Source organism: Actinomyces sp. oral taxon 171 str. F0337, from assembly GCF_005696555.1.
In the GTDB taxonomy this organism is placed as follows: domain Bacteria; phylum Actinomycetota; class Actinomycetes; order Actinomycetales; family Actinomycetaceae; genus Actinomyces; species Actinomyces oris_E.
In genome coordinates this window covers 745919-803309 of the sequence record NZ_CP040005.1, presented here as the reverse complement: position 1 = coordinate 803309, position 57391 = coordinate 745919, and the positions used below count along the sequence as shown (strand labels likewise).

The window sequence follows — 57391 nt, the reverse complement described above, 5'->3', positions numbered from 1 at the left end:
ACGCACCTGTCACCAGCACACCAAGACCCCCCGCCCCTCCAACAACGCCCCTGCACCAGACCGCGGACTTCAGCGGGAGCGCGCCGGCCCTCGCACCGGCTCCGCAACCGACCGCGCCCTTCATTCCAGCCACGGCCTCCCCCGGCGCCGTGCCCGCCCCAGCCGCCTCCTCCCCCTCCGAGGGACTCGTGGTAACCACCGAGGGACTGACCCGCACCTACAACGGCGTCAACGCCGTCGACGGCTTGAACCTGTCCGTGCCCTCCGGCGGCATCTACGGCTTCCTGGGCCCCAACGGAGCCGGCAAGTCCACCACGATGAAGCTCCTGCTAGGACTGACCCGGCCAACGTCGGGCCGCATGAGTGTCCTGGGACGCCCGGTCAGCCAGCGCCACCCCCTGTCGCCGGGAACCATCGGCTCCCTCATCGAGGGTCCCTCCTACTACCCGAGCCTGACCGGCAAGGAGAACCTGGCCATGGTGGCCTCCTACCTGGGGCTGGCCTCCAACCGCGTCCAGCACGCCCTGGCCACCGTCAACCTCGTCGGCCAGGAGAACAAGCAGGTCAAGCACTACTCCATGGGCATGAAGCAGCGCCTGGGACTGGCCATGGCGCTGCTGTCGAACCCGGCCCTCATGCTCCTGGACGAGCCGACCAACGGTCTCGACCCCGCCGGGGTGGCCGAGATCCGCCAGCTCATCGTCACCCTGGCCCGTCAGGAGGGCGTGACGATCATCGTCTCCTCCCACATTCTGTCCGAGATCGAGCAGATGGCCGACACCGTCGGCATCATCTGCGCCGGACGCCTGCGCTACCAGGGCACCCTGGCCGGACTGCGCGACGACGGGGTCATCGAGCTACTCGTCTCCGAGCCCGCGGCCGTCGCCGCGCTCCTGACCTCCCTGGGGGTGACCCACGAGGTGCGGGACGGTGCCGTGCGCACCCCCATGATGCCCGACGACGTCGTCGGCGAGCTCATCACCCGCATCGTCTCCTCCGGAACGACCGTCTACCGGGTCCAGACCGTACGCAAGACTCTCGAGCAGGCCTTCCTGGAGCTGACCGAGCCGGTCCTGGCCCCCCAGCCGCCCCTCGCCTCTCAGGAGGTCAACCGATGAGCACCCCCGTGAGCACAGTGGGCCCGGCGACCACCGTGGCCGCGCAGCCGGCACCACCGACACAGCACCTGACACAGCCCCCGACGCAACCAGCAGCACCGCTCGAGCTCCCCGTCTCTGCGCTCCGCAGCGCGCGGACCACCTTGGCCCTCGAGCTGGGCAAGCTGCGCCGCAAGCGCTACTGGCTCATCGCCGCCAGCGCCACCGCCGTGTGCCTGGCATGGAGCAGCCTGCTCATCATTCATCGGGCGAGCGGCCCGGCTGAGGCACGCCACGCCACTCTCGCCCTGAATGAATTCATCCAGATCATCGCCTTCCTCATGCCCATCATCACCGCGGTCCTGGCCTCGCGCATCGTCACCGTGGACACCGAGGAGCGCATGGGGCAGCTGATGACGGCGCTGGGGCAGAGCCCCCTGACCCGCTACCGGGGCAAGCTGGTCATCGTGATCCTCACGGTCCTGTGCATGGAGGCGAGCATCTTCGCGCTGCTCAGCGTGCTGGCCGGCTCGATCGGGCTGACCGTCACCGACTCCTACTGGCGCACACTGCCTCCCGCCCTTGTGGTGGTGGCGTGCTCCACGCTGGCCATCTCCGCGGTCCAGCTGACGCTGTCCACCTGCTTCGACAAGCAGGGCATCGGCCTGGGGGTGGCGGCCATCGGCGGCCTCATCGCCGAGAGCCTGCCCTACGCCTACCTCGGGAAGTTCTCATGGCTGCTGCCCTGGGGCATCGTTCCGGCCGCCACCCCCATTGACACGGTCGCCTCCTACAAGTCCATGCGGGAAGGCGGCGACATGACGCTCGTGTCCCAGCCGTGGACCCTGGCGGCACTCGCCGCGCTGGTCGCGGTCGGGTGGACCGTCGCCGCCCACCTCGTTATCGTCCACCAGGAGAATCACCGATGAGCACCACCGCACCAGTTACACGCCCCACTGCAGGCCGGCCCCTCCGGCCCGCTCAGCACCCGTCAGCGCTCCCCGGTCCCTCCGGCCCGTCCACGACGCCGCAGCCGACCGGCCTGAGCCGGACTGCTCCCCCGGCCCCCCAGTCCCGCGCGTCGGTGCGAGCCGCCTGGTACTGGGAGAACCGCAAGGCCCCCAACCGGTGGTACTGGGTCGCCGTCACCGTCCTGTGCTCCCTGGGCTCCCTGTCCGGCTACCTGCAGTACCGCACCTACCGCAGCCAGTTCGAGGCCCAGGGCGTCACCTGGGAGATCACGTGGTCCCAGTCCACGCTCCTGCTCTCAATGGTGTTCCTGCCGCTGGCGCTGGGTGCCTTCGCCGCGCAGATCGCCAGCAATGAGCACCAGGGAAGGAACTGGCAGAGGATGAGCGCCACCGGGCTGGAGACCACCATGGTTGCGGGGAAGCTGCTGCACGGGCTCCAGGTCGCGGCCCTCACCACCGCGGTCCTGGTCCTGACCACCGCGGTGACGGGCCTCGCCCTGGGCTTCAGACTGGTGGGCCTGGTCGCCTACCTGCCGCGCTTCGCCGTCGTCGCGCTGGGAATGTGGGTCATCCTCACCTTCGTCACCTGGCTGGGCGCGGTCATGACGTCCTTCGCCACCACGATGTCCACGGTGCTGCTGAGCATCATTGCGGGTATGGCGATGCTTCTCACGGCTCGACCGCTGAGCGTCCTCAACCCCGCAGCCTCACTGACCCGAACCACGTCGGCCATGAGCCCGGGCTACGTGACCTCACTGGGCGCCGCAGCATTCGAGGGCGTCATCTGCCTGGTGTGGGTGGTCCTGCTGGCCCTGGCTCTGCGCCGAGCAGTGAGGCGCCAGTCATGAGCCATGTTCCCGCAGCACCTCACTCGGAAGACGTCTCATGGGTCCCGCGGACCCTCCTGGACCGGGTGGCTCAGTGGTGGCGCTCCAGCACCCTGACCCTGTGGGCGGTGGCCGGGGCCGCGGGCCTCTTCCAGCTGATGGTGCTGAACGTGGCCTCGTACACCTACCCGCACCTGCCCCTGCGAGGCTGGGTCATCGCCTCCCTGCTGCTCGCCGGATCGCTGCTGGCCCGACGGCGCTGGCCCCTGGCCGTCGTCACCGCCACGAGCCTGGCCTCGGCCGCCGGCGACCTGTGGGGGCCACGCGGTGGACTCAACCTGCTATCCATGCTGGCTCTCTACGCCCTGCTCGTCACCGCCCCCAGCCGTGACCGACTCATCGGCTTCAGCGTCTGCGCGCTGTGCGCCCTCACTCCCACGACGTTGGCCAAGTGGCCACAGGTGGGTGCCTTGAGCCCTGGGATCTTCACCCTGGTGCTCGTGCTCGCGGTGGCCTCGATCTCCCGCTCGCGCCGGCAGGCCCTGGAGCACGGGGACGCCCAGCTCGCGGCGCAGTCCGCAGAGCAGCGGCTGGTCGCTCAACGTGACGCCGCTCGTCACCAGGCCCGGGTGGCGGCCGAGCTCCACGACTCCGTGGGCCACGCCCTCACCGCGATCATCGCCCTGTCCGAGGGGATGCAGGGGGCCGGCGGCAGCCCGCAGACCGACGAGGCCATCGACATGATGAACGCCCTGGCCCGCGAGGGCCTGGCGGACACCAGACGTGCCGTCGCCTCGCTCCAGACGGCACCGGGCCCCTCCCCCGACGACGCCGGTGCCGACGCCGCCGTGGACCCGGCCGGCCTGGGCACGGAGCACAGGCAGGCCCCCGGGGGCGCACCCGGATGGGACCGGCTCCCCGGCCTGCTGACCACGGTGAGAGCCACCGGTATCAGTGCGGCCCTCAGCGAGACCGGGCGGCATCCCCGCGGCACCGCGGGCAGTCAGGTCCTCGGGGAGGTCGTCTATGTCGTCGTCCGGGAGGCCCTGACCAACGTCATGCGCCATGCCGAGGGCGCCACGCGCGTCGTCATCTCCCTGGACCACGACCAGGCCTCCACACGGATCACCGTGTCCGACGACGGTCGTGGCGCTCAGACCGGCTCAGGAGACGACGGTCCCGGCTCGACGCAGGCGTCGCCCGCGGCCGGGCACGGACTGGCCAACCTGGCGGCCGTGGTCGGTGAGCACGGTGGCACGATGTCCGCCGGCCCCGCGACCGATGAGGGCGCATCCGGCTGGGTGCTGCGCGCCGTCGTCCCCTTCCCGGAAGGCACATCGCGATGAGCCGATCCACCGCCAACCCCACCTCCTCCCCCGCCGCCTCCGGGCCGGGCACCGCGAGCCCATCGAACGGTCGCACGCCGATCACGGTGATGATCGTCGATGACCAGCGAGCCACCCGCATGGGTCTGTCCCTCATCATCAACCGGGCCGACGACCTGCGGGTCACGGCCCAGGCCACCCACGGCCAGGACGCCCTCGACCAGCTCGCAGCCCTGCTTCAGGAGCGCAGGCCACTACCCGACGTCGTCCTCATGGACGTGCGCATGCCCGTGCTCAACGGGATCGATGCCACGGCACGCATCTCCCAGCTCTACCCCTCGATCCGGGTCCTGGTGCTGACCACCTACGACCAGGACGAGTTCGCCTTCGGGGCGCTGTCGGCCGGCGCCTCCGGCTTCCTGCTCAAGGACACCCGCACGGCCGACCTCCACCAGGCGCTGCGGGCGGTCAGCTCCGGAGACGCGATCCTCACTCCGCGCATTACCCGCGAGCTGCTCAACCGGCACATGCTCAGCCCCGTCACCTCACCCCGGCAACGCGCGGCACGGCAGCGCCTCGACGATCTCAGCCCCCGTGAGCGCGAGGTGGCCGACCTGGTGGCCCAGGGGCTGACGAACGCGGAGATCGCTCAGCGACTCGTCCTGGCCCCGGACTCGGTCAAGAAGAACGTCACCCGGATCCTGACCAAGCTGGACCTGCGCGACCGGGTCCAGCTCGTCATCCTCATGCGCGACGCGCAGTCCTGAGCCGCCGCGCCCGCCCTCTCAGGCTGCGGTGGTCAGGGCCGGCGCCAGGACGGGCTGCTGCGCCGGGGCCCGGTAGACGAGGCGGGACTGGGCCAGGTAGTTGACGACGAAGAGCGTGGAGTCAACGAGCACCTTGGCCAGCCACAGGGGCGCGCCGGCGCTGGTGAGGACCGCGATGCCGGCGTAGGACGTCGCCGCGACCCCGCCCTGGACCGCCGCGTAGCCGCCGGCCGAGCGCCAGAAGCTCTCCGGGGAGGCCCCGCACAGGCGTCGGTTGAGCAGGAAGCCCAGAGTGCAGGAGACGATCCTGGCTCCGACGACGGCATAGAGGACCGAGTCGGTCAGCGAGTTGAGGATGAGGACCAGCGCGTAGTCGACGCTCCAGCCGGTGAAGGACACAGCGGCAAAAAGGACGACCGTGGGAACTCGGCGGCGCAGGCGGGCCAGGAGGTTCAGGATCGCCGGGCGGGATGCGGGGAGGGCGGGGCTCGTTGTCGTCATGGCTACAAGCCTCGCCGGAGGCCTTATGCCACGTGTTTGACGGACCTGTGCCGTTTCTGTGAGAGGAGGTCACCGGGGTCCTGCGGACGCTGCGCCCCGATCCTCGGCCTCAGAACAGGGCGTCGGTCTGCGGCGCGGCGGGGGTGCTCGACGACACCGCACTCGGCGCCTGCGCCGTCCTCCGGTTCCCCGGTGCCCGGCCGCCATGGGTCCATCCCGGGCCTGCGGGCACCGGGCGACCCTGCTGGAATGCTGTGGCGGCGCCGCGGGCCCGGGAGTCGGCGGCCTCGTTCATGGGGTGGCCGACGTGCCCGCGCACCCACTCGAAGCGCACGGTGCGACCCGCGAGCGCGGCATCGAGGTCCTTGACGAGGTCGGCGTTGAGGACCGGCTTGCCGTCGGCCTTGCGCCAGCCGCGCTTCTTCCAGCCGTGGCGCCACTTCGTCAGAGAGTTGATGACGTACTGGGAGTCGCACTGGATGAGGAGCTCCTCGCCGGCGAGGCCGGCGGCCTCGGTTGCCCGCAGGAGCTCGAGGACGGCGGTGAGCTCGCCGCGGTTGTTGGTCGAGCTCTCCCAGCCTCCGGCGGCCCAGCAGTCGTCGTCCACGTACCAGGCCCAGCCGGCCGGTCCCGGGTTGCCCAGGGAGGAGCCGTCGGCAGCAGCAGTCAGTGTCATGAAGGGCACTCTACCCAGCCTCCCCGGTGCATCCCGGACAAGTTCGGCCTCCCGTGCCGTGATCGGTGCCGTGCTAACCTGCCGCACAGCAAGAATGATCTTGCCATCTGAAACATATCCACTGAGAGGTACACCGATGTCCTCCACGCTGAGCGCTTTATCAGCCTCGTCAGCGGCTTCCGGCACACTCATTGCCGCACGCTGGTACGACTACATCCCCATCGCGATCTACTTCGCCTTCGTCATTGGCGTCGGGCTCATCGCCCGGTCCAAGGCGGCCACGGCCGACGGCTTCCTCACCTCGGGGCGGTCCCTGCCGGCCTGGGTGACGGGTATCGCCTTCGTCTCGGCGAACCTCGGCGCCGTCGAGATCATGGGAATGTCCGCCAACGGCGCCGAGTACGGCATGCCGACCTTCCACTACTTCTGGATCGGTGCGGTCCCGGCCATGATCTTCCTGGGTCTGGTCATGATGCCCTTCTACTACGGCTCCAAGGTGCGCTCGGTCCCAGAGTTCATGCTCAAGCGCTACGGCACCGCCGCACACCTGGTTAACGCACTCAGCTTCGCCCTGGCCCAGCTGCTCATCGCCGGCATCAACCTGTACCTGCTGGGCAAGATCATGAACTGGCTGCTGGGCTGGCCCCTGTGGGTGGGGCTCATCGTGGCGGCCGTCATCGTCTTCTCCTACATCACCATGGGTGGGCTCTCCGCTGCGATCTACAACGAGGTCCTTCAGTTCTTCGTCATCGTGGCGGCCCTGCTGCCCCTGACCCTCATCGGCCTGCACCGCGTGGGCGGCTGGCACGGCCTGACCAGCAAGATCACCGAAGCCGCCACGGCCGCCGGTACTGATCCGGCCCAGCAGCTGCACTCGTGGCCCGGCAACTCGATCTCCGGCTTCGACTCCAACCTGCTGTCCGTCATCGGTCTGGTCTTCGGCCTGGGCTTCGTGCTGTCCTTCGGCTACTGGACGACGAACTTCGTCGAGGTGCAGCGGGCCATGGCCTCGGACTCGATCTCCTCGGCTCAGTCGACCCCGATCATCGGCACCTTCGTCAAGATGTTCGTGCCCTTCCTCGTCATCGTCCCGGGCATGGTCGCCGGCGTCATGGTCTCCGAGGTCCAGCAGCTCAAGTCTGGGGCCACCAAGACCTACCAGTTCAATGACGCAATCCTCTACCTCATGCGCGACCTGCTGCCCAACGGTCTGCTGGGGCTGGCGATCACGGGTCTGCTGGCATCCTTCATGGCGGGTATGGCGGCGAACATCTCCGCCTTCAACACCGTGTGGGGCGTGGACATCTACCAGCACTACATCAAGAAGAACGCCGACGACGCCCACTACCTCATGGTCGGCAAGCTCTCGACCCTGACGGCCTCCGTGGTCGCGATCCTCACCGCGATCATCGCGTCGAGCTACTCCAACCTCATGGACTACCTTCAGACGCTGTTCTCGATGTTCAACGCGCCGCTGTTCGCGACCTTCATCATCGGGATGTTCTGGAAGCGGGCCACCCCGCATGCCGGTTGGATCGGCCTCATCGGCGGAACCCTGGGCGCCCTGGTGGTCAACATCCTCATCTGGACCGAGCACCTGGTCATGCCGGGGCAGGGCGGAGCCTTCCTCGCGGCGGGCGTGGCCTTCACGGTCGACGTCGTCATCACGGTGCTGGTCTCCCTGACCACGACACCGAAGCCCGACTCCGAGCTCACGGGCTTCGTCTACGCCCTGACCCCCAAGAGCGAGCGCACCGACCCGCACCTGCACGAGCTGCCCTGGTACCGTCGTCCGATCCCGCTGGGGATCATCGCCGGGGCCCTGGTCATCACGCTCAACAGCATCTTCCACTAGACCCGCTCGGACACACGAAGGAGAACACTCATGAGCAATCGTTCACTCACGGACATCCGGGCGGTCATCACCGGCGCTCTGGGACTCATCGGCCTCTACCTGGTGGTGTGCGCGGTCCTGTTCAACAGCACTGAGGAGATGAGCAAGACCGGCGGCATCAACGCCAACCTGTGGGCGGGTCTGGGTCTGCTGGCCATCGCAGCGGGCATGGGCCTGTGGTGGTGGATCAAGCCGAACCCCTCCGGGGGCGAGCAGGACTGAGACCGGCGGGGCCGCACTGGGCCCGCACCAGTGAGGGCCGCCTCCACATCACGGCCGATCGGATCGACGGCGTCGCCGCAGCCTCCCGTTGCGACGGCGCCGTCGTCGTGTCCGCGCGCGGACCCTCCGCCCTCACGCGGTCTGAGAAGATCCACCTCCCGAGCGCCGGCTACCGTGAGGGGGGCGCGCCGGTGTCCATGCCTGTCGCCAGCCCCATGAGGACCAGGCCGACGACGGCGGCCACCACGCCCGCGGCCACCACCGTGCGTTCCCGGCCGGTGCGCTCCTCCCCCAGGATGGTCAGGCCGCCGAGGGTGGCCAGGACGAAGCCGAGCTGGGAGAGGGTGAAGCCGGAGGCCACGCCCACGGCCGCCGTCGAGCGCAGCATGAGGGCGTTACCGACCGCCCACAGGCCCCCGGCGAGCGCGGCCGGAACGATCCGCGGGCCCCGTAGGGGCGCGCGCCGCGGCAGGATGAGGGCGCACAGGCCGGCACCGGCCAGCAGCCCCAGCCCCATGGGTCCGACGGCGTGGGCCGGGGGCACCTCCACGGCGCGCAGCAGCGAGGGGTAGGAGCCGTAGAGGACGGCTGAGGCAGCGGTGGCCAGTAGGCCGTCGCGTCGCTGCGCAGCCGTGGGACCGGGGCCGGTGCGCTCCTGCCAGGAGCAGGCGGCGGCACCGAGCATGATGAGCGCGAGCGCCACCATTCCCAGGATCAGGGCCCCGGGAGCACGCCACTCACCGAAGAGGCTCACGCCCAGGGTGGCGTTGAGCAGGAGCTGGAGGGCCGTGGTCAGCGGCATGGTGCGGCTGACGCCCCAGGCGCGGAAGGCCCACAGGACGAAGACCTGCCCGCCGGTCCACATGAGTCCGCAGGCCACGCCCCACACGGTGGCGCTCAGGGACCAGGGCGAGCCGAGCATGGCGGCGCATCCGAGCGAGACGGCTCCGGCTCCCACCATGACCGCGGTGTTCTGGCGGCGGATGTCGGTGGGGAAGGCTCCGAGAAGAAGGGACAGTGCCCCGAACAGCAGGGAGGGCACGAGGGCGACGGCGATGCTCATGGCGGGTCCGCGGCGCTCTTCGGCACGGGTGCTTGCCAGCGTCCCAACGCGGACGGGGCGCGCCCCGCAGTGGAGCGCGCCCCGTCCGGTTGAACCTGTTCTCAGGCGTCCAGGTCGGTCTCCAGGAGGGCCTTGAGGTCCTCAAGGGCTGCGTCTGCGCCGTCGGCGTCGGAGGCCAGGGTGACGACGTCACCGAAGCCGGCACCCAGGGTCATCACACCGAGGATGGAGGAGGCGTCAACCGCGGCGCCGCCCTCCTTGGCGATGGTGACCGGGACGCCCTTCTCGGCGACGGCCTTGACGAAGGTGGCGGCGGGGCGGGCGTGCAGACCGACCTTGGAAGCGATGGTGGCGGTGACCTGGGCCATGTGAAGCTCCTTGCGACATGTGGGGGCTAGCGGTGCGGGAACCGGATCATGCCCCCGCACCGGTCTGAGCAGCGCAGTGGCTGCCGTCCCGGCTGAGACTACCCGAGATCACAGCTCTGTTGCACTGTTCCACCCCTTCAAAAACGAGGTTTGTCGTGGCGGCACTCGCTCAAGAACCGGTGGAGCCGGTGTAGGGAGCCAGGACGATCTCGACCCGCTGGAGCTCCTTGACGTCCGCATATCCGGTGGTTGCCAGAGTGCGGCGCAGGGCTCCCATGATGTTGAGCGTGCCGTCGGCGCGGTCGGAGGGGCCGTTGAGGATCTCGGCCATGGTGCCGACCGTGCCCACATGGCTGCGGAAGCCCCGCGGCAGGCGCTCATGTCGGGCCTCGGCGCCCCAGTGGTAGCCGCCACCGGGAGCCTCCTCGGCCCGGGCCAGGGCGGCCCCGAGCATGACGGCGTCCGCGCCGCAGGCGATGGCCTTGACGACGTCGCCGGAGTTGCCCACCGAGCCGTCGGCGATGACGTGGACGTAGCGGCCCCCTGACTCGTCGAGGTAGTCGCGCCGGGCCCCGGCGACGTCGGCCACGGCGGTGGCCATGGGCATGTGCAGTCCCAGGACCTGACGCACGGACGAGGATGCGCCACCGCCCTGCCCCACGAGGACCCCGGCCGCACCGGTGCGCATGAGGTGGAGGGCAGCGGTGTAGGTGGTCACCCCGCCGACCACCACGGGCACGTCGAGCTCGTAGATGAAGCGCTTGAGGTTGAGGGGCTCGACGGCTCCGGAGACGTGCTCGGCCGACACGAAGGAGCCGCGGATGACCATGAGGTCCACGCCCGCCTCGACCACGGTGCGCCAGTGGCGCTGCGTCTGGGCGGGGCTGAGTCGCCCGGCGACGACGACGCCGGAGGCACGGATCTGGGTGAGCCGTTCGGTGATGAGCTCGGGTCTGACCGGAGCGCGGTAGACCTCCTGCAGGACGCTGGTGGCCCGGGAGGGGTCGGCCTGGCGGATGCGCTCGAGGGCCCCGGTGGGGTCCTCGTAGCGGGTCCACAACCCCTCCAGGTCCAGCACGCCGATCCCGCCCAGGCGCCCCACCATGATGGCGGTCTCGGGACTCATCACCGAGTCCATGGGGGAGGCCATGACCGGCAGGTCCACGTGGTAGGCGTCGATCTGCCAGCCCACGCGCACCTCGGAGGTGTCTCGAGTACGGCGTGCCGGCACCAGGGCGATGTCGTCGAAGGAGTAGGCGCGCAGGGCACGCTTGGAACGTCCGATCTCGACCTCTGTGCTCATGACCCGATCCTAGAGGGCCCATCCCCTTCTCCACCGGACCGACCGGCGGGGCAGCCACGCGCACGGGGGCACCGGACGCCGGCCGAGGCGCACTGGTGCTGGCGCATTGATGTCGTAGTCCGGTGGCATGCTGGGGGCCATGAGCACCCCGCACTCCTCCTCCATGTCCGACGACACAGCCACCGTCCCTTCGGCCTGGCCCTTCGGTCCCCTGCTCGGCTTCGACACCGAGACCACCGGAGTGGATCCCTCCGGGGACCGCCTGGTCACGGCGGCGCTCGTCTGGCGGGCGGAGCCTCAGGCCGATGGAGTCCGGCCGCAGTCCGTGACCACGTGGCTCGCCGATCCCGGCGTGGAGATCCCCGAGGCCGCCTCGGCGGTCCACGGCGTGACCACCGAGCGAGCCCGAGCCGAGGGACGGCCGGTGACCGAGGTGCTGACAGAGGTCAGTGACCACCTGGTGGCGGCCATGACGGCCGGTACCCCGGTCATCGCCTTCAACGCCTCCTACGATCTGACACTCATGGAGGCCGAGCTCGCTCGCCACGGACTTCCCACGATGCGCTCGCGCCTTGGCCGCGAGCTGGGGCCCATCGCCGACCCGCTGGTCCTGGACCGGGCCGTGGATCGCTACCGCCGGGGCAAGCGCCGCCTGGGTGACCTCTGCGAGGTCTACGGCGTGCACGTCAATGAGGCCCTGCACACTGCGGAGGTGGACGTGGCCGCCACGCTCGATGTGCTCGAGGCCCTGGCCGCGGCCCACCCGCAGGTCTCGAAGCTCGGCCCTGATGAGCTCGTAACCTTCCAGACCCGAGCCCACCGCACCTGGGCGGAGTCCTTCAACGAATGGCTGGCACGCAAGAATCCCTCACGCGCACGGGCCCAGACCGCTTGGCCCCTGCCGGACTCCCCCATGTGCTGAGCCCTTCCGAGATCACCCGCCGTACAACCGACAAGGGACGCCCAACGCGGGGGGCCGGCCGGATCACTCCGGCTGGCCCCCCCCCCGAGCGGCAGTGTGTGCTGAATCTGTCGGGACAGCTGGGGCTGCCGGCACCTCAGACCCCGTCTCGCCCGGTGTAGTTGGGCGCCTCGACGGTCATCTTGACGTCGTGGGGGTGGGACTCCTTGAGGCCGGCGCTCGTGATCCGCACGAATTGCCCGCGCTCCTTGAGCTCGGGGATCGTGCGCGCGCCCACGTAGAACATGGACTGGTGCAGCCCGCCCATGAGCTGGTAGACGACGTCACCCAGTGCTCCGGAGTAGGGGACCTGCCCCTCGATGCCCTCGGGGACGATCTTGGAGTCGGAGGAGACGTCGGCCTGGAAGTAGCGGTCTTTGGAGTAGGAGGTGCGTCCACGCGAGCTCATGGCACCCAGCGACCCCATGCCGCGGTAGCGCTTCCACTGCTTGCCGTTGACGAAGACGAGGTCGCCGGGCGACTCCGTGCAGCCTGCCAGCAGGGAGCCGAGCATGACCGTCTCCGCGCCGGCCACCAGGGCCTTGGCGATGTCACCGGAGTACTGCAGGCCGCCGTCGGCGATGAGGGGGACCCCGGCGGGATTGCAGGCGCGGGCGGCCTCGTAGATGGCTGTCACCTGGGGTACCCCCACGCCGGCGACGACGCGCGTGGTGCAGATGGAGCCCGGCCCCACCCCGACCTTGACCGCGTCGACCCCGGCGTCGATGAGCGCCTGGGCTCCCTCACGGGTGGCGACGTTGCCGCCGATGACCTCGATGCCACCGAAGGCGGAATCGGACTTCAGGCGGGAGATCATCTCCAGCGCCAGCTTGGCGCCGCCGTTGGCGGTGTCGACGATGAGGACGTCCACGCCGGCCTCGGCCAGGGCCCCGGCACGCTCCCACGTGTCTCCCCAGTAGCCGACGGCGGCACCCACCACCAGGCGCCCCTCGGCGTCCTTGGTGGCGTGGGGGTACTGCTCGGTCTTGACGAAGTCCTTGACAGTGATGAGACCGGTGAGGCGTCCCTCGGCGTCGACGAGGGGCAGCTTCTCGATACGGTGCTCAGCCAGGAGCGCCTTGGCATCCTCCCGGGAGATGCCAGTCGCGCCGGTGATGAGGCGATCACGCGGCGTCATGCACTCGCGCACGGTCAGACTCGCCCAGCGCTCCGGTGGGACGAAGCGCAGATCGCGGTTGGTGATGATCCCCTGAAGGTTGCCTCCCGCATCGACGACCGGCAGGCCGGAGACCTTGTAGTGACCGCAGAGCCCGTCGAGCTGAGCGATGGTGGCGTCCGGTCCGACGGTCACCGGGTCGGTGACCATGCCGGACTCCGAGCGCTTGACGCGCCGCACCTGCTGGGCCTGGTCCTCGATGGACAGGTTGCGGTGGAGGATGCCGATACCCCCCTGACGCGCCATGGCAATAGCCATGTCCGACTCGGTGACAGTGTCCATAGCGGCTGAGAGCAGCGGGGTGGCCAGGCTGATCCTCGGGGTCAGCCTGGAGGTCGTATCGACATCGGAGGGAATGACGTCGGTCAGCCTGGGCAGCAGGAGCACGTCGTCGTAAGTGAGTCCGGTGGGGGCAAAGACGTCGGGGCTGGTGATCGAGTCGCTCACGGGGACATCGTAGGACGACCTGACCACCCTGTGCATATCCGCCGGTATCGGCCTGTCCGCGCCACCGGCCCACCCGCACCGTCGAGCCGCCCGGCACCAGAGCGCCCAGAGCGACGAGGCCGAGCACTCGACCCTACAGCCGCTCCGACGTCGGAACCACCGCACTGAGGTGACGAGCGCCCCAAAAGTAAAGCGACAATGAATGCGGAACGTTTCAGAAAAAAGACACTCCTCAGACACACATCATTCACAAAACGTTTCTGCTATTCGAGCGCCACATTCTGGCGCACGTTTTCAGACAGCCAGAACGCAAGCATTCAGCAAATCTGGAGAAAATTTCATTGTGAGATAGAATGATTCTTCTTGATCAACGCGCCGTGCGATCTTATCGTTAGGTATAGCGCATCAAGTTCGGTGTGCTCGACCGCCATATCCAAAGGAGGGGAGGGAGGCAATGCACGACTCATCGCGTCTGCCCGGTCCGATCTCCACCCTCTGGGAGTGGCAGTATCGGGGGTCCTGCCTCGGCATGGAATCCTCGGTTTTCTTCCACCCCGAAGGAGAGAGAGGCGGTTCCCGTCGACGACGGGACGAACGAGCAAAGGCCATTTGTCAGGACTGCCCCGTCCTGGAGGAGTGCCGGGACCACGCCCTGAGCACTCGCGAGCCCTATGGCGTCTGGGGAGGCATGAGTGAGGAGGAACGGCGCGCTTACTACGAGCGGCAAGCACGCCGCTTCACCAACGAACCGGCCTAATGCTCCGCCCTGTTTCAGGGAATCGACAGTTTGGACGTTCCCAGCTCAACATCCAGACAATCGTCCGGACACGGCGCATACGTGCGGTAGGCACTGTGCGCGCACACTGAAAGGGGAGGCACCCCAAGGTGCCTCCCCTTTCAGTTCAGTGTGCCGTGGCGCCGGGCGGCGCACACGAGCTCAACGGGTCACTTGGTGACGACCGCCAGGACGTCGCGCGCCGACAGGATGAGGTAGTCCTCACCGGCGTAGCTGACCTCGGTGCCCCCGTACTTGGAGTAGATGACGACGTCACCCTCGGCGACGTCGACGGGCACACGCTTGCCAGAGTCGTCGACGCGGCCGGGGCCCACGGCCACGACCTTGCCCTCCTGGGGCTTCTCCTTGGCAGTGTCGGGGATGACCAGGCCGGATGCGGTGGTCTGCTCGGCCTCAACGGTCTGGACGACGATGCGGTCCTCGAGCGGCTTGATGGAGATCGACATTGGAGACCTCCTCCTTCTCTTCAACGTGCAGTAGAACGGCTTGTTCGCCCTCCCCAGGCGTGCCCGACCGCCGTCGCGGGGATCGGTCCGGCACGATGCAGGAGCGCGAGTCGCAGAAGGTGCCAGCCTGTGTCCCAGGACCGGGCGGGCACCCCGCTGCGCCTGACGGAGAATCTACGACGGCGTTAGCACTCAGTCAACGCGAGTGCCAAAGCGTGGCGGCGGTTTCGCCGTGGGCGTCAGCCCTCGTCAGCGTCGGTGCTCCCGGGTCCAGACGATGGCCTCCGCGACACTCGTCTCTCGGCGTCCCAGGGTCGGGTCCCGCCGGGCGACGACATCGATGACGGCCTTGATCGCCGCCGGGCGCTCGCGCATCCAGCTGACCATCCACCCGATGCGGTCGCTGCGGGCCCGCGAGTCGCCGACACCGTCGACGTCGACGCCGACCGAGCGACAGATGGCGACAGCGCGCGGCTCATGGAAATCCTGGGTCACGAGCAGGGCCCGCTCGATCCCGAAGACCCGGCGCGCCCGCACGCAGGTGTCGTAGGTGTCGAAGCCCGCGTAGTCCACGGCGACCGCCTGATCAGGGATCCCCTGAGAGAGGAGGTACCTGCGCATGACAGTGGGCTCATCGTAACCGGCGCGCCGGTTGTCCCCGGAGACCAGGATCGCCTCGACGCGGCCGCTGGTGTAGAGGTCGGCAGCGACATCGAGGCGGTGGGCCAGCCAGGGCGAGGGCTGACCGTCGGCGTGAACGGCCGCCCCCAGGACGATCGCCACCGGCGCTCTGACCGCCTCACCGTCGCCGCTGTCCTCACCGGCGACCTCGATATGCCCGGCACTGACGGTCCACGCCCAGATACTGGCCCCGGCCGCCAGGAGGGTCACCACACCCATGGCTGCCAGCGAGAACCGCAGCAGTCGCCGCAGCACCCCGGGTCGGCCCGCAGTGTCAGGCCCCTGTGGTGAGTTCACCTCGTCGTCCTTGAGCTCCGCGGCGTTGCCCGCATGAGGGACACCGAGTCGCGGCTCCTCCTCAGTCATCAGTCGCCCGCCCGCCTTCCCGTCCTGCACCGTCCGGCCCCACCGGCGTGCGGAACCTCGGCCCCCAACCCTACTCACCCGTCTGCCCGGCAGAATTCCCCAGCTCCCTCCCGGTCTCCTCGCTTCGGGCCCTTCCCGCTCCACCCAGTGAACATCACGCCCACTGGCAGGTTCTCCGTGGAATGATCGGGGGTGATGGCTGAGAACCACGTTGCGCTCCTTCTGACCCCCGAGGGTTGGGAGCTTCTGTCCTCCCTGCCCCCCTACGACCCGTCCGAGGCCCTGTCCCTGGGACGATCCCTGCGCGAGGAGGGCCACTCCCCCGCCCTGGTGGCGGCCGCGCTGACGCAGCAGCGCCTGCGCGAGCGGGCCACGGCGAAGTTCGGGCCCTTCGCCCAGCAGATGCTCTTCACCGCCGACGGCCTGGAGCAGGCCACCCGGCTGGTGGTCTCGGCTCACCATGCGGCCCGTTACGCGGCCGCGGGCGTGTCGAAGGTCGCAGACCTGGGCTGCGGGATCGGTGGCGACGCCGTCGCCCTGGCCGGGCTCGACCTGCCGGTGCTCGCCGTCGACCGCGATGAGGCCGCGGCCGCCCTGGCCACCATCAACCTCATGCCCTTCCCCCACGCGACCGTCGAGTGCGCCGACGCTCTGGAGATCGACCTGGTCGAGCGTGGGGTCGACGCCGTCTTCGCCGACCCTGCCCGCCGCGCCGACGGGCGGCGCATCACCGACCCGGAGCAGTGGTCGCCGGCCCTGTCGCAGGTGCTCGCGCTGCGCGAGTCCGTGCCCGCTCTCGGCGTCAAGGTCGCTCCCGGCATCGACCACGCCGCACTGCCGCGGGATGCCCACACTCAGTGGGTGAGCGTGGACGGCGACGTCGTCGAGGCTGCCATCTGGTGCGGACCGTTGGCACCGGAGGGTCCCGGGCGCTCCGCACTGATCCTGCGCCCAGGGGCGGATGGTGCGAGCGTCCACACGTTGGTCGATCCCAGCACCACCGACCCCTCACAACCGCCGATCCAGGTCGACCCGATCAGCTCGCCCGACGACCTGGGCAGCATCATCCACGTTCCCGACGGCGCCGCCGTGCGCGCCGGGCTCGTCGCCCACCTCTGCGAGGCCCTGGACGCCCGGCCGGTGGGGCCCCGGATCGGCTACCTCACGGGAGAGCGGCTCCCCGATGAGGCAACCACCCCCTTTGTGCGCTCCTTCCGGCTCACCGAGGTCTTGCCGCTACGGCTCAAGGCCCTGCGTGCCCGTGTCCGCGAGCTCGGTATCGGGCGCTTGGAGATCCTCAAGCGCGGAGTCGACGTCTCCCCCGACGACCTGCGTGCCTCGCTGAGGCTCAGCGGTCGGGAGTCGGAGACCTGGATCCTGACCCGGGTGGGAGACAAGGCGAAGGGCGCCGTTCTCGTCGTCGAACCGATCACCGGCGTCTCATCGGCTCACCCGCCGATGTGACAGGCCCTTTCCCGCGACGAGAGACCACTCACCCTGCCAGCGCCCGCGAGGGACCTGAGGAACCCGAGGAGACCAGGACATGCAGGACACGACTGACACGACGAGCCCGAGCGCCGCGTCCGCTGACGCTCAGCTGCCACCGGCTCGCCGTCCCCAGTCCCTTCACTTCGCCAGCTCGGCCCGCTCCACGCTGGGGGTCGAGTGGGAGCTGGCGCTCATCGACCGAGACAGCCTTGACCTGCGCCAGTGCGCCGAGGAGATCCTCCAGAAGGTGGGCCCGGACCCGCACGTGCACGGTGAGATGATGCTCAACACCATCGAGCTGGTCTCCGGGGCACGAAGGACCGTGGCCGAGTGCATGGAGGACATCGCATTCGCCTTCGACAGCGTTCTCCCCGTCACCGATCGCCTGCGCGTGGACCTCGCCTCGGCCGGGACCCACCCCTTCGCCGACCCATTGGTGCAGAAGGTAACCAACGCCGAGCGCTACGCACGTCTCGTGGACCGCACCCGGCTGTGGGGCCACCAGATGCTCATCTTCGGCACCCACGTCCACGTCGGTGTCGAGGACCGGGCCAAGGCCCTACCGATCCTCAAGGCCCTGCTCACACGCACCGCCCACCTGCAGTGCCTGAGCGCCTCCTCCCCCTTCTGGGCCGGTGCGGACACGGGATACGCGGACAACCGCGCCATGATGTTCCAGCAGCTGCCCACCGCCGGCGCGCCCGAGCAGTTCAGTACCTGGGAGCAGCTGGAGAGCTACACCGGGGACCTGGTCCACACTGGTGTCATCGAGGACTTCACCGAGATCCGTTGGGACGTGCGTCCCTCTCCGCGCCTGGGGACCATCGAGGTGCGGGCCTGCGATGCCGCGACGAACCTCACCGAGCTGGCCGGGATGGCAGCGCTGACCCAGTGCCTCGTGGAGTCCTTCTCCCGCACCCTGGACCGGGGCGAGGAGCTCGATGTGCTGCCCGACTGGTATGTCGCCGAGAACAAGTGGCGCTCGGCCCGCTACGGCATGGACGCGATCCTCATCGTCAATTCCGCGGGTGAGGAGGAGCTGGTGGGAGACACGGTCGAGCGGATGCTCACCGATCTCGCCCCGGTCGCCGAGGATCTCGGTTGCGCCGCCGAGCTGGACTCCGTGCGCGCCACCTTGGAGTCGGGGGCCTCCTACCAGCGCCAGATCGCTGCTGTCAGGGCCTATGGAGGGCAGCGGGAGGCGGCCGTCAGGCTGCTGCTGGCCGAGGCACGTGCAGGCAGGCCTCTGCGCCCCACCGAGGTGCTCTCACTGGCGGGCAAGTCCTGAGCCACACCTCCCTCGCGCTGCTCCTCTAGACGAGGGACCAACCGCGCGCCCGGGTGCGCTGCTCCCAGAAGCTGCGGTAGGACCCCTCGACGGACACGAGTTCATCGTGGCGCCCCCGCTGGGCGACGCGTCCGGCGTCGTCGAGGACAACGACCTGGTCGGCGGCAGCGATCGTCTCGAGCTTGTGGGCGATGACGATGAGCGTCGAGGTTCTCCGCAGCTCCTGCATGGCGGCCACAATGTTGGCCTCGTTCTCAGCATCCAGGGCGCTGGTGGCCTCATCGAGCAGCACGATCGGCGCGCGTTTGAGCAGTGCCCGTGCGATGGAGACGCGCTGTCGCTCACCCCCGGACAGGGCGCGCCCGCCCTCTCCCACACGGGTGTCCCAGCCGTGTGGCAGCCGCTCGACGATCTCAGTGACGCCGGCCAAGTCCGCGGCCCAGCGAACCTGCTCGTCGTCAGCCGCAGGGTTGCCGATGCGGATGTTGGCGGCCAGGGTGTCATCGAAGAGGTAGACGTCCTGGAAAACCATGGAGAGCTGCTCCATGAGCTGAGCGGTCGGCATGTCGCGCACGTCAGTGCCGCCCACCCGTACCGTTCCCGAGTCGACGTCCCAGAAGCGGGCCAAGAGCCGCGCGATAGTCGTCTTGCCGCTGCCGGAGGGCCCCACAATCGCGCACATGCTGCGCGCCGGGACGTCCAGTGACACCCCGTCCAGCACAGGCTCGTCGGCCCGGTAGCCGAAGACGACGTCGTCAAGTCCGACAGTGCCGGGGACGGGCAGGTCGCTGCGATTCTCGGGCTCAGCCATGAGCTCGGCATCCATGACGGCATCGAGATGGTTCATCATCTGGCGACGTTCCTCCATACCCATGACGTTGGAGCCGATCTCATCAATCATGGTGGTGAAGCGCAGGCACATACCGATGATGGCCACGGCCACGAACGGTTCCATGGTGCCACCGACGGCGCGCGAGGCCGTCAGGGTGATCAAGGCGACGATGATGACCTGACTGAGAACACCATTGACGATATTGCCCGCGGTCTCCCACCACAGGGCGCGCCCGGAGGCCCGGGCACCGTCGTCGAAGGCCGCGGTCAGGCGACTGTAGCCGGTGGCGGCCCGGCATGAGCGCAGGGCGCCCTGGCAGCGGGCGATCTCGACCACCCGGGTGGCGAGCTCGCGCTCGGCGGGCTCGGAGATCGACTTGCCGTGGTCCAGCAGACGGCGCGCGGTGCGGACGAAGCCGGCGAGCAGCGGCGCGGCGACCGTCAGCAGGAGGCCCAGTCGCCAGTCCCACGCCCACGAGCCTACCCAGACGACGGCGCAGGCCGCGGTCGTGGAGGTGAGCCGGTACATGAAGTGGGCGGCGGACTCCCCCAGCGACACCATCTCCTGACTGACGGCCCGGGACAGGGTTCCGGCGGAGTCGGAGGTGAACCAGCGCAGCGGGAGGCGAGCGATCTGGTCGCCGACCGCGTGGTGGACGTCGTGCATGAAGCCGAGTGCCCCGGACATGCCCTTGCGCTGTCCTTGGAACTCCAGCGCGGCCGCCCCGATGCCGAGGACGACCAGGACGAGGAGCCAGCTCCCGAAGGACAGGCCCCAGCGGGGCGCACCGGAGCCCAGGGCAACCGTTGCGGGCAGGAGTACCAGAAGCGCCAGTCCCACCGTCATCCCGTTGGCCGCCGCCAGGATGAGGCAGCTGCGTGTCTGCCGCCAGGAGGACTCGACCATGAGCCGGTGGAAGCGGGCCAGCAGCGAGCGCGTGCTGAGCGGGGAACCCGTACCAGCGGCCCGGGTCGCATTGACGTCATCCACCTCGTCCTCAGCACGAGCCGAGCCGGTCGAGTCGGCACTGAGAGCCGGCGAGCTCGTGGAGCTCCTGGCGGTCTTGTCGGCGGCCGGGGTCTCGACATCGTCGAGCTCACCGGTCTGCCGCAGAAGGGCACGGTAGTGGGGCTCATCCAGCAGATCGTCGTGGCTGCCGCAGGCCACGATGCGGCCACGGTCCATGACGGCGATGCGGTGGGCGCCGCGCACTGCGGCCGGACGGTGGGCGATGACCAGGACGGTGCGATCCTCCACCAGGGCGCTCAGAGCCTCCTGGATCTCAGCCTCGGACTCGGGGTCGGCCATGGCGGTGGCCTCGTCGAGCAGGATGACGGGGGTGTCCAGCAGGATGGCGCGGGCGATGGCGATGCGCTGCTCCTGCCCGCCGGACAGACCCGTGTCCTGTCCCAGGACGGTGTCGTAGCCGTCCGGCAGAGCCATGATCTCCTCGTCGACGCGGGCGACCCGGGCGGCGGCGCGCACCTGCTCCAGGTCGGCGTCGGGACGCCCGAGCGAGATGTTCTCCCGCACTGTGGTGCCCAGCAGCTGGGCGTCCTGAAGGACGAAGGAGACGGTGGAGTACAGCGTGTCCTCATCCATGTCACGCAGGTCCACCCCACCGATGCGCACGGCTCCCGCGTCGGGGTCGGCGAAGCGGGCGATGAGGGTGGCCAGCGTCGACTTGCCCGAGCCGGAGGGGCCCAGCAGGGCTGTGACGGTTCCCGGCTCCAGGGTCAGCGAGGCGTCGTCGACGGCGAGGGTGTCCCCGTAGGAGAAGGAGACGTGCTCGATCTCCACCCGCGCCGACCGGGGCCGCTCCGGGGAGTCCGATGTGGGCAGCATGGGGGTGTCGAGGACCTCGCACAGGCGCAGCGCCGCCGCTCCGGCCAGCTGGTAGGACCAGGAGATCGACGCGATGGTGGTGAGAGCGCCGGGAAGGACCAGGGCGATGAGGGTGGTGGTCAGGACCTGGGGCAGGGTGACCACCCCGGCATGCATGAGCAGCGCCCCTCCTCCGAGATTGACCAGGAGCAGCACAGGGATCGACACCCAGGTGAAGGACAGACAGGCGACGGTCACCAGGGGCATCGCCCAGGCCCGGTAGAAGGAGGAGAACTCGTCGGCCGCAGTGAGGTAGGCCGAGTGGGCGCGCCCGACGCGACCGAAGGCCTTGACCACGCCGATACCGGAGACGAACTCGACCATGCTGGAGGAGACCGCGGCCAGCTTGCGGTCCATCTCGACGGTCTTCTCATTCATGCCCCGTAGAGACACGGAGTAGGTCAGCACGTAGAGGATGAGCGTGGACAGGGCCAGCAAGGCCAGGCGCCAGTCGATCCAGAAGGCGCAGGTGAGCAGCGCCAGGGGGGTGACGACGGCGTTGAGGCGCTCGACGGGGCCGTGGGCGATGACCGTGTGCACGGTGGTTGTGTCATCCTGGACGGCCTTGCGGATGCGGCCGGAAGTGGAGTCGGTGAACCAGGCCAGTGGGGCGTGGGAGATGCGCTCGACGATGTCGCGGCGCAGCCGGTCCCGAAGGGAGAGGTCGGCCAGGTGGGTGATGAGCAGCGCCATGAAGTACAGGAACAGTCGCGCGGAGTACGCGCTCACGAGCATCATGACGGCGCTGTGCACTCGCTGCGAGTCGGGACTCACGCCTGCCCGGTAGGCATCCAGGAGAATGTCACCGAGCTGGACCAGCGCGATATAGGGCGCAACTGCGAGAACCGCGGAGAGAAGGACGAGAACCTGCCCGATCCGCAGCCTGACACGGATGGGGGCGCCCAGGCGGGCGATGGCGGTCTGTCCCTCACGGGAGCGCTGGGCATTGTCTCCTGCACCCGCCTGTGCGGTCGCTTCCGGACCGCCGGAGCCGGCAGGGCGGGATTCGGCGGCGCACTCGGCCGTAGGGGTCGACTCGGCGAGCAGTGGCTGGGACGTTACGGGCTGAGATGTCGTCGGCAGGGCCGACGGCGTTGTCTGCTTGCTCATCAGGAGCCTCCATCCAGTGCCAGATCTAATACTGAAAGTCCTTCAGTTCTGGTTAAGGTGCACCTTACTCTCTGTGCTGAACCACGGGCAAGCATTCTGCGAACGCATTACGGTTGGACCATGGCACGACTGGGCAAGCCCACGGGCCCACGGCCCGGGTTCACTCGCGACGACGTGGTCGAGGCTGCACTTGGGCTCGGCATCGCGGAGTTCACGCTCACCGCCGTGGCCAAGCGCATGGGCGTGGCGGTCTCCGGGCTGTACCGGACGATCTCCTCACGCGAAGACCTTCTGGCCGCCTGCCTGGAGCGGATCGCCGCGCAGGTCGAGATCCCCTCTCCCAGGGCGAGCTGGCCCGATACGGTCCGAGTACATGCTGAGGCCATCTGGGCGATGCTGGAGCGCCACCCCGGCCTGGCCGGCGTCATCATGGGGGTGCCCTGGGCGCATCAGCTCTTCGCCGGACCTGTGTCCGAGGCGTGTCAGGTCCTGGTCGACGGAGGACTGAGCACCGAGGAGGCCGGAGTGGTTCTGGACTTCGTCGGCGATACCGTTATCTCCACGCACGCACAGATCGAGATCATGCGCTCCCCCGTCGGACGCTCCGGGATGCCCGCACCGACGTCAGGGCAGGAACCGGCACCGAGCACCTTCTCCTCCGGCCGGGACAACTCCACGGGACTGCAAGAGGCGAGCCGGCTTGCGGCTACCACACAGGCGCCGGGTCTGCCGGAGGCACTGACTCCGAACGAGACCTGGCTGGAGCGGGGTGGCCTGGACCGCAAGATCGAGATCATCATCCGGGGAGTGGCCGCTGGCCGGGCCCTGAGCGCAACGGATGCTGGAGAGCAGCCGGTTTCAGTGGGCGATGCTGACGTCCAACGGCATCCCTGAGTCCGGGGCGAAGTCCATGGGACTAGGGGCGACACCGGCTCGCACCGCCGCTGACCCCAGGGCGGCGATCTGTGCACCATTATCGGTGCAGAAGCGCAGCGGCGGCAGACGCAAGGCGATTCCGGCCTCCTCGCAGCGCTCAGCGGCCAGGGACCGCAGGCGGGAGTTGGCCGAGTAGCCGCCCCCGACGACGAGCGTGTCACAGCCGGTGTCCAGGCAGGCCTGGACCGCCTTGGCCGTCAGGGAGTCGTTGACGGCCTCCGAGAAGGCTGCGCAGACGTCGGCACCGGGTACCTCCTGGCCGGCGTCCTCCAGGGACTCGACGTAGCGGGCCACGGCGGTCTTAAGGCCGGAGAAGGAGAAGTCGTAGCGGTGGCGCTCCTTGTCCTTGCCTGCGGCCAGACCTCGGGGGAAGCGGATGGCACTGCGGTCGCCCTCCTGGCAGAGCCGGTCCACGTGCGGGCCACCGGGGTAGGGCAGGCCCAGGAGCCGGCCGACCTTGTCGAAGGCCTCGCCGGCGGCGTCGTCGAGAGTGCCACCGAGCTCGACGACGTCGGTGGCGATGTCCCGGATGCACAGAAGATTCGAGTGGCCGCCGGAGACGATGAGTCCGACGAAGCGCTCCGGCAGGGGACCGTCGACCAGCTCGTCGACTGCCAGGTGGCCGATGACGTGGTTGACGCCGTAGACCGGTCGGTTCAGGCTCGCAGCCAGCGCCTTGGCGGCGGAGATACCGACGGTCAGGGAGCCGACGAGCCCGGGACCGGCACACACGGCGACGACGTCCACCTCGCTGAGGTCGACACCGGACTTCTCCAGCGCGGCGTCGAGGGTCGGCAGGAAGGACTCCAGGTGGGCGCGTGAGGCGATCTCGGGGATGATGCCGCCGAAGCGCGCGTACTGGTCCATGGAGGTGGCGGTGACGTCGGCGAGGAGCTCGCGGCCGCGCACGAGGGCCACGCCGGTCTCGTCGCAGGTGGACTCGATACCGAGAATGAGGGGGTCGCTCACAGGTCCACAGCCTATCGCTTGCCGACGCAGGCGACGGACAAGGCCTGGGTGAGGCGGGCATGGACCACGAGGCCGCCGTCACCGCTACCGTTGGGACGAGTCGACCGGGATGCGATATTGGCCGGACGACTCTCACGCATCACCGACGAGGAGGCACCCGTGACGGAGCCCGACAACCCGGACCTGGTAGTGGGTGACGATGGCCTGGCCCGGCCGGCCTGGGCCGCCGCCGACCCGTTGCTGCGCGAGTACTACGATACCGAGTGGGGCATGCCGGTGCGCGATGAGCGGGGCGTGTTCGAGCGTCTGAGCCTGGAGGCCTTCCAGTCGGGCCTGTCCTGGGCGACGATCCTGCGCAAGAGGCCGGCCTTCCGTGAGTCCTTCGCCGGATTCGTCCCGGAGGCGGTGGCCGGCTTCGGGGAGGAGGACGTGGACCGGTTGCTGGGAGACGCGCGGATCGTGCGCAACCGGGCCAAGATCCTGGCCACCATCACCAACGCCCGCGCAGCCTTGCGTCTGAGACAGGCCGATGACGTCGACGGCGGCCTGGCGGGCCTCGTGTGGTCCTACCAGCCGGAGACGACCCCACGACCGCACCGACTCGCGGACATCCCCACCCAGTCACCGCAGTCGGCGGCCCTGTCCCGCGAGCTCAAGCGCCGCGGTTTCCGCTTCGTCGGTCCGACGACGATGTACGCCCTCATGGAGGCGATCGGGATCGTTGACACCCACCTGGTCGGCTCCCACCGTCGCGGCGCCTCCGGGGTGTGGGCATAGCCCAGCCTGGCTGTCTCCTTCGTTGATATCCTGAATCACACTCGTGTCCGCGTTTCCGCACCCTTCCGTCGGCTTCGTCTCAGGAGGCACCGTGTCCGTTCAACTGTTGTCGTCATCGGGCGGCTCCACTGATGAGCCGGTGCCTCTGGCCCGGGCCGAGGCGGTCCTGTGCGACATGGACGGCACGCTCGTGGACTCCTCGGCGGTCGTGGAGTCGATGTGGAGCTCCTTCGCCCGCGATTACGGCATGAGTGAGCGCTTCGACGAGATCATGGCCTACTCCCCCGGCCGTACCGGCCTCGACACGATCCGCCGGTTCCTGCCGACCCTGGCGGCGGAGGAGCGCGACGCCATCTACGAGCGCTTCGCCCGGGAGGAGATCGTGCGCACGGCGGGGAGGATGGCGGAGATCCCCGGCGCTGCGGCTCTGGTGACCGCACTCATCGAGATCGGTGTTCCTCTGGCCCTGGTGACCTCTGCTCCGATTGAGCTCATGCGGGTGCGCATGGAGGAGGCCGGGGTCCCCATTCCCTCCGTCGTCGTCTCCGCTGACGACGTCGAGCGCGGTAAGCCGGACCCCGACGCCTACCTCATGGCCGCCGAGCTCCTGGGGATGCCGATCGCCTCCTGCCTGGTGCTGGAGGATGCCGCCTCCGGTTACATCGCCGCCCAGCGCGCCGGCGCCCAGATCCTCCTCGTGGGCGACGGCGTCCCCGAGGCCGATCCGAGTACTCCCCGGATCCCCGACTTCACCGGGGTCAGTGTCACCATCGACGGCTAGCGCCCGACGTCGATCCGAGCATTCTTCGCGTAGCCCTACAAAAATTCCGTTGGGGTACGCGAAGAATGCCCGGCTCGGTGTATGAGGCAGGTCAGAGGTCAGTGGGCGTGCTGGCCCTTCCACACAGCGTGGCCAAGATCCCGGTTGAGGCGAGAGATGACCTCGAGCGGAACCGACTTGGGGCACACGGCCGCGCACTCACCGATGTTCGTGCAGCCGCCGAAGCCCTCGGCGTCGTGCTGGTTGAGCATGCTCACCACGCGAGCGAGGCGCTCGGGCTGGCCCTGCGGCAGCAGGCCCAGGTGCGAGATCTTCGCACCGGTGAACAGCATGGCCGAGGCGTTGGGGCAGGCCGCCACGCAGGCGCCGCAGCCGATGCAGGCGGCCGCCTCGAAGGCGGCGTCGGCCTTCTCCTTCTGTACGGGCACCGAGTGGGCCTCCGGAGCCCCACCGGTGTTGACCGAGATGTAGCCACCGGCCTGGACGATGCGGTCCAGGGCGGAGCGGTCCACGATGAGGTCACGCAGCACCGGGAAGCCGGTGGAGCGCCAGGGCTCGATCGTGATGGTGGAGCCGTCCTTGAAGGAGGGGTCCTCCGCCAGGTGGCGCATGTGCAGCTGGCAGGTGGTCGAGCGGATGGGCCCGTGGGCCTGCCCGTTGATGACCACACCGCACTGACCGCAGATGCCCTCGCGGCAGTCGGAGTCGAAGGCCACCGGCTCCTTGCCCTCGGCGAAGAGCTGCTCATTGAGCAGGTCGAGGACCTCGAGGAAGCTCATGTGCTCCTCGATCCCGCTCATGGCGTACTCCTCGAAGTGGCCCTTCGAGTCCTTGTTCTTCTGGCGCCAGATCTTGAGCTTGATGTTCACTTGTAACTCCGCTGCTTGAGCTCGATGTCCTTGTAGACGAGGTCCTCCTTGTGGAGGATCGGCGGCTGGTTCTCCCCGCCCCACTCCCAGGCGGCGACGTAGAGGAACTCGTCATCGTGCCGCAGGGCCTCACCCTCGGGAGTCTGAGACTCCGCCCGGAAGTGGCCACCGCAGGACTCACGCCGGTGCAGGGCGTCGATGCACATGAGCTCGGCCAGCTCGAAGAAGTCCAGCAGTCGGCCGGCCTTCTCCAGGGCCTGGTTGAGCTCATCGGCCTGGCCCGTGATGCGGGCGTCGCGCCAGAACTCCTCCTTGAGGGCCCGGATCTGCTCGATGGCGTCGCGCAGTCCGGCATCACGCCGTTCCATTCCGCAGTACTCCCACATGATGCGGCCCAGGGCCATGTGGAAGTCGTCCACGCTGCGGGTGCCGCGCAGGGCCATGAGGCGGGCGACGCGCTCCTCGACGGAGCGTTGGGCCTCGGCGATCTCCGGGGCGTTGGGGTCGACCTTGCCCAGGCGCAGCATGTCCGCCAGGTAGTCGTTCATGGTGTCGGGCAGGACGAAGTAGCCGTCGGCCAGCCCCTGCATGAGGGCGGAGGCGCCCAGGCGGTTGGCGCCGTGGTCGGAGAAGTTGGCCTCTCCGGCGATGTAGAGGCCCGGGACGTTGGACTCCAGGTCGTAGTCCACCCACAGGCCGCCCATCGTGTAGTGCACGGCGGGGTAGATGCGCATGGGGACCTCGTAGGGGTCGTCCCCGGTGATGCGCTGGTACATCTCGAACAGGTTGCCGTAGCGGGCGGAGACGGCGTCCTTGCCCAGGCGGTCGATGGCCTCGGAGAAGTCCAGGTAGACGCCGCGACGCATCATCCGCTCGTTGCCGTTGGCGTCGCGCTCCTTGATGGCCGGTCCCACGCCGCGGCCCTCGTCGCACATGTTCTTGGCCTGACGGGAGGCGATGTCACGCGGCACGAGGTTCCCAAAGGCCGGGTAGATGCGCTCGAGGTAGTAGTCGCGCGCCTCCTCGGGGATGTCACGAGGGTCCTTGTCGCAGTCCTCGGCCTTCTTGGGCACCCAGATGCGTCCGTCGTTGCGCAGCGACTCACTCATGAGGGTGAGCTTGGACTGGAAGTCACCGGACTGCGGGATGCAGGTGGGGTGGATCTGCGTGTAGCAGGGGTTGGCGAAGTAGGCGCCCTTGCGGTGCGCGCGCCACACGGCGGTGGCGTTGCATCCCATCGCGTTGGTGGAAAGGAAGAACACGTTGCCGTAGCCGCCGCTGGCCAGCACGACGGCGTCGGCCAGGTGGGTCTCGATCTTCCCGGAGACCATGTCACGGGTGACGATGCCGCGGGCACGGCCGTCGACGATGATGAGCTCGACCATCTCGTGGCGACGGAACTCCTTGACCGTCCCGGCGTGTACCTGGCGCTCAAGGGCCTGGTAGGCGCCGATGAGGAGCTGCTGGCCGGTCTGTCCGCGGGCGTAGAAGGTGCGGGAGACCTGCACGCCACCGAAGGAGCGGTTGTCCAGCAGGCCGCCGTACTCACGGGCGAAGGGGACGCCCTGGGCCACGCACTGGTCGATGATGTTGGCCGAGACCTCCGCCAGGCGGTAGACGTTGTCCTCACGGGCGCGGTAGTCGCCGCCCTTGACCGTGTCGTAGAAGAGCCGGTAGGTGGAGTCTCCGTCGTTGCGGTAGTTCTTCGCGGCGTTGATACCGCCCTGGGCGGCGATGGAGTGCGCCCGGCGAGCCGAGTCCTGGTAGAAGAACACCTTGACGTTGTAGCCCTGCTCTCCCAGGGAGGCGGCCGCGGCGCCGCCCGCCAGGCCGGAGCCGACGACAATGATGTCCAGCTTGCGGCGGTTGGCGGGGTTGACCAGCTTGGCCTCGAACTTGCGCTGCTCCCAGCGCCTGTCGATCGGGACGGAGTGGGGGGCCTTGGTGTCGGCGATCTTCTCGCCCTCGTAGTACAGGCCGTCGATGAGTTCAGTCATAGTCGTTCACTCTCAGTGGGTCGCCGCAGCACACTCGGCGAAGTGCTCGGCGGAGGAGCCGATCGCGTCACAGAACTGCGGGTAGTAGTCGGCGGTGGCCATGGGGGCATCGACATAGCCGAAGAGGATCGCCGTCGGAACAGCCATGAAGGCGGCGAACAGCGCGAAGGCCAGCACGAAGGCGATCAGCCGGATGAAGGGGATGGTGCTTCCTCGCACCGCACCCAGTGTCTGCAGGGCGGACCACACGCCGTGCCACACGTGCAGGCACAGGGCGGCCAGCGCGACCGCGTAGATGAGCCACACCCACCACAGCTGGAAGCCGTAGTACATGTTGAGGTAGGCCCGTCCGTGCACGTACTTCCCTCCCGGCGTCAGTGACAGGGTGGTGTACTGCAGGAGGTGCCAGATGATGAACAGCAGGAGGATGACACCGCCCCAACGCATGGTGCGCATGGCGTAGCGGGAGGCGAAGTACTCGGCGCCGGGCTTCTTGACGGCGTACTTGTCGTTGCCGCGGGCCCGCTTGTTGCGCGCCCACAGGTGGAAGGCGCTGCCGGCGTGAGCCAGGAGGCAGGCCATGAGAGCAAGGCGGAGGATCCACAGGACACCGCCGTAAGGCATGATCGGCACCAGCAGCGCTCGCAGGAACACGGCATAGTGGTCGTAAGCAACCTCACCCTCGAAGTAGTGGAGGTTGCCGTAGGCGTGGAAGAGGACGAAGAACAGGAACACCAGCCCCGAGATCGCCATCATGCGCTTCATGAAGACGGTCGTGGAGAAGGCGGTCCGCCTCTTCAGGGAAGGAGCAGATGTTTTGGCCACGGCAGAAGGCTAGCCGGGCACGCGGTCCCGTTGGTCCCATCTGGGCCCCTACCAGCACAGTTAGCGCTGCGATCCGCAGAATCACGGGAATCTCATCGAATCTCGGTTCATCATTCAACACCGCAAAATATGCTGAGACCGCCACCTGAAGCCACCTTTTCGTCACAGGGGCGTCAGACAAATCTGTGAAGTCGCCGACACTTGCCGCCACCCTCTCCGAGGACCGTGTTTATTTCCGATTACTACGGCACCCATCTGCTTCTTCGGTCCCAGCGCAATCCAGCCAGTCGGACACAACGGCCTAGTCCTGGAGAGGCTGCTCATCAGGCTCATCCTCAGGCTCAGATCGGGTTCGACTCACCGGCCTCGGCCCCCACCGGTCCTGGGCGCGGGCGCAGTGTCAACCGCATGACCACGGCGTCCTCAGGCGGCGCCTGGTAATAGCGACGGCGCCGGCCGATGGGGACGAACCCATGCCTGGCGTAGAGCCGCTGGGCTGCTCCGTTGGACTGACGCACCTCCAGCAGGACATCGGGACAGCCCACCTCTCGGGCGGTGGAGACGAGCTCGATGAGCATGACAGAGGCGATCCCTCGTCCGCGCGCGGACGGGATGGTGGCGATGGTCAGCAAGTCCGCGCCGGACAGGCCGCCGGCGTGGTAGAGACCGGCGTAGCCCAGGAGCCGCGGCCCGTCCAGTCCGCCCCCGCCGTCACGATCCGCAGCATCGGACTCGACGACGACGTAGCGGCGGTCCGCCCGGGGCCCGTGGGAGGCCTTCAGCTCGGCGGCCAGCAGGTCACGGCTCCAGGCCTCGGCCCCGAACAGCTCACCCTCGAGGCGGGCGACGGCCTCCAGGTCCTCCACCGCCATCTCCCGCACCCTGGGAGCCCAGCCCAGTCCCGTCACCTCGGGCATCTCAGTGACCTTCTTGGTCCTGGGATCAGCGCACGCGCTTGCGCGCGGCCGGCATCTGCACGTCGGCGTGACGCAGGTAGAGCGGCTGCGTACTCAGCTCCTCGCCGCGCTCGAGGCGGGCCAGGGCGATGCGCACCTGGGTGAGGGCGTCACCGGAGACGGGGGCCAGGGCCTCGTGGCAGGAGACCGTCTCCGCCAGCTCGGGGTAGAGGGCGGCTCCGGAACCGGCCACGACGTCGATGGTGTCAACTCCGCCGCCCTGCCGCGGCGCCTGCTCGGCAATGCGCTCGACGACCTGAGCCGGGGAGCAGACGCAGATCTCGGTCAGGCGGGTGACGTCATCGGGACCGTTGGCGCGGAAGAGCGCCGCATAGACCTCGCGCCTGCGGGCGTCCGTGGCGACCAGGACGACGGGGTCCTTCCGCCTCTCGTGGGCTTCGAGGCCGTCGAGGGCGCGGCGGGCGACGGCGTCGAGGCTGGAGACGCCGTGGACGGGGACGCCCCGGGTGCGCCCGATGACCCCGGCCGTCACCAGTCCGGCCCGCAGCCCGGTGAAGGGGGCTGGACCGGTGGCGGCGACCACGGCGTCCAGCGGGCGCTCGGCCACCTCGGGAGCCGACAGGGCCTGAGAGAGCATCTGGCCCAGGGACTCGGCGTGACGGCGGGTATCGGCCTGCTCGTCCTGGCTCAGCACCTGCAGAGCGAATGAGCCGTCAGTCGTGGGAGCGGTGTCGACGACCGCGAGCTGTGTCCCCAGGGAGGAGTCGATGGAGAGGATTCGCACCGGGCCAGCCTATGCCCTCGGGTCTCGCGGCGAGTTGACGCGGCTCTCGGGGATCGTGTCCCCCAGGGTCTCACCGGCAGTGGTATCGGCGTCGCCCTCAGCTCCGTCCCCGAGGAGGGACAGGTCAATGGCGGCGCGGGGGATGCCCCGCCGCACCGCGGCACCATGGTTGTCGGCCCCATCCCGGCTGAGCCGGTCGGCGCGCTCGGCCATGTCGGCGCGGTTGCGGGCCTGGCGCAGTGGGGCGGTCACCTTGCGCTCATGACGGACCGTGATGACGACGGTGACGAGCCCGACGACAACGACCGCCAGGACCGGGCCCCAGATCGTCCAGCCCCCCGTGGTGGAGCGCTCCTCACTCTGACCGGCGGAGGTCTTGGGCTTGGAGCCGGCGCGCTCACGCAGGACCTCTCCGTAGTCGCGCAGCTCGATGGGGCCGGCCAGGCGCCGGGTGGCGGCCTCCCCCATAGCCGTCACCGTGGTACCGCTCAGCGAGTACCAGGCGTTGGCGTTGCGGTCGTGGACGAGGTGGGCCTCGCCCATCTGGTCGACGTCGGTGGCCAGGTCATCGTCGAACACGGGGGTGCAGGTGGTGTGCCCCTTGTCATGGACCACCTCGAGAAGACCGACCGGCTTGCCGCCGGAGGAGACGGTCGCGGCCCAGTCACCGGTGTCGACGGGTTGTGCGGAGGGCTGGGAGCCATCGAGGAAGCCGGACGCCCAGGTGTAGACGCTCCGCGGGTCACCCACCGTGATATCGCCCTGCTCGCCGGTGCTCTGACGCACCTGCGCGACGCAGTCGCTCTCCATGAGTGCCTTGGCCTCGTCACGCGATTCGGCATCGGTCGACACCCCCATGACGCCACCGACGGACGTGATCGGCGCGACCCGAGGGCCGGTGTCGGCAACGGCCCGGGCCTCCCCCAGGGGCAGGAGGCAGAGACACAGGAACGTCGCCGCCAGAGCAGGTCGGATCAGGTGTCCGGAGCCCTGGAGGCGTCGGGTGGGTCGGATGGGGATGGCGTCGCGGACCGGCGCCACGGTGGTGGGAGTGTTCACAGCGGTGCTCCAGGCTGGGAGGAGGCGTCTGCGGCCAGCGGGCTCAGGTCGACGTCGGCCCAGCGCGGACCGACGGCGCGCATGATGATCGTCCGGTTGCCGTCGTCGACCTCACCGAGGTCCACGACCGGCTCCCCCGTCACCGAGCCGGCAGCGTGCTCGACCCCGGCGGGGACGTCGTCGGCCTGCGGGTGCCCGGCGCGGACGGCTCCGTGGGGGCGGAGCATCTGGATCTCCAGGCGGTTGGGGCTCAGGGCCTCCACCTTCTCCTCGCCCCACTCGACCAGGGTGACGGCGCGGTCCAGGGAGGAGTCCAGGTCGAGGGCGTCGATCTCCTCCAGGGAGGTGATCCGATAGGCGTCGACGTGAATGAGGTCGGGGCCGTCGGACAGGGCGGGGTGCACGCGGGCGATGATGAAGGTCGGCGAAGAGACCCGGCCACGCACTTCCAGGGCAGCACCGATACCCTGAGCGAGCGTGGTCTTACCGGCCCCCAGCCCACCGGAGAGCATCACGAGGTCGCCGGCGCGCAGCAGGCGGGTCAGGCGAGCCCCGAGTGCCCGGGTCTCATCGGCGTTGCCGGTGGCAACGGTGATCCCAGGGGCGGTCTCAGGTGTGTGCGGCGCTGCGCTCATGTGCCCTCCTCATCCGGGCGTGGATCCGATGGTGGCGCCGGTCGGTCCGGTGGGGACCGGCGATATCCGACGTCTGCTGTTGTCTAGGGTCGAGAGTAGTCGCCCGTGCCGTGATCCCCGACGTAGCAGCGCGGGACACGAGCCCCCAACCGGGTCACGATCTCGTAGTTGATGGTGCCGCAGACCTGCGCCCACTCGTCCGCGGTGGGGACGGCCTCCGGGTCGGAGACGCCGCCGTGCTCCGGGGCGCCCCAGAGCACGGCGGCGTCTCCGACCCGGGCCGGCGCTGGCAGGGGCGCGCCGGTCTCGTCCACGGCCGGGCCGAGGTCGACGACCACCTGGTCCATGCACACCCGCCCCACGATGGAGGTCATGATGCCGCCGACTCCCACCGGACCGGCGGAGCTGGCGGCGCGGGGGATGCCGTCGGAGTACCCCAGGGGCACGAGCCCCACCCAGCGGTCGGTGGGGGCGCTCCAGGTTCCCCCGTAGGAGACGGCCTGTCCGGCCTCGATGCGCTTGACCTGCACCAGAGGGGACTCCAGGCGCATGGCGGGCCGCAGCCCGAGCTCGGCGCCGGTGGCCACGGACGGGTCGGGGCTCAGCCCGTACAGACCGATCCCCGCGCGCACCAGGTCCATGCGGGCCTGCGGGTGCCACAGGAGCCCTCCGGTGGCTGCGAGGTGGCGAATGGGCGGGTTGAGGCCGGCGGCTCGGACGACATGCTCGGCCTGCCGGTAACGCTCCAGGTGCTCCTCGGTGGAGCCGCTGGCCGGTTCGTCGGCGCGCGACAGGTGGGACCACAGGCCGACAACGTCGACCGTCCCCTCATCCACGGCCCGCCTCAGCGCGACAGCCAGGGCGGGCAGCTCCTCAGGAGCGGCGCCGCCGCGCGACATGCCGGTGTCGACCTTGAGGTGGAGACGCGCCGCCCTCCCCTGCGCCCGGGCCGCCGCAGACAGGGCCTCGAGCTGGGGCAGGGTGGAGACCGACAGGTCCAGGTCGGCTGCCAGAGCGGCGCGCAGGGGCGAGTCCTCGGCGGCCGCCCGGGCCGGCTCCATGACGGGCAGGAGCCAGGTGAGGACCCGGGGAGCCTGGGCGGAGGGCTCCCCCGCCGGGCGGCTCACACCGGCCTCGTCCAGAAGGGAGCGCAGGGTCAGGGCCTCGGCGAGCTGGGCCACCCCCAGCCAGGAGGCTCCCGCTGACAGGGCGGTCAAGGCGATCGGCCCCAGCCCGTGACCGTAGGCGTCGGCTTTGACCACGGCCATCCACGGCACGCCCGCCACCTGCGCCAGACGCCGCCCGTTGTGGGCCACGGCCTCCAGATCGATGACGGCCCGCGAGGTGGCGGCCGCCGACGGCGCGGACCGGACGGCCGCGGATCGCGGAGCGGTGGACGGGGTCGTTGCGGATGAGTCCATGGAGGTGGTCACGGCGCGATTGTCGCACTGGGTGGCCGGCACCGCCGCTGTTTCCTGGCGCACGCCTCCGGCCGAAAGGTCTGATGGACGCCACGTGGCTGCCCCGTCTCAGTGGTGGGGCACTGCCTGGAGCCAGTTGAGCTCGAGGCGGGCCGGGCCAAGAGCCGCGGCGATGTCGAGTGCGGCGACCGGGTGCCCTCCGGCCCCCATGCCCCCGGCGCCCTGCGGGATCGCAGCGGCGTAGGCCCCCGCGAGCGCGTGCAGCCTGACTCCGGCGACCACCGAGTCGACCAGGGCGTCCAAGACCGGACCTGAGGCCGCGGACGCTGTCCCCTGCTCCCAGCGGGCTGCGGCACCGGCCAGGACTGCTCCGAGGACCCCGGCGAGCACGTCCCCGCTTCCTGCGGTCGCCATCCAGCCGGGTCCGCCGTCCACGCTGACCACGGGGCGCTGCTGTGCGGCGATGAGCGTGGTGGCTCCTTTGAGCAGGACGGTGGCGCCGGTGAGGCGACAGATCTCGCGGGCGGCGAGCCCCGGGTGGGCCTCGACGCGGTCACGGCTCCATCCGTGGGCGGTCTCCGCCGGCGTCTTCTTGTCCTCCAGCGCGGTCAGCAGCGCGGCGGCCTCTCCGGCGTGCGGGGTCAGCACGTGCAGCGGTGTGCAGCTGAGCCCCTCGGTGAGGAGCTCGGCCAGGATGCTCAGGGCACCGGCGTCGACGACGGTGGGGACCCGGGTGGGGCTCTGCCGGCCTCCGTCGGAGGGGGCGAGGGTGGAGCGCAGGACGGTCCGCACCTCATCGGCCCTGGTGGTGTCGGCGGGGTCGATGCCCGGCCCCAGGACGAGCGCCTGAGCATGTCCTGCGGTGGGGACGACCTCGGGTCTGGCCGCCAGGACGAGGTCCTCCACGCGCCTGGGGGCAGCCAGGCGCACCATGCCGGCACCGGCTCGCACCGCGCCGCTGGCGGTCAGGACGGCGGCGCCCGGATAAGACTCGCTGCCGGCCCACAGGCCGACCACGCCACGGGTGTACTTGTGGTCGTCGGGGCCCGGCTCGGGAACGGCTCGCGTCAGGTAGTCGCCCAGCGCGCCGTCGACGGGGCGGCGGGCGAGGGGCCGGCTGGTGGGCACGGGCAGCCCGAGGGGAACGACCTCGACGACGCCGCACAGGTGCCGGGCCGGGGGGAGGCACTGGCATCCCTTGAGGCAGGTGAAGGTGACGGTGCGGTCGGCGGCCAGGACCGGACCGCTCACCGTGCCGTCGTCGACACCGGTTCCGCTGGGCAGGTCGACGGCGATGACGCGCAGCGGACGGTACCCCGGTTCTCCGGCGGCGATGAGCGGGGCGATGAGGGCGGCGACGTCGGGTCGCAGTGGTCCGGTGGCGCCGATGCCGGTGAGTCCGTCCAGGACGAGCCCACCGTGGACGAGGAATGCCTCGACGGCGGCCATGGCCTCAACGGAGTCCCGGTCGGTTCCGTCGGCGTTGCGGTAGCCGGCTCCGTAGACGGTGACGCCATGGCTGCGGGCCTCCTCCAGGGCGACGGGATGCGGGTGCTCGGTGACGAGCACGGCACTGACCGCGCAGCCGCTGTGTGAGAGCAGACCTCCCGCCAGGAGGGTGTCGGCTCCGTTGTGGCCGCCGCCGACCAGGAGGAGTACCGGCGCCCCTGAGATCCATCCGGGGCCCGCGTGCGCTCCTGTCCCATCGCCCGCCCCTCCCATCGGCGTCGCCGGGGACTGCGGTGAGACGGGGGTCGCGGCCGCCCCCATGGGGCTCGTCACGGACAACGGGTTGGGGGCCGGCCTGGCGGGGGCCGCCGCGGAGCCCGGAGCGTTGGGGCCTTGGCGCAGCTCGCGCAGCGCCGCCCGGGCCACCGCGTGGGCGGCGGCTCTCATGTACCGGTCGGTGCCCGCGGTGACAGGGGCCTCCGCGGCCGCTATCTCCCGGGCGGGCCAGGCACAGGTGGTGGGGTCGGTGACGTCGTCGGAACGCGGGAGGTCGTTGAGGTCACTCATCCACCCCATTGTCCTCCGCTCATCATTCCTCGCCCCTCCAACACGACTGTGAGACAGAAGGTTTCACGAAACGAGACTCACTGGGTGGCTGCCGGTCCGTCTCGGTCGTCTTCAGACACGTGGCAAGAAGTTGTTGTTTCCAGAACCAGGCGGCGCGTTCACCCCTCACCGCCCCCGCTCACCCGGCACAATGGCCGAGTGATCCGCGCTGTAGGGACTGACCTGGTCGATATCCCCCGCCTCGAAGGCTACATGGACCGGGTGCCCGGCCTGCGCGAGCGACTCTTCACCCCTGCCGAGCTGGCCGCCTGCCAGGGGCGCGCCGCCTCCCTCGGAGCGCGCCTGGCCGCCAAGGAGGCGGTCCTCAAGGCCCTGGGGTCCGCCTACGCCGAGCTGGGGCTGAACGCGCCCCCGGGGTGGGAGTACAAGGAGATCGAGGTGACCTCCACACCCGGAACCCCGCCGCGCCTGCGCCTGACCGGGGCGACCGCGATGGCCGCGCGCCAGGCCGGCATCGGCCACTGGCACCTCTCCCTGGCTCACGACGGCGGCATGGCTCAGGCCTTCGTCGTCGCCCAGGCCGACCACGTCGACAACGATGACGACCTGACCCTGTCCTCCCAGCGCTCGGAGGCCCGCACGAAGCGGCAGATCAAGTCCCTGCGCCCCGCCCTGTAGACAACGGTGCCGAGCCCGGGACGCGGGCTCGGCACCGTTGAGGGTCGAGTCGATGTGTCGCCGTCGGACCTACTCGACAGTCACGGACTTGGCCAGGTTGCGGGGCTGGTCGATGTCCAGGCCCTTGGCCCCGGCCAGGGCGGCGGCAAAGACCTGCAGCGGGACCACAGTGAGCAGCGGCCACAGGATCGTGGGGGTGGCGGGTACCCGGATGATGTGGTCGGCGAAGGGCTCGACGTCGGCATCCCCCTCCTCCGCGATGACGATGGTGCGCGCGCCGCGGGCCCGGATCTCCTGGATGTTGGAGATGACCTTGTCGTGCAGGACGGGGCGGCGCGGAGTGGGCACAATGACGAAAACCGGCAGACCCTCCTCGATGAGCGCGATCGGGCCGTGCTTGAGCTCACCGGCAGCGAAGCCCTCAGCGTGGACGTAGGCGAGCTCCTTGAGCTTGAGCGCGCCCTCCAGTGCCACAGGGAAGCCGACGTGGCGGCCCAGGAACAGGAAGGAGGACTTGTCCGCCAGCTCAGCGCCCAGGTCACGCACCCCGGCCTCCTGGTGGTCCAGGACGTGCTGGATGCGGTCCGGCATGGCGGCGAGGTTGTCCAGGTACTCGGCGACCTCGTCGGGCCACTTGTTGCCGCGCAGCTGGGCCAGGTAGAGGCCCAGCAGGTAGCAGGCGGTGATCTGGGCGAGGAAGGCCTTGGTGGAGGCCACGGCCACCTCGGGGCCGGCGTGGGTGTAGAGGACGGCGTCGGCCTCGCGGGCAATCGTCGAGCCGTAGGTGTTGACGATGGCCAGGACCTTGCTGCCCTGCTCGCGGGCGTGGCGCACGGCCTGGATGGTGTCCATGGTCTCGCCGGACTGGGAGATGGCGACGGTGAGGGTCTTCTCGCTGACAACCGGGTCGCGGTAACGGAACTCGTGGGCGAGCTCGACCTCCACGGGGATGCGGCACCAGTGCTCGATGGCGTACTTGGCGACGTGCCCGGCGTAGGCGGCGGTGCCGCAGGCGATGACAATGATCTTGTCGACGCTGCGCAGGACGGCAGGGTCGATACGCATCTCGTCGAGCTGGAGCTCACCGCGCTCGTCAACGCGGCCGCGCAGGGTGTCGGCCACGGCGGTGGGCTGCTCGTGGATCTCCTTGTCCATGAAGGTGTCGTAGCCGCCCTTGACGGCGGCCGAGGCGTCCCAGGTGACCTCCCAGGTCTTGGGCTCGACGTCGTGACCGTCCTTGTCCCAGACGTGGACGGCATCGGCGGTCAGGAGAAGGACCTGGTCGTCGTCGACCTCGGCGGCCTTCTTGGTGAAGGCGACGAAAGCCGCGACGTCGCTGCCCAGGAAGTTCTCGCCCTCGCCCAGCCCGATGACCAGCGGGCTGGAGCGGCGGGCCGCGACGATGGCCGCGGGGGCCAGGTCGGTGACGGCCAGGAGTGCGAAGGTTCCTTCGAGGCGAGCAGTGACGGCCCGCATCGAGGCGACCAGGATCTCGGCGACCTTGGCCGAGTCGGAGGCGGCGGCCGGGTCCTGGCGCAGGCGCTCGGTGAAGTCGATGTCCAGGACGTGGGCGACGACCTCGGTGTCGGTGTCGGAGAGGAGCTCGCGCCCAGCGGCCTCGACCTCCTCGCGCAGCGGGCGGAAGTTCTCGATGATGCCGTTGTGGACCACGGCGAGGTGGCCGGCGCGGTGCGGGTGGGCGTTGACCGTCGTCGGGCCGCCGTGAGTGGCCCAACGGGTGTGACCGATACCTGCGGTGGCAGGGGCCGGCGGGGTCGCCTCCAGCAGCTCGCGCAGGCCGGAGAGCTTACCGGCCTCCTTGACGACGTCCAGTCCCGAGGGGCCCACCAGGGCGACGCCCGCGGAGTCATAGCCGCGGTACTCCAAGCGACCGAGGCCGTCCATGAGAACAGTGAGGGAACGGGAAGAACCAGTTTCAGTCAAAGGGCCGACGTGGCCGACGATTCCACACATACTCTGATCGAATCATGCTGACGCGATGTTGACAACGAGCGCAGGGACACGTCAGTGTGATCTCGGCGTGATGTAGGCCTTACTGCGGGCTCCTTGCAGGCCGCACCCCCGTCTGCCGGCCCCTCGATTCGTTTCCGAGTCGGTATCCCACCGGTTCCTCTTCGGTCATCCGGGATTGTCCGCCGAGCGTCTTCATTTGCGACACTGTGTCGGTGACATCCGAGCTGAGCGACCCGAGTGACCTGGGTATTCCGGGTGCCTCGCCCTACATCGAGCTGGACCGGGACCAGTGGTCCGCCCTGGCGTCCTCGGCACCGCTGCCACTGACCCAGGCCGATGTCGAGAAGCTGCGGGGACTGGGTGACCCCATCGACCTGGCCGAGGTCGACGCCGTCTACCGGCCCCTGACCGCTCTGCTGGAGGACTACATCGCCACCTCGCGCGAGCGGGCGCACCGCACCGGTGCCTTCCTGGGGGTGACGGAGCCGCCCACACCCTTCATCGTCGCGGTGGCCGGGTCGGTCGCCGTCGGCAAGTCGACGACGGCGCGCCTCATCGCCCATCTGCTCACCCGTTTTCCGGACACGCCCCAGGTGGACCTAGTGACCACCGATGGCTTCCTGCTGCCCAACCGGGTCCTTGAGGAGCGCGGACTCATGGCCCGCAAGGGCTTCCCCGAGTCCTACGACCGTCGCGCACTGCTGGAGTTCGTGGCCGCCGTGAAGTCCGGCAGCGAGCGCGTCCAGGCGCCCGTCTACTCGCACACGGTCTACGACATCGTCCCGGGCCGGCATGTGACGGTGGAGCGCCCCGACATTCTCGTGCTGGAGGGGCTCAACGTGCTCCAGCCCGCCCCGCGGGGGTCTCGACCAGGGGCCTCGGCGCTGGCGGTGAGCGACTTCATCGACTTCTCGATCTACGTCGACGCCGACCCCGACGACATCCGCCGCTGGTACCTGGACCGGTTCCTCACCCTCAAGCACACGGCCTTCACCCAGCCGGGCTCCTACTTCCGGCGCTTCGCCGAGATCCCCGACGACGTCGCCCTGGCCGGAGCGAACGAGATCTGGGAGAGCGTCAACCTGGTCAACCTGCGTGAGAACATCGCCCCCACCCGGGGCCGGGCCACCCTGGTCCTGACCAAGGACGCCGAGCACCGCATGAGCCGGGTCCTGCTGCGCAAGTCCTGATTCCTCATCCCCACACTGAGACCGAATCGGACGGGCGGACGACCCGCGGCCAGTGGGACCGAGGCTCGTGAGTACCGCTTAGTCGCTGCGGTGGCGCCCAGCACGCACTACACGAGGGTGGGGGGCTACTGGAAGAGATTCGGGGAGACTCCACGACGGTGGGGTTTTCGTGCAGTACACACTGCCCTTGGCCAGTACACCTCCACCCTCGTGGAGTACACCCCCCGGAGGAGGGGCGCACCCACGCCACCGTCAAGCGAGCACCGCCAGGAGTCCGAAGAGGGACCACGGATGTCCAAATCGGTGACAAAAGCCCGGATCGTTCTCATGCAGACGAAGCAAAACCGCATGATTCCAAGGTTCTCGTTCATGCGGCCTAGGGACTGGAGGTCTCTTTGTCACCGATTTGGACACCAACAGACCGATCCCCCGAAGAGTCCGGTGCGGCGGACCTACTAGGCCACCTCGATCTGCGCGCCGCCGAGCAACTCACGGGCTCACCACGATGCTCGTCTGAGTGGTCAGAGCATCCGAGAGGCATCAAGAATCGCAGACTCCGCAGTATTGATCTGAGACGTTACCGCGGCGAGCTGGGCACTGACTGGCCGCCAATGTCACCGGGCGTTAAAAGACTGGAGAAAGTCGCACTCCGCCGGAGCCGCACGAACGATGCCTCAACCACCACCTCACTACTCATCGTTCGTAGTGCGACCGGTCTGCCCAACGGGAGACGGATAGATGACATCCGGCATGTCCCCAGGGATATCGATGCACCCCACACTCCCAGGACAAAGTGCCGACACTGTACGTACAGCCGCTGAGACATGATCCCACAAGACACGTGCAGCCCAGGGGCCGTAGCGCTGCGTGACAGCAGCGAGATCTTCTTGCATCGCAGTCTCGTCAGCTTCATCGTCAGAAGCAGCGAACACCATGCTGGCAGTAGCGCCGACGAACCATTCACCGGCACCGATGGCAAGATCACCGACGAGAGCGCGGATCGGAGCCGTCTCTTCCGGCGCCATCTGCACTTCAATCGGGCTGATGCGCCACTGAACGAAGTCCTTCTCTATGTCCTGTGGCTGACAGATGACACGGAAGGTCTGAAGCTGCAGGACGGTGGCTGATCGCAGCGAGAAGTGCTGATTGCTCGTCTCATCAGAACTCGGCGCGGACATCATGCCCCCACCAGCTTGCCCGTGGAAACTCGTCGCGCCGCTTCCGTAGAGGACGACTCCCACCTGTAGTCAGGCATACCAGCGTTGCGGGCAGCACGACGAACGTCATGCTCTCCGACAGCAATCACCTCGTGTCGGATAAGCGCACCCACCGCCTTGGCATAGCGGCGCACCGTGGACAGATGAGCATCCGAGTGGCCCGACTCGAACCGGGAGACGGATGCCTGACTAGTGCCCATGATGCGCGCAACGTCAGCCTGAGTCATCCCGCTGCGTTCGCGCACGGCGACGAGATCACGGACCAGCGTATGGTCGGCAGCGACCAGGCTGCGCGCATGCTTGTGACCAGGGGCGTCCGGGTCCTCACCGAGAAGCTCGTAGATGTCCATGTTCACTCACCACCTTGTGGGATATATCGGTAGCGATATACTAGCCTCTACTTCGATCCCGCGGTGAGCGCATCGTCGCATCTCACATCACTTCGCTCGCCGCGTCTGCACCCAGGACTCGAAACGCCTCTGAGCCGTGGCGATGTGCTCGTCCTGCTCCTCCAGTCCGATCATTCCGCCTCGCTTGTGGCGGAGGCTCAGCGAGAGCAGCAGACGGTCCTCGTCATCCGGTTCGCTGAAGTACAGCCGCAGATGGTGCTGCTCTCCGTCGAGGCTGACGGTCAGCTCCAGGCGGGCCTCGAGTACGTCATGCGCACTCTGAGCCTTGCAGACGACGCCCTTGGCGTAACTGTTGTCGTAGTTGAGACGACCGGCTTCTGCATCCCGGAGCAGCTGCTGGACCTCGGCCAGGAGCATCTGCCACTCGTCTTCACTGATGTTGCGTGCCCGTAGCTCACTCATTTCCTTGGTCAGGTAGGGGCGCCCGCGGTTGTCGACAGCGTTCTTCCAGTACCCGCCGCAACGACACGAACGAGCCCCGTAGCCGTAGACCTTGTGATGGAGAAGGGCGGTCATCGTAACCACACTCGCGACGAGAACGTTGTCATAGGGACTCCTCGGGGTGCTGTGGAGTGACTCATGAGGATAGTAGCCCTGCCTCCCGACTCGACAGCATCATCGAACCGAGCGCGGATGCGGCCCGTCTTAAGCCGTGAAACCGGGGAGCGTCGCGCTGAAGCCGCTGTGAAACCACCGGGGGTGAGCCTTACCGGCATGACAACACGAACAGCAAACGAATCGCTCTCACCGGGCGAGGCACCGGCCATTAGGACCGATGGCCTGACCCGCACCTTCGGCTCCTTCACCGCCGTCGACCGCCTGGACCTGGAGATCCCCACCGGCATCGTCTACGGCCTGCTCGGCCCCAACGGTGCCGGCAAGTCGACGGCGCTGCGCATGATCACCACCCTGTTGGCCCCCACCCGGGGCCGGGCGATGGTCCTGGGGCACGACGTCGTCCGCGAGCGCCACGCGGTGCGCAGCCTCATCGGGGTGACGGGACAGTACGCCGGCGTCGATGAGACGCTCACCGGCTCGGAGAACCTGCGCCTCTTCGGGCGTCTTCTGGGCCTTGGCCGGCGTCGGGCGCGGGAGCGGGCCGAGGAGCTGCTGGCCGCCTTCAGCCTGACCGAGGCAGGCGGCAAGCGGGTGAGCGGTTACTCCGGTGGGATGCGGCGGCGACTGGACCTGGCGGTCTCACTCATCTCCCGTCCCCCGCTCATCTTCCTCGACGAGCCCACCACTGGTCTGGACCCGCGTGCGCGTGAGCAGATGTGGGACGTCATCCGTTCCCTGGTGGAGGGCGGCTCGACGATCCTGCTGACCACTCAGTACCTGGAGGAGGCCGACCGTCTGGCTCACCGGGTCGGCATCATCGATGCCGGACGGCTCATCGCCGAGGGCACCCCCGATGAGCTCAAGGACCGGGTGGGCAGCAGCTCTCTGGTGCTGACGCCGGCGACCCCCCGAGGACCAGGGGGGCCACCGCGGCGATCATCGAGCGGGTGACCGGTCACGCCCCGGCGACCGTCGACCAGGGCACCCACCTGCAGGCGCCGCTAAGCGAGGCCTCGGTGGCCACCGAGGTGCTCGTGGCCCTACGCGACGCCGGATTGTCGCCCAGAACCGTCTCGGTGGACCGCCCCAGCATGGACTCGGTCTTCATGGCCCTGACCGGGCAACCCACGAAGCACGATGACGCGGCCTCACCCGATGCCGCCGCGCCGTCGGCGCCATCACCCGCTTCCTCGTCCTCCCGTCCCGCAGACTCTCAGGAGCAGTCATGACCGTCCCCACCACCGCGACCGCACCGACCAGTACCTCCCTCTCCCCCGGCGTCTGGCGTTTCAGCGAGGCCCGGCTCGTCCCGGACACCCTGACCATGGCCTGGCGCTCACTCATCACCATGATGCGCAACCCCGGGGAGTTCTACGACATCCTCATCCAGCCGGTCATGTTCACTGTCCTGTTCGGCGAGCTCTTCGGCGGCGCCATCGCCGGCGACGTCAAGGCCTACCTGCCCACGATCGTCCCGGGTCTCATCATCATGAATGCCTTGACCACGAGCCAGAGCGTGGGCGTGGACCTGCGCGAGGACATGGACAAAGGCGTCTTCGACCGCTTCCGCACCATGCCGATGTCCCGTATCGCGCCGGTCCTGGGGCCCATGGTCTCCGACGTGCTGCGCTACCTCATCTACACCTCACTGACCGTACTCACCGGCTACATCCTGGGCTACCGGCCTGCCAACGGCTGGTCGGGAACGATTGGCGCCATCGCCCTGGCGGCGGGCTGCGCCTGGGCCATCGCCTGGATCTTCCTCTTCCTGGGGACGGTCTTCTCCTCGGCCCAAGCGGTCACCTCCTTCACGGTGATCGTCCTGTTCCCGCTGACCTTCCTGTCCAACGCCATGGTGCCCACCTCGACGCTACCGGGCTGGCTCAAGGCCTTCGTGCACCACAACCCGGTCTCGCACATCGTCGACGGCGACCGGTACCTGCTGGACGGAACAGCGGGCTCGGCCGGGGACGTACGGGCCGCGATCATCGGTTCACTCCTGATCCTGGCCGTCATGGCTCCCCTGACGGTCGTGCGCTACCAGCGGCGCAACGCCTGAGCCGCACCTCAGGGACTCAGCCGACCTCGCCCGCCAGACGGCCGGCGAGGTCGGCGGCGTGAGCCACGAGCTCACCGCGGTCCAGGGACCGGATCCTCTCCTCGGCCTGCGCCAGTGCCCGGGCGTCCAGCCGCTCAGTGCGGCTGCGCAGGTAGTCGTGGGAGAGCAGGCGGCAGGTCTGGTTGGTGCCCACCGCCAGGGCGGTGGCGACCAGCTCGCCCCCTACTGCCCGCCGGTCGGAGCCCACGTCCTCAGCAGCCACGGCGGACAGGCCGACGGCGGCCGCGAAAGCCATGAGCGTGGGAATGTCACGCTGCCGTGGAGCCGGATCGGAGAGGATCTCGCGCAGCAGGGAGGTGGCTCGGGCACGGACGGCTCGGGCATCGAGCTCGACGGCGTCGTCGGGGCTGAGCTCGACGTCGGTGACCAGGCACATGCTCAGGATGTAGAGCTCCCACTGGGAGCCCGATCCCAGGATGGAGCGCCAGTTCCCGGCGTAGCGCAGGCTCACGCGCTGGATGAGGGCGGCGGTGCGTGCGTTCCCGCGGGTGAGCTCCAGCTCGCCGCGCACGGAGCGGGCGATGAAGCGCATGGTTCCCGGCAGGTCGATCGGTTCCAGGCTCTCCAGCAGCCTGCCCGCCGTCTCGGGGCGCGGATCGAGGTAGACCGCGCAGTAGGCCCCCTCCATGTGCAGTGTCGTGCGGAAGAACTCGCCCCAGCTGGGCAGGACCCGTTCCAGGAGCACTTGGGCGTGGCTCTGTCAACTTCGATTGGCCCCATGGTGACGGTCTGTTCTGGCCCCATGTCTACCCGGAGACCGGCTTGACCGAATCTTCACATTCCCTTGCCCCGACCTCGGTGTGGGGCTTCGAGGCTTGTGGCCATGACCTCGAACGAGAACTCTTCCCGTACCGTGCCGCTGGTTGCCCTGGGTGTCGGCACCATCGCAGCTGCCGCCCTGGCCCTGGCCGCCCCTGACCTGACCTCCGGGTCGGGGATGGAGGGCATGCCGATGACCCACTACATGGGGCTGTTGGCCGTGCGTCAGCCGTGGAACCTGCTGTTGTTCATGGCGCTTCCGGTCGTGCTGGCCGAGACGCTCGCGATCACCGAGTTGGTGATGCTGTTGGCTCGTCGGGGTGAGCGTCCGGCGCCGGGATGGGTGACGAAGGTGGGCCACTGGGCCGGGTTGCTGGCCGGGCCGGTGTGGGTGTTCATCGGCCTGCACCTGCTTATCACTGCCGTGGTTCCGCTGACGGTCAATGGTGGCTGGCGTGGCCCCGCGGACGTGATCGCTGTCCTGTCGTACCTGGCCGGTGGCGTGCCGATGCTGGTGATCAGCCTGCTGGAGGCCGAGCTCTTGGGCCGCGACGAGACCGGGCGCCTGCGCCTGCACGTGGCGATGGTGGCCGTGTTCCTGGTGGTGGCCCACGTCGCGATGATCTTCGGCATGCTCGACCCTGCCGTCATGGGCTATTCGCCGAAGGCGCCGGCCTCGGTGCAGCACGACATGGGCAGCATGTCCGGCATGAACCACGACATGGGTGGCATGACGGACATGGACCACTCGACGATGATGCCCAGCTCCGCCCCGTCGAATTGATCCCCGGCCGGGTCCGTGGTGAGGTGGTGTCATGAACAGCGCTTCTGTTGCGGTTGTACCGAGTGTCCTGGTCGTCGACGACGAGCCGGTGCTGTCGGGCACGGTGAAGAACTACCTCGAGCGGGCCGGTATGTCGGCCCAGACCTGCGGGGACGGGCTGGCCGCGCTTGACCTTGTCCGGGCCACGGCCCCCGACGTGGTGGTGCTGGACCTGGGCCTGCCGGGCATGGACGGGGTGGAGGTGTGCCGCCAGCTGCGCACCTTCAGCGACTGCTACGTGTTGATGCTCACGGCCCGCGCCGACGAGGTCGACAAGCTGATCGGGTTGTCGGTCGGCGCGGACGACTACATGACCAAACCGTTCAGCCCGCGTGAGCTGGTGGCTCGCATCCAGGTGCTGCTGAGACGCCCCCGCGCCGGAAGTACGGGCGCCACGGCCGCGGTGGTGCACCGCATCGGCGCCCTCACCCTGGACCCGTCGTCGCGTCGGGTGGAGCTCGACGCGTCACCGGTGGAGCTGACCCGTACCGAGTTCGACCTGTTGCAGGCCCTGGCGGAACACCCCGGCTGGGTGCTGAACCGCCGCCAGCTCACCGACGCCGTGTGGGGCGAGGACTGGGTCGGCGACGACCACCTGGTCGACGTGCACATCGCGCACCTGCGCAAGAAGCTCGGTGACGACCCCTCCCAGCCCCGGTTCGTGCAGACGGTGCGCGGCGTCGGCTACCGGATGGGCCAAGGGCAGTGATGCCGCGCAACCCGCGCGGCAGTTGGGGACGCCGACTGCTGTGGACCCAGATGGCCGTGGTGGCGGCGATGGCCGCCACCATGGTGCTGACGGCACTGCTGGTCGGCCCGGCATGGTTCCGGATGCACATGCTCGAAGCCGGCCACGCCCAGCCCGATGTCGTCGAGCACGCTCAGCAGGCCTTCCACGACGCGGGCCTGGTGTCACTGGCCGTGGGTCTGGGCACCGCGATGCTCGCCGCCCTCGGGGTCGCCACCGTCCTCAACCGGAACCTGTCGCGCGGGGTCGAAGCCCTCGTGGACGGCGCCCAACATGTCGCCGCCGGACACTACGACCAACCCGTCATGATGACCTCGGCCAGCCCCGAGCTGGCCCAGGTCGCTGACGCCTTTAACCACATGGCCAGCCAGATCGCCTCCACGGAGCAGACCCGACGACGCATGCTCACCGACCTGGGCCATGAGCTGCGCACCCCGCTGGCCGCCACCCAGGTCACCCTCGAAGGACTGCAGGACGGTGTGGTCGACTTCACCCCCGCAAACGTCGAGATCCTGCTACGGCAGAACCAGCGGCTGGCCGCCCTGGCCGCCGACATCTCTGAGGTCTCCCGCGCCGAGGAAGGCCGCATCCCACTGTCGCTGAGCCACCAGGACGTCGACCAGATCGTGACGGCCAGCGTCGCCGCAGCCCGGCACGCCTACGACGCCGCCGGGGTGACGCTGCACGCCCAGACCGTTCCCGGCCTGCGCGTCGACGTGGATGCCGCTCGCATCGGGCAAGTCCTGGACAACCTGCTGCGCAACGCCCTGCAACACACGGTGGGCGGCAACCGGGTCGAGGTCGCGATGAGACACGAGCACGACCGGGCCGTGGTCCGCGTCACCGACAACGGCGTCGGCATCCCCACCGAGGCCCTCACCCACGTCTTCGAACGCTTCTACCGCGTCGAGGACACCCGCACTCGCGACGTCGACGGTGGAACCGGTGTCGGCCTGGCGATCTCCAGGGCCATTGCCCGCGCCCACGGCGGTGACCTGACGGCCCACAGCGACGGCCCCGGCCACGGCGCAACCTTCGCGCTGACCCTGCCCACCGTGACTTCTTGACCAGATCTTGACCAACCCCTGCCGGGGGCTTCATCCGGGCCCGACAGGCTCAAGGACGTGAACACACTTTCCTGCCGCCACGTCGTGTTCACCGGTCTCGGCCTGGCCTCGGCAGGGGCCTTGAGCGCCTGCGGCGCCAAGAACACCCCGGCCGCAGCACCCGCCGCGCCGAACTCCCCATTGACGATCCCCAGCCAGACCCCGCTGGTCGCAGCCCCCGGCACGAAGACCGTCAACCACGTCCTCACGCCCCGGCCGGTCACCCTCGATCTGGGCGGCGTCACGGCCAGGACTTGGGCCTACGACGAGACCCTCGACGCCCCCGTCCTGCGGGCCCGCGCCGGAGACCTGCTGCAGGTCCGCGTCGAGAACAAGCTTCCCACCAGCACCTCCGTCCACTGGCACGGCATCGCGCTGCGCCAGCCAAGCGACGGCGTGCCCGGCGTCACCCAGCAACCCATCGAGGCCGGCAGCAGCTTCACCTACCAGTTCGTCGCCCCCGACCCCGGCACCTACTTCTTCCACCCCCACACCGGGGTGCAGATCGACCGCGGCCTGTACCGGCCGCTGGTCATCGACGACCCCGCTGAACCCGGCCGCTACGACCACGAGTGGATCATCACCCTCGACGACTGGGCCGATGGCGTGGGCACCTCACCCGATGACATCCTCGCCGCGTTCAAGGCCCAGAACGGCACCGTGTCCAGCGGCATGAACCACGACATGGGCGGCATGGACCACGGCATGTCACCCTTGGGTGACGCCGGGGACGTCACCTACCCCCACTACCTCGTCAACGGCCGCGTCCCCGCCGCGCCCCGCACCCTGACCGCCAAGCCCGGGCAGAAGGTACGACTGCGCGTCGTCAACGCCTCCTCCGACACCATCTTCAAGCTCGCCCTGCAGGGCCATCGACTCACCGTCACCCACACCGACGGGTTCCCTGTGACCCCCACCCAGGCCAGCGCCGTCTACCTCGCGATGGGAGAACGACTGGATGCGACCATCACCCTCGGCGACGGCGTGTTCGTGCTGCAGGCCGCGCCCGAGGGCAAGAAGGGCACCCCGGCCCGCGCCATCGTGCGCACCGGCTCCGGCAACGTCCCGGCCCCGGACACCCGCATCGCAGAACTCGACGGCAAGGCCCTGCTGACCACCCAGCTCAAGCCCGCCGACAGCGCCCGACTGCCCGACCGCAAGCCCGACACCACCCTCGACGTGGCACTCAACGGCCAGATGAAGCCCTACGCGTGGGGCCTCAACGGCAAACGCTTCGGCGAGGACACCCCACTGGCGCTCAGCCGCGGCCAGCGCGTGCGGCTGCGGATGACGAACATGACGATGATGGCCCACCCCATGCACATCCACGGCCACACTTGGGCCCTGCCCGGCAGCGACGGGCTGCGCAAGGACACCGTCCTGATCCGCCCCATGGAGACCGTCGAGGCCGACCTGCAGGCCGACAACCCCGGCACCTGGATGCTGCACTGCCACAACATCTACCACGCCGAACTCGGCATGATGACGACCCTGCGCTACTGACATCTCCCGGCCGATGTCGGCCACCCACGCCTGCCCTGATGGCGCGGCTGCCCCCTTGCGGCAGCCTCACCATCGCCGTCTGCAGAGCTTGACCAGACCTTCACCAAACCTCGCGAGCTCATTGACCTCGCCCCGTCACCGTGGAAGTGGAAGGAAAACCCCTTCCCCGAGCAGACAAGGACACGCCATGTACACGAGCCCCGACCAGGCCCCCCGCTCCTTCGGCGAGGCCCCCCGCCAGCCCCTGACCGGCCCAATGACCGACCAGGACCCCACCAGCACCACCCACCAGCACGGCAAGTCCCACCAGCACGGCAACTCCCACCAGCACGGACACGGCCGCCAGCACGGACATGCCCAGCAGCACGACACCCACGACAAGGGCACGTGGCTCTGCCCGATGCACCCCGAGGTGACCAGCGACCACCCGGGACGCTGCCCCAAGTGCGGGATGTTCCTGCAACCCGCCGACGGTGGGGACGCGCCGGCCGCACAGCACCACGACCACCAGCACCCCACCGGCGAGCCGGCGGTGGTGGCCGGTGCGGTCGCTGCAGGGGACTGGACCTGCCCGATGCACCCCGAGGTCCGCAGCGACGGCCCCGGTGACTGCCCGATCTGTGGCATGGCGCTGGAGCGGGTCTCGGCCGGGCTCGACGACGGCCCGAACCAGGAGCTCGTCGACATGCGTCGCCGGTTCCGGGTGGCGGCGGTGCTGAGCGTGCCGCTGGTGGCGATGGTGATGGTTCCCATGGTGCTGGGGCGTGCGCTGCCCGGCAGCGTCGCGCCGTGGCTCGAGCTGGCCCTGTCGACGCCGGTGGTGTGGTGGGCTGGGTGGCCGTTCTTCGTGCGCGGCGCGAAGTCGGTGGTCAGCCGTCACCTGAACATGTTCACCCTGGTGTCGTTGGGTGTCGGTGCCGCGTGGCTGTACAGCGTGGTCGCGGTGCTGGCGCCGGGGTTGTTCCCGTCCGGGATGCGGGCGATGGACGGCCGGGTCGGCACCTACTTCGAGGCCGCGGCAGTCATCATCACCCTGGTGCTGCTCGGCCAGGTCCTCGAGCTGCGGGCCCGCGACCAGACCTCCGGTGCGATCCGCACCCTGCTCGACCTGTCACCGGCCACCGCGCACCGCATCGGGGCCGACGGCACCGAGACCGACGTGCCGGCCGCCGAGCTGCAGCTGGGCGATCGGTGCCGGGTGCGGCCGGGCGAGAAGGTGCCGGCCGACGGCACCGTGGTCGATGGTCACGCGTATGTGGACGAGTCGATGATCACCGGCGAGCCGGTTCCGGTCGACAAGAGCCCCGGTGACCGGGTCATCGGCGGCACGATCATCCAGGGCGGCAGCCTGGTGGTGGAGGCCACTGGCCTGGGCGCCGACTCGACCCTGGCCCGGATCGTCGACCTGGTCTCCCAGGCGCAGCGGTCCCGTGCTCCGATCCAGGGACTGGTCGACAAGATCTCGGCGGTGTTCGTGCCGGTCGTGATCGCCGTCGCCCTGGCCACCTTCGGGTTGTGGCTGGCGATCGGGCCGCAGCCGCGGCTGCCGTTCGCGATCGTGGCCGCCGTCAGCGTGCTGATCATCGCCTGCCCGTGTGCGCTGGGTCTGGCCACGCCAATGTCGATCATGGTCGGGGTCGGGCGCGGCGCCAGCGAGGGCGTGCTGGTCAAGAACGCCGAGGCCCTCGAACGACTGCAGAAGGTCGACACCCTCGTCGTCGACAAGACCGGTACCCTCACCCAGGGCCGCCCCAGCCTGGTCGACCAGCAGGGCGTCGACGGCCACGAGGATGCCCGGACACTGCTGCTCGCCGCGGCTGTGGAGGCCGGCTCCGAACACCCCCTCGCCAGGGCGGTGGTCGATGCTGCCCGCCAGACGGGACGCACGGTGCCGGCGGCCAGCGATTTCGCCGCCCACCCGGGTGGCGGTGTCAGCGCCACCGTCGACGGTCAGCACGTGCTCGTCGGCAGCCCCGCCTTCCTGGGCAGCCAGCACGTCGACACCCATGCCCTGGACGCCGTGGTGGAGGCCTACCGTCGCCGTGGCGCGACCGCGATCGTCGTGGCCGTCGACGGCAGGCCCGCCAGTGTGCTGGCCATCGCCGACCCGCTCAAGGCGACCACCGCCGGCGCGATCGAGGACCTGCGTCGGCGCGGGATGAAGGTCGTCATGCTCACCGGCGACAATGCCACCACCGCCCGGGCCATCGCCGACGAGCTGCGCATCGACCAGGTCGTCGCCGACGTCCTGCCCGACCAGAAGCACGGCCACGTGCAGGCCCTGCAGGCCCAGGGCCACACGGTCGTTATGGCCGGCGACGGCGTCAACGACGCCCCCGCCCTCGCCGTGGCCGACGTGGGTGTGGCCATGGGCACCGGCACCGACGTGGCCATCGAGAGCGCCGACGTGACCCTGCTCGGCGGTGACCTGGCCGCCCTGGTCAAGGCCCGCGATCTGTCGGTCGACACGATGCGCAACATCCGCCAGAACCTGGTCTTCGCGTTCGTGTACAACGTGGTCGGTATCCCGCTGGCCGCCGGCGCCCTCTACCCGGCCTTTGGCTGGCTGCTGTCGCCCGTCATCGCGGCCGCCGCCATGGCCCTCAGCTCGGTCAGCGTGATCACCAACTCGCTGCGGTTGCGCCGTCACCGCTGACCCCAAGAGCCCAGCCGGTCGTTGTTCACCCCATCACAGATGCCCGGGCTCGGGTGTGGGCGAGGCGGTAGGAGTTTGTGCCGGTTTCGATGATGGTGGCGTTGTAGGTGAGGCGGTCGACGATTGCTGCGTACAGGCGGGGGTCGGTGAAGGTGTCGGTCCAGGCGGAGAAGGACTGGTTGGAGGCGATCGCGATGGCGTTCTTCTCCTCTCGTTCGGTGAGGACCTGGAACAGCAGTTCGGCGCCTCGCCGGTCGAGTTCCAGGTAGCCGAGCTCGTCAATCACGAGGAGGTCGACGCGGCCGTAGCGGTTGATGGTCTTGGTGAGTTGTTTCTCGTCGGCGGCTTCGACGAGCTCGTTCACGAGCCGGGTGGCGAGGGTGTATCGGACGCGGTAGCCCTGCTCGGCGGCGGCGGTGCCGAGCGCGATGAGCAGGTGGGACTTGCCGGTGCCGGAGTCCCCGATCAGGCACAGCGGGTCGCCGCGGCGGATCCAGTCGCCGGTGGCGAGCTCGTTGATGGTGGCGGGGTTGATGTTGGGGTTCGCGGTGAAGTCGAAGTCGGCGAGCCATTTCTCGCAGGGGAAGCCGGCGCTCTTGATGCGACGCAGGGTGGAGCGGCGGTCGCGGTCGTCGACCTCGGCCAGGAGGAGTTCGGCGAGGAAGCCCTGGTAGGTGAGTTGTTCCTTGGTGGCGGCCGTCACGGCGTCGTCGACGACGGCGCGGATCGTGGGCAGCCGAAGCCGGCGGCAGGCTTGGTCGATCGCGGCCTGCGCGGCTTGCTCGGTGAGGCCCTGACGACGGCGAAGGCTCTCGGGACGGCTGGTGCTGGTGGTGGTCATAGGGTTCCTGTCGGGGTGTGGTGGTGAGTCTCGGCGGGGGCCGGGGCGGGATCGGGTTGGCGTCGGCACAGGAGTTCGTCGTAGGCGGTGACGGTGGGCAGGGGCCGGGTGTCTTCGGGCAGGTGCGCGATGACCTGGTGCGGGTTGGTGGGGCGTCGGGGTGGCAGGTTCACGACCGTCCCGCCCCTGGTCTGGCTGGCTGGGGCGGGTGTGTGGGTGGTGGCATGGCGGCGGGCTTCGACGGCGACGACGTCGGGGCTGATCGCGCCCACCGACAGGGCCGAGGTGATGCCGGCGATCACCGCGTCGGACGGGAGGGATCGGTGGAGCAGGAGCACGTCGATCAACGCTTGGGTCCCGGCCACGTCGCCGCTGGTCTTGCGGGCCGCGGCCCAGAACGCGTCGTGGGCCGCGGTGAATGCTCCGGGGGCGCGGGCCTGCGCGAGGGCGGTGGAGCCGGGGAACGCGCCGGGCTTGTGCCGCAGCACTTCGAGGTAGTGGTCCAGCTCGACCCGGGTCACGCCACGGGTGCCGAGGCGAGGGTGGGTGGCGAGGACGGTGCGGCCCTCGAACACGACCACGCACGAGGCCCGCAGGGACACGCGGACGCGTTGGCCGATAAGGTGCGCGGGGACGGAGTACTTGACCATGCGGACGGTGATCAGGGCGGAGCGGTCGACGCGGGGGTGGAGGATCAGGCCGGGGTCAAAGTCGTCGGCCGGCAACGGTGCCAGGTGGGGCAGCTCGGCGTGGTGGTCCTGCCCGATCGTGTTGGCGTGGCCGGTGATGCGGCGGGTGTTGTCGTCGTGCTCCCAGGCGCGGATCTTGTCGTTGAGTTCGTCCAGGGTGGCGACTTCGGGCATGGGGGTGAGGTGGTTGCGGCGGAACCATCCGACCTCGCCCTCGACGCCGCCTTTCTCGTGGGCGCCGTCGATGCCGGGCTGGCAGTAGAACGCGTCGAAGCCGTAGTGGGAGCGGAACAGCACTCAGCGTTCGTTCTCGTCGCGTAGCCGGTCGCCGCCGTGGATGACCTGGACGACGGCGGAGGTGAGGTTGTCGTAGCGGATGTGGCGGGTGGGGATGCCGCCCAGGGCGTGGAAGGCCTCGATGTGTCCTTCGAGGAAGGCCTCCTGTCCGCCGGTCGGGTAGACGCGGTGGATGGCCTTGCCGGAGTGGGACAGGCGGTAGACGAACATGTGGCACTTGGTCTTGACGCCGTCCAGGATGACGTAGACCTCGCCGAAGTCGACCTCGGCCTCCGCGCCGGGGGCGTGGTCCTGCGGCACCATCGCCTCCACCCGGCGCCCGGCCTCCAGATCGATCTGCGCGCGCCTGACCCGGACGTAGTCCCGCACCGTGGAGTAGGACAGGTCGGTGGCGCCGTGCTCGTCGCGCAGCCGGGCCAGGATCCTGGTCGCGGTATGGCGCTGCTTGCGCGGCGCGGTCAGGTCATAGGTGAGCATCTCGTCGATCGCCGGCTTGTACGGGTCCAGGCGCGGTGCTGTGCGGACCGGTTTCTTGCGGGGTGGGGGTTCGGCTGCGGCGAGTGCCTGGCGGACGGTGCGGCGGTGGACTCCGTGTTTGCGGGCGAGCTCGCGGATGGACAGGCCATCGACTCGCGCGTCGTGGCGGATGTCGGCGTACAGCTGCACTCGTGATCCCATCTTGGCTCCCTTGCCCTCGCGACTGGTTCCCAGTGATGGGGACCAGCGTGAAGGGGTGGGGCCAGTTCAGACCGTCAACACCCCGGCAAGTCGCACGCGGGGCCAGATCAGGCCGTCACAACGGGGCCGAACCAAGCTGTCACAACCAACTTGGGCGCGCGAGCAGGCGTCGACGACCTGGCTGTAACGCCCCAGGGACATGAGCACCTGCAGCCGGTGGAGGTGCAGCTCGAGCCAGGTGAATGCCGGCCAGGTCGTGGCCATGGAGCCGCCCCAGGAGGGCCTCGATGGTCTCCAGGGAGGCCTGAGGATCGCCGTCGTCCTCCTGCTGGGCGGCCAGGCAGCGGGTCGCCGCCCAGGCGACCCAGGGGTCGGCGTCGCCGGTCAGCTCGGACCACTGCTCGTCGCTCGCACGCAGGAAGCGCCTGACCCGGCTGAACGGTCCCTCTCCGTCGAAGGAGGCCGGCAGCAGGGAGCGGACCTGTTCGGGCACGTGGCTCAGGAGCCCGAAGAGGGTGACGCACAGGGCCAGGACGCTCAGGCCTGCCTCGTTGCCGCGTGAGTCCTGGGCGGGTTGGACGGCGGCAGCGATGAGGCGCGCACCGTAGTCGGCGATGCGCTCATAGCTCCAGGTGACGCTCCACAGGCGCATGAGGGCGGCACCGATGAGGCAGATGGCGTCGCGCAGCTCCGCCGGCAGGTGATCCGTGCCGTGGCCGTCGGCCTGTGCCAGGAGCCGGTCGAGCTGTTGAAGGATGACGGCCTCATCGTGGGCGACCTGCCGGAAGAGGCGGTCGTGGCGGCGCGCCTCGGGGTGACGGGCGTCGCCGAAGTCGCCGGCGTCCACGGGAAAACGGATCTGGGAGCACAGGTCCACCGCCCACTGGCGCAGGGCCGCGCGGGCCTCGGCCTCGTCACCGGAGGCGGACAGCTGCGCCAGAGCGAAGTCGCGGACGGTGACGAGCATGTGGAAGCGGGGCAGGCCGTGGTCGCGCACCACGAGCAGGGAGTGGGAGACCAGGGCGTCGAGGAGGTCGGCGGCCTGCGCGCCGATGAGCGCCTCCGCGGGCAGGAGGGTGAAGCCGTCGGGGAGCAGGGCCAGCCGAGCCAGGGCGCGGCGTTCGGCGGCGTCGAGCAGGTTCCAGGACCACTCGATGACCGCTGTCAGGGTGCGTTGACGGGCCGGGGCGTCACGGGCGGCGGTGAGCAGATCGGGTCTGCCGGGCAGTCGCTCGGCGATCTGGCCGACCGACAGGCTGCGGGTGCGCGCGGCGGCCAACTCGATGGCCAAGGGGATGCCCTCCAACCGGCTCAGGAGCTCGCCTAAGTCGTCATCGTCGATGACCTGGCCGGGGCGAGCCGCCAGAGCACGGGCGCGGAAGAGCTCGGCGGAGGAGGCAGCATTGAGGGCCTCAAGGCGGTGGACGTGCTCCGCGGCCAGGTCGACGGGGCGGCGCGAGGTCGCCAGCACGCGCAGATCGGGGCAGGCGACCAGGAGCGGCCCGATGAGGTCGGCCGCCTCGCCGGCCAGGTGCTCGCAGTTGTCCAGCACCAGGACGGTTCCGGGCTGGGAGAGGGCGGCGGCCAGATCGCGGTGCGGGTCACCGTTGACGACTGCGGAGCCTCCGATTGCGTCGAGCACGACCCTGGCCAGATCGGCTCCGGGTGACACCTCGGCGAGGGCGACGACGTAGACGGCGGGGCGGCGGCTGCGGGCCGCCACCACCTGGGCCAGGGTGGTCTTGCCGACCCCACCGGGGCCGGTGAGCGTCACCAGACGGTGGGTGCTCAGGGCCTTGAGAACACCGGTCACGTCCGCCTCGCGCCCCAGGAAGTGCTCGGGCTCGGGCTGCAGGCCGTGGCGCACAGGGCTCTCGGCGGCCAGGACGGCCTCGTGGGCGGCGCGCGCGGCCGGTCCGGGCACGGCTCCCAGCTCGCGCAGCCGACGGCGGTGCTGCTCGTAGATCTCCAGGGCCGCAGCCGGTGAGCGCACCCAGGACTCGGCGCGCATGAGGGCGGCCAGGACGGTCTCGTCGCCGCCGTCGCGCTGGGAGGCCTCACGCAGCAGGTCCACGGCCCGCTCGTGCTCACCGGTGGCCTCCAGGGCGAGCCCCCGGTCGCGGCGGGCACCCTCGGTCAGGGCTGCAGCCCGCTCTCGCAAGAGGGCCATAGGGGCGGCTCCTGCTCCACCGTTGTCATCGACCTCGTCGGGAACGGGCACCTGGGGCAGTCGGTCGGCGAGATCGAGGACCTGCTCCCACTGGCCGGCGGCGGCGCAGGCTCGGGCGCGCTCCGCCCGATACGACAGGTCCCGGACATCAGCCTCCGCCTCCGCCAGCTCCAGTCGGTAGCCATCGCCGCTGCGCTCGACGACACCCTCCCCCACGACGGCACGCAGCCGGGAGACGACGACGTGAAGCGCCCGCAGTGGCCGGGCCGGGGCGTCGTCGGGCCACAGGGCCTCAATGAGGGCGCCGTCGCTCACCCTGGCGTCCTGGCTGCCGGCGAGCACGGCGAGCAGGTCAAGGCTCCTACCGCTCAGGGGCCGGCCTTGCCAGGTCGGCGGCTCCGTCAGGAGAGCCAGGCGGTACGGGGAGGTCACGAGGCCATTCTCACCCATCACCGTGAGGCGGTGCTCCACGGGCCGGGGCCGGTCGCGACGCCGGCCA

At 69.4% G+C, this 57391-nt stretch carries 47 protein-coding genes and 3 pseudogenes; 23 read left to right on the top strand and 27 right to left on the bottom strand.

The genetic code is table 11. The features are described 5' to 3' along the window. Window positions 1-188 precede the first annotated feature (188 nt). From FBF36_RS03540 to FBF36_RS03520, 5 genes are read left to right on the top strand one after another with little or no spacing between them, the layout of a single operon-like run. A complete protein-coding gene (locus FBF36_RS03540) occupies window positions 189-1118 on the top strand; it encodes an ABC transporter ATP-binding protein (protein ID WP_009396576.1) in 930 nt (309 codons plus the stop codon). After that, on the top strand, window positions 1115-2026 hold the full coding sequence (locus FBF36_RS03535) for an ABC transporter permease (protein ID WP_009396578.1): 912 nt from the start codon (window positions 1115-1117) through the stop codon (window positions 2024-2026). Before FBF36_RS03540 ends, FBF36_RS03535 begins: the two co-directional genes overlap by 4 nt. Continuing rightward, on the top strand, window positions 2023-2916 hold the full coding sequence (locus FBF36_RS03530; protein ID WP_034492392.1) for an ABC transporter permease: 894 nt from the start codon (window positions 2023-2025) through the stop codon (window positions 2914-2916). Before FBF36_RS03535 ends, FBF36_RS03530 begins: the two co-directional genes overlap by 4 nt. After that, complete coding sequence (locus FBF36_RS03525) at window positions 2913-4241, top strand: sensor histidine kinase (protein ID WP_138137171.1); 1329 nt, start codon at window positions 2913-2915, stop codon at window positions 4239-4241. The genes FBF36_RS03530 and FBF36_RS03525 overlap by 4 nt, the downstream gene beginning before the upstream one ends. Further along, window positions 4238-4987: a response regulator transcription factor gene (locus FBF36_RS03520; protein ID WP_034492394.1), complete on the top strand. Its 750-nt coding sequence runs from the start codon at window positions 4238-4240 to the stop codon at window positions 4985-4987. Before FBF36_RS03525 ends, FBF36_RS03520 begins: the two co-directional genes overlap by 4 nt. A gap of 18 nt (window positions 4988-5005) precedes the next feature. On the opposite strand, the gene FBF36_RS03515 is transcribed toward FBF36_RS03520, so the two are convergent. Continuing rightward, on the bottom strand, window positions 5006-5488 hold the full coding sequence (locus tag FBF36_RS03515; RefSeq protein ID WP_009396588.1) for a GtrA family protein: 483 nt from the start codon (window positions 5486-5488) through the stop codon (window positions 5006-5008). A gap of 109 nt (window positions 5489-5597) precedes the next feature. Then, window positions 5598-6164: a ribonuclease H family protein gene (locus FBF36_RS03510; RefSeq protein ID WP_009396589.1), complete on the bottom strand. Its 567-nt coding sequence runs from the start codon at window positions 6162-6164 to the stop codon at window positions 5598-5600. Window positions 6165-6300: 136 nt separating this feature from the next. Here FBF36_RS03510 and FBF36_RS03505 point away from each other — a divergent pair, with 136 nt between their 5' ends. Next, the gene (locus FBF36_RS03505; protein WP_009396590.1) at window positions 6301-8019 is read left to right on the top strand and encodes a sodium:solute symporter family protein; all 1719 of its coding nucleotides are present in this window, start codon (window positions 6301-6303) and stop codon (window positions 8017-8019) included. 30 nt (window positions 8020-8049) lie between these two features. Further along, window positions 8050-8280, top strand: coding sequence for a hypothetical protein (locus FBF36_RS03500; RefSeq protein WP_009396591.1), 231 nt, complete (start codon window positions 8050-8052; stop codon window positions 8278-8280). A 169-nt stretch (window positions 8281-8449) separates the two neighbouring features. On the opposite strand, the gene FBF36_RS03495 is transcribed toward FBF36_RS03500, so the two are convergent. The 3 genes from FBF36_RS03495 to FBF36_RS03485 form a co-directional block, all read right to left on the bottom strand. Then, window positions 8450-9343, bottom strand: coding sequence for a GRP family sugar transporter (locus FBF36_RS03495; RefSeq protein ID WP_138137169.1), 894 nt, complete (start codon window positions 9341-9343; stop codon window positions 8450-8452). Between the two features lie 101 nt (window positions 9344-9444). Further along, window positions 9445-9711: an HPr family phosphocarrier protein gene (locus FBF36_RS03490; RefSeq protein WP_009397237.1), complete on the bottom strand. Its 267-nt coding sequence runs from the start codon at window positions 9709-9711 to the stop codon at window positions 9445-9447. Between the two features lie 169 nt (window positions 9712-9880). Next, entirely contained in the window at window positions 9881-11014 is a 1134-nt protein-coding gene (locus tag FBF36_RS03485; protein WP_009397236.1) for a GuaB3 family IMP dehydrogenase-related protein, read from the bottom strand. 139 nt (window positions 11015-11153) lie between these two features. Here FBF36_RS03485 and FBF36_RS03480 point away from each other — a divergent pair, with 139 nt between their 5' ends. Then, window positions 11154-11936: an exonuclease domain-containing protein gene (locus tag FBF36_RS03480; protein WP_034492761.1), complete on the top strand. Its 783-nt coding sequence runs from the start codon at window positions 11154-11156 to the stop codon at window positions 11934-11936. A 136-nt stretch (window positions 11937-12072) separates the two neighbouring features. Here the strand turns inward: FBF36_RS03480 and guaB are convergent, their stop codons facing one another. Then, window positions 12073-13635: an IMP dehydrogenase gene (gene guaB / locus FBF36_RS03475; RefSeq protein ID WP_009397234.1), complete on the bottom strand. Its 1563-nt coding sequence runs from the start codon at window positions 13633-13635 to the stop codon at window positions 12073-12075. A gap of 418 nt (window positions 13636-14053) precedes the next feature. Here guaB and FBF36_RS03470 point away from each other — a divergent pair, with 418 nt between their 5' ends. Next, on the top strand, window positions 14054-14356 hold the full coding sequence (locus FBF36_RS03470; protein WP_009397232.1) for a WhiB family transcriptional regulator: 303 nt from the start codon (window positions 14054-14056) through the stop codon (window positions 14354-14356). Between the two features lie 188 nt (window positions 14357-14544). Here FBF36_RS03470 and groES read toward each other — a convergent pair whose 3' ends face one another. Both groES and FBF36_RS03460 read right to left on the bottom strand, forming a co-directional pair. Continuing rightward, window positions 14545-14841, bottom strand: coding sequence for a co-chaperone GroES (groES, locus tag FBF36_RS03465; RefSeq protein WP_009397231.1), 297 nt, complete (start codon window positions 14839-14841; stop codon window positions 14545-14547). 249 nt (window positions 14842-15090) lie between these two features. After that, window positions 15091-15888 (bottom strand): vancomycin high temperature exclusion protein, encoded by a 798-nt coding sequence (locus FBF36_RS03460; protein WP_009397230.1) that lies wholly within the window; start codon window positions 15886-15888, stop codon window positions 15091-15093. Between the two features lie 195 nt (window positions 15889-16083). Here FBF36_RS03460 and FBF36_RS03455 point away from each other — a divergent pair, with 195 nt between their 5' ends. Next, window positions 16084-17352, top strand: coding sequence for a class I SAM-dependent methyltransferase (locus FBF36_RS03455; RefSeq protein WP_009397229.1), 1269 nt, complete (start codon window positions 16084-16086; stop codon window positions 17350-17352). A gap of 79 nt (window positions 17353-17431) precedes the next feature. After that, the gene (locus FBF36_RS03450; protein WP_009397228.1) at window positions 17432-18664 is read left to right on the top strand and encodes a glutamate--cysteine ligase; all 1233 of its coding nucleotides are present in this window, start codon (window positions 17432-17434) and stop codon (window positions 18662-18664) included. A 25-nt stretch (window positions 18665-18689) separates the two neighbouring features. On the opposite strand, the gene FBF36_RS03445 is transcribed toward FBF36_RS03450, so the two are convergent. Continuing rightward, window positions 18690-22490 carry an ABC transporter ATP-binding protein gene (locus tag FBF36_RS03445; protein ID WP_009397227.1) on the bottom strand — a complete coding sequence of 1267 codons (3801 nt, stop codon included), beginning with the start codon at window positions 22488-22490 and terminating at the stop codon, window positions 18690-18692. Window positions 22491-22610: 120 nt separating this feature from the next. Here FBF36_RS03445 and FBF36_RS03440 point away from each other — a divergent pair, with 120 nt between their 5' ends. Next, on the top strand, window positions 22611-23384 hold the full coding sequence (locus FBF36_RS03440) for a TetR/AcrR family transcriptional regulator (protein WP_009397226.1): 774 nt from the start codon (window positions 22611-22613) through the stop codon (window positions 23382-23384). Here FBF36_RS03440 and tsaD read toward each other — a convergent pair. Continuing rightward, window positions 23349-24395 (bottom strand): tRNA (adenosine(37)-N6)-threonylcarbamoyltransferase complex transferase subunit TsaD, encoded by a 1047-nt coding sequence (tsaD, locus tag FBF36_RS03435; RefSeq protein WP_009397225.1) that lies wholly within the window; start codon window positions 24393-24395, stop codon window positions 23349-23351. The two genes, FBF36_RS03440 and tsaD, sit on opposite strands and share 36 nt — an antisense overlap. A gap of 159 nt (window positions 24396-24554) precedes the next feature. Between tsaD and FBF36_RS03430 the strand changes: the two genes are divergently transcribed. Both FBF36_RS03430 and FBF36_RS03425 read left to right on the top strand, forming a co-directional pair. Beyond that, window positions 24555-25172: a DNA-3-methyladenine glycosylase I gene (locus FBF36_RS03430; protein ID WP_034492751.1), complete on the top strand. Its 618-nt coding sequence runs from the start codon at window positions 24555-24557 to the stop codon at window positions 25170-25172. A gap of 91 nt (window positions 25173-25263) precedes the next feature. After that, complete coding sequence (locus FBF36_RS03425; protein WP_034492749.1) at window positions 25264-25953, top strand: HAD-IA family hydrolase; 690 nt, start codon at window positions 25264-25266, stop codon at window positions 25951-25953. 98 nt (window positions 25954-26051) lie between these two features. On the opposite strand, the gene FBF36_RS03420 is transcribed toward FBF36_RS03425, so the two are convergent. The 9 genes from FBF36_RS03420 to FBF36_RS03380 form a co-directional block, all read right to left on the bottom strand. Then, entirely contained in the window at window positions 26052-26822 is a 771-nt protein-coding gene (locus tag FBF36_RS03420; protein WP_009397222.1) for a succinate dehydrogenase/fumarate reductase iron-sulfur subunit, read from the bottom strand. Next, entirely contained in the window at window positions 26819-28819 is a 2001-nt protein-coding gene (locus FBF36_RS03415; RefSeq protein ID WP_009397221.1) for a fumarate reductase/succinate dehydrogenase flavoprotein subunit, read from the bottom strand. The genes FBF36_RS03420 and FBF36_RS03415 overlap by 4 nt, the downstream gene beginning before the upstream one ends. A gap of 12 nt (window positions 28820-28831) precedes the next feature. Next, window positions 28832-29584 carry a succinate dehydrogenase cytochrome b subunit gene (locus FBF36_RS03410; RefSeq protein WP_009397220.1) on the bottom strand — a complete coding sequence of 251 codons (753 nt, stop codon included), beginning with the start codon at window positions 29582-29584 and terminating at the stop codon, window positions 28832-28834. Between the two features lie 401 nt (window positions 29585-29985). Then, window positions 29986-30561, bottom strand: a complete 576-nt coding sequence (locus tag FBF36_RS03405) for a GNAT family N-acetyltransferase (protein ID WP_009397218.1) — start codon at window positions 30559-30561, stop codon at window positions 29986-29988. Window positions 30562-30586: 25 nt separating this feature from the next. After that, entirely contained in the window at window positions 30587-31345 is a 759-nt protein-coding gene (gene tsaB / locus FBF36_RS03400) for a tRNA (adenosine(37)-N6)-threonylcarbamoyltransferase complex dimerization subunit type 1 TsaB (RefSeq protein WP_009397217.1), read from the bottom strand. A gap of 9 nt (window positions 31346-31354) precedes the next feature. Then, entirely contained in the window at window positions 31355-32404 is a 1050-nt protein-coding gene (locus tag FBF36_RS03395) for a hypothetical protein (protein ID WP_009397216.1), read from the bottom strand. Beyond that, window positions 32401-33039, bottom strand: coding sequence for a tRNA (adenosine(37)-N6)-threonylcarbamoyltransferase complex ATPase subunit type 1 TsaE (tsaE, locus tag FBF36_RS03390; protein WP_009397215.1), 639 nt, complete (start codon window positions 33037-33039; stop codon window positions 32401-32403). Before tsaE ends, FBF36_RS03395 begins: the two co-directional genes overlap by 4 nt. Window positions 33040-33122: 83 nt before the next feature. After that, window positions 33123-34460 carry an alanine racemase gene (gene alr, locus FBF36_RS03385; RefSeq protein WP_138137800.1) on the bottom strand — a complete coding sequence of 446 codons (1338 nt, stop codon included), beginning with the start codon at window positions 34458-34460 and terminating at the stop codon, window positions 33123-33125. A gap of 108 nt (window positions 34461-34568) precedes the next feature. Further along, window positions 34569-36476 carry a bifunctional ADP-dependent NAD(P)H-hydrate dehydratase/NAD(P)H-hydrate epimerase gene (locus tag FBF36_RS03380; protein WP_138137167.1) on the bottom strand — a complete coding sequence of 636 codons (1908 nt, stop codon included), beginning with the start codon at window positions 36474-36476 and terminating at the stop codon, window positions 34569-34571. 198 nt (window positions 36477-36674) lie between these two features. On the opposite strand from FBF36_RS03380, the gene FBF36_RS03375 reads away from it, so the two are divergent. Then, a complete protein-coding gene (locus tag FBF36_RS03375; protein WP_009394794.1) occupies window positions 36675-37154 on the top strand; it encodes a holo-ACP synthase in 480 nt (159 codons plus the stop codon). A 69-nt stretch (window positions 37155-37223) separates the two neighbouring features. Here FBF36_RS03375 and glmS read toward each other — a convergent pair whose 3' ends face one another. Then, window positions 37224-39128 carry a glutamine--fructose-6-phosphate transaminase (isomerizing) gene (gene glmS, locus FBF36_RS03370; protein ID WP_034491593.1) on the bottom strand — a complete coding sequence of 635 codons (1905 nt, stop codon included), beginning with the start codon at window positions 39126-39128 and terminating at the stop codon, window positions 37224-37226. Between the two features lie 206 nt (window positions 39129-39334). Here glmS and coaA point away from each other — a divergent pair, with 206 nt between their 5' ends. Next, window positions 39335-40318 (top strand): type I pantothenate kinase, encoded by a 984-nt coding sequence (gene coaA, locus FBF36_RS03365; protein ID WP_009394796.1) that lies wholly within the window; start codon window positions 39335-39337, stop codon window positions 40316-40318. A 689-nt stretch (window positions 40319-41007) separates the two neighbouring features. Here coaA and FBF36_RS03360 read toward each other — a convergent pair. The 3 genes from FBF36_RS03360 to FBF36_RS03350 all read right to left on the bottom strand — a co-directional run bounded on the left by FBF36_RS03360 (window position 41008) and on the right by FBF36_RS03350 (window position 42461). After that, the gene (locus FBF36_RS03360; protein ID WP_009394799.1) at window positions 41008-41499 is read right to left on the bottom strand and encodes a hypothetical protein; all 492 of its coding nucleotides are present in this window, start codon (window positions 41497-41499) and stop codon (window positions 41008-41010) included. Next, a complete protein-coding gene (locus tag FBF36_RS03355; RefSeq protein ID WP_009394800.1) occupies window positions 41496-41885 on the bottom strand; it encodes a helix-turn-helix domain-containing protein in 390 nt (129 codons plus the stop codon). The genes FBF36_RS03360 and FBF36_RS03355 overlap by 4 nt, the downstream gene beginning before the upstream one ends. Window positions 41886-41972: 87 nt before the next feature. After that, a complete protein-coding gene (locus tag FBF36_RS03350) occupies window positions 41973-42461 on the bottom strand; it encodes a hypothetical protein (protein ID WP_009394802.1) in 489 nt (162 codons plus the stop codon). A gap of 198 nt (window positions 42462-42659) precedes the next feature. Between FBF36_RS03350 and FBF36_RS03345 the strand changes: the two are divergent. Both FBF36_RS03345 and FBF36_RS03340 read left to right on the top strand, forming a co-directional pair. Further along, window positions 42660-43732: pseudogene (locus tag FBF36_RS03345) on the top strand (ATP-binding cassette domain-containing protein). Continuing rightward, complete coding sequence (locus tag FBF36_RS03340) at window positions 43729-44562, top strand: ABC transporter permease (RefSeq protein WP_009394805.1); 834 nt, start codon at window positions 43729-43731, stop codon at window positions 44560-44562. Before FBF36_RS03345 ends, FBF36_RS03340 begins: the two are co-directional and overlap by 4 nt. Window positions 44563-44578: 16 nt before the next feature. Here the strand turns inward: FBF36_RS03340 and FBF36_RS03335 are convergent, their stop codons facing one another. Next, on the bottom strand, window positions 44579-45307 hold the full coding sequence (locus tag FBF36_RS03335) for a hypothetical protein (protein ID WP_225792451.1): 729 nt from the start codon (window positions 45305-45307) through the stop codon (window positions 44579-44581). A gap of 138 nt (window positions 45308-45445) precedes the next feature. Between FBF36_RS03335 and FBF36_RS03330 the strand changes: the two genes are divergently transcribed. The 5 genes from FBF36_RS03330 (at window position 45446) to FBF36_RS03310 (ending at window position 52217) form a co-directional block, all read left to right on the top strand. After that, on the top strand, window positions 45446-46165 hold the full coding sequence (locus tag FBF36_RS03330) for a DUF6803 family protein (RefSeq protein ID WP_008733373.1): 720 nt from the start codon (window positions 45446-45448) through the stop codon (window positions 46163-46165). Between the two features lie 31 nt (window positions 46166-46196). Further along, window positions 46197-46913 (top strand): response regulator transcription factor, encoded by a 717-nt coding sequence (locus tag FBF36_RS03325; RefSeq protein WP_003780993.1) that lies wholly within the window; start codon window positions 46197-46199, stop codon window positions 46911-46913. A 50-nt stretch (window positions 46914-46963) separates the two neighbouring features. Continuing rightward, window positions 46964-48019 carry a sensor histidine kinase gene (locus FBF36_RS03320; protein WP_009394810.1) on the top strand — a complete coding sequence of 352 codons (1056 nt, stop codon included), beginning with the start codon at window positions 46964-46966 and terminating at the stop codon, window positions 48017-48019. 57 nt (window positions 48020-48076) lie between these two features. Beyond that, entirely contained in the window at window positions 48077-49561 is a 1485-nt protein-coding gene (locus FBF36_RS03315) for a multicopper oxidase family protein (RefSeq protein WP_034491600.1), read from the top strand. Window positions 49562-49961: 400 nt separating this feature from the next. Next, on the top strand, window positions 49962-52217 hold the full coding sequence (locus FBF36_RS03310; protein ID WP_034491603.1) for a copper-transporting P-type ATPase: 2256 nt from the start codon (window positions 49962-49964) through the stop codon (window positions 52215-52217). Between the two features lie 25 nt (window positions 52218-52242). Here the strand turns inward: FBF36_RS03310 and istB are convergent, their stop codons facing one another. The 3 genes and pseudogenes from istB to FBF36_RS03295 form a co-directional block, all read right to left on the bottom strand. Further along, the gene (gene istB, locus FBF36_RS03305) at window positions 52243-53058 is read right to left on the bottom strand and encodes an IS21-like element helper ATPase IstB (RefSeq protein WP_009394820.1); all 816 of its coding nucleotides are present in this window, start codon (window positions 53056-53058) and stop codon (window positions 52243-52245) included. Continuing rightward, window positions 53055-54722, bottom strand: a pseudogene (gene istA, locus FBF36_RS03300) (IS21 family transposase). The gene istB and the pseudogene istA overlap by 4 nt, the downstream one beginning before the upstream one ends. 147 nt (window positions 54723-54869) lie before the next feature. Beyond that, window positions 54870-57342 (bottom strand): annotated as a pseudogene (locus FBF36_RS03295) (BTAD domain-containing putative transcriptional regulator); the annotation flags it as partial. Window positions 57343-57391: the final 49 nt, after the last annotated feature.

Bases quoted from the DNA above. Each gene is read 5' to 3' on its own strand.
- FBF36_RS03440 (WP_009397226.1), top strand. From the start codon at position 22,611: ATGGCACGACTGGGCAAGCCCACGGGCCCACGGCCCGGGTTCACTCGC.
- FBF36_RS03410 (WP_009397220.1), bottom strand. From the start codon at position 29,584: ATGAAGCGCATGATGGCGATCTCGGGGCTGGTGTTCCTGTTCTTCGTC.
- FBF36_RS03330 (WP_008733373.1), top strand. From the start codon at position 45,446: ATGACCTCGAACGAGAACTCTTCCCGTACCGTGCCGCTGGTTGCCCTG.
- FBF36_RS03415 (WP_009397221.1), bottom strand. From the start codon at position 28,819: ATGACTGAACTCATCGACGGCCTGTACTACGAGGGCGAGAAGATCGCC.
- FBF36_RS03325 (WP_003780993.1), top strand. From the start codon at position 46,197: ATGAACAGCGCTTCTGTTGCGGTTGTACCGAGTGTCCTGGTCGTCGAC.
- alr (WP_138137800.1), bottom strand. From the start codon at position 34,460: ATGGACTCATCCGCAACGACCCCGTCCACCGCTCCGCGATCCGCGGCC.
- FBF36_RS03490 (WP_009397237.1), bottom strand. From the start codon at position 9,711: ATGGCCCAGGTCACCGCCACCATCGCTTCCAAGGTCGGTCTGCACGCC.
- FBF36_RS03505 (WP_009396590.1), top strand. From the start codon at position 6,301: ATGTCCTCCACGCTGAGCGCTTTATCAGCCTCGTCAGCGGCTTCCGGC.
- FBF36_RS03515 (WP_009396588.1), bottom strand. From the start codon at position 5,488: ATGACGACAACGAGCCCCGCCCTCCCCGCATCCCGCCCGGCGATCCTG.
- FBF36_RS03380 (WP_138137167.1), bottom strand. From the start codon at position 36,476: ATGAGTGACCTCAACGACCTCCCGCGTTCCGACGACGTCACCGACCCC.
- FBF36_RS03355 (WP_009394800.1), bottom strand. From the start codon at position 41,885: ATGGACATCTACGAGCTTCTCGGTGAGGACCCGGACGCCCCTGGTCAC.
- FBF36_RS03445 (WP_009397227.1), bottom strand. From the start codon at position 22,490: ATGAGCAAGCAGACAACGCCGTCGGCCCTGCCGACGACATCTCAGCCC.
- groES (WP_009397231.1), bottom strand. From the start codon at position 14,841: ATGTCGATCTCCATCAAGCCGCTCGAGGACCGCATCGTCGTCCAGACC.
- FBF36_RS03530 (WP_034492392.1), top strand. From the start codon at position 2,023: ATGAGCACCACCGCACCAGTTACACGCCCCACTGCAGGCCGGCCCCTC.
- glmS (WP_034491593.1), bottom strand. From the start codon at position 39,128: ATGTGTGGAATCGTCGGCCACGTCGGCCCTTTGACTGAAACTGGTTCT.
- FBF36_RS03480 (WP_034492761.1), top strand. From the start codon at position 11,154: ATGAGCACCCCGCACTCCTCCTCCATGTCCGACGACACAGCCACCGTC.
- FBF36_RS03495 (WP_138137169.1), bottom strand. From the start codon at position 9,343: ATGAGCATCGCCGTCGCCCTCGTGCCCTCCCTGCTGTTCGGGGCACTG.
- FBF36_RS03510 (WP_009396589.1), bottom strand. From the start codon at position 6,164: ATGACACTGACTGCTGCTGCCGACGGCTCCTCCCTGGGCAACCCGGGA.
- FBF36_RS03450 (WP_009397228.1), top strand. From the start codon at position 17,432: ATGCAGGACACGACTGACACGACGAGCCCGAGCGCCGCGTCCGCTGAC.
- tsaE (WP_009397215.1), bottom strand. From the start codon at position 33,039: ATGAGCGCAGCGCCGCACACACCTGAGACCGCCCCTGGGATCACCGTT.
- FBF36_RS03340 (WP_009394805.1), top strand. From the start codon at position 43,729: ATGACCGTCCCCACCACCGCGACCGCACCGACCAGTACCTCCCTCTCC.
- FBF36_RS03485 (WP_009397236.1), bottom strand. From the start codon at position 11,014: ATGAGCACAGAGGTCGAGATCGGACGTTCCAAGCGTGCCCTGCGCGCC.
- FBF36_RS03520 (WP_034492394.1), top strand. From the start codon at position 4,238: ATGAGCCGATCCACCGCCAACCCCACCTCCTCCCCCGCCGCCTCCGGG.
- FBF36_RS03455 (WP_009397229.1), top strand. From the start codon at position 16,084: ATGGCTGAGAACCACGTTGCGCTCCTTCTGACCCCCGAGGGTTGGGAG.
- FBF36_RS03360 (WP_009394799.1), bottom strand. From the start codon at position 41,499: ATGATGTCCGCGCCGAGTTCTGATGAGACGAGCAATCAGCACTTCTCG.
- FBF36_RS03525 (WP_138137171.1), top strand. From the start codon at position 2,913: ATGAGCCATGTTCCCGCAGCACCTCACTCGGAAGACGTCTCATGGGTC.
- FBF36_RS03460 (WP_009397230.1), bottom strand. From the start codon at position 15,888: ATGACTGAGGAGGAGCCGCGACTCGGTGTCCCTCATGCGGGCAACGCC.
- FBF36_RS03535 (WP_009396578.1), top strand. From the start codon at position 1,115: ATGAGCACCCCCGTGAGCACAGTGGGCCCGGCGACCACCGTGGCCGCG.
- FBF36_RS03405 (WP_009397218.1), bottom strand. From the start codon at position 30,561: ATGCCCGAGGTGACGGGACTGGGCTGGGCTCCCAGGGTGCGGGAGATG.
- FBF36_RS03320 (WP_009394810.1), top strand. From the start codon at position 46,964: ATGGCCGTGGTGGCGGCGATGGCCGCCACCATGGTGCTGACGGCACTG.
- guaB (WP_009397234.1), bottom strand. From the start codon at position 13,635: ATGCACAGGGTGGTCAGGTCGTCCTACGATGTCCCCGTGAGCGACTCG.
- istB (WP_009394820.1), bottom strand. From the start codon at position 53,058: ATGACCACCACCAGCACCAGCCGTCCCGAGAGCCTTCGCCGTCGTCAG.
- FBF36_RS03350 (WP_009394802.1), bottom strand. From the start codon at position 42,461: ATGACCGCCCTTCTCCATCACAAGGTCTACGGCTACGGGGCTCGTTCG.
- FBF36_RS03310 (WP_034491603.1), top strand. From the start codon at position 49,962: ATGCACCCCGAGGTGACCAGCGACCACCCGGGACGCTGCCCCAAGTGC.
- FBF36_RS03500 (WP_009396591.1), top strand. From the start codon at position 8,050: ATGAGCAATCGTTCACTCACGGACATCCGGGCGGTCATCACCGGCGCT.
- FBF36_RS03470 (WP_009397232.1), top strand. From the start codon at position 14,054: ATGCACGACTCATCGCGTCTGCCCGGTCCGATCTCCACCCTCTGGGAG.